Origin of the sequence: Kineococcus xinjiangensis, from assembly GCF_002934625.1 — a bacterium.
Lineage (GTDB): Bacteria > Actinomycetota > Actinomycetes > Actinomycetales > Kineococcaceae > Kineococcus_A > Kineococcus_A xinjiangensis.
In genome coordinates this window covers 114,528-170,911 of the sequence record NZ_PTJD01000005.1, presented here as the reverse complement: position 1 = coordinate 170,911, position 56,384 = coordinate 114,528, and the positions used below count along the sequence as shown (strand labels likewise).

Annotated in this window: 54 protein-coding genes, 1 pseudogene and 1 riboswitch (1 of these 56 only partly in view); of the genes and pseudogenes, 13 read left to right on the top strand and 42 right to left on the bottom strand. The window is 75.6% G+C overall.

All coding sequences use genetic code 11. The features are described from left to right. Positions 1–33: 33 nt before the first annotated feature. On the bottom strand, positions 34–807 hold the full coding sequence (gene hisF / locus CLV92_RS08830) for an imidazole glycerol phosphate synthase subunit HisF (RefSeq protein WP_104432439.1): 774 nt from the start codon (positions 805–807) through the stop codon (positions 34–36). A gap of 105 nt (positions 808–912) precedes the next feature. Between hisF and CLV92_RS08825 the strand changes: the two genes are divergently transcribed. Both CLV92_RS08825 and CLV92_RS08820 read left to right on the top strand, forming a co-directional pair. Further along, the gene (locus CLV92_RS08825) at positions 913–2,181 is read left to right on the top strand and encodes a GNAT family N-acetyltransferase (RefSeq protein ID WP_104432438.1); all 1,269 of its coding nucleotides are present in this window, start codon (positions 913–915) and stop codon (positions 2,179–2,181) included. Then, positions 2,163–2,834 carry a nucleoside/nucleotide kinase family protein gene (locus CLV92_RS08820; RefSeq protein WP_211290987.1) on the top strand — a complete coding sequence of 224 codons (672 nt, stop codon included), beginning with the start codon at positions 2,163–2,165 and terminating at the stop codon, positions 2,832–2,834. Before CLV92_RS08825 ends, CLV92_RS08820 begins: the two co-directional genes overlap by 19 nt. 46 nt (positions 2,835–2,880) lie before the next feature. Here CLV92_RS08820 and CLV92_RS08815 read toward each other — a convergent pair whose 3' ends face one another. The 24 genes and pseudogenes from CLV92_RS08815 to CLV92_RS08700 all read right to left on the bottom strand — a co-directional run bounded on the left by CLV92_RS08815 (position 2,881) and on the right by CLV92_RS08700 (position 27,541). Beyond that, positions 2,881–3,372 (bottom strand): PH domain-containing protein, encoded by a 492-nt coding sequence (locus CLV92_RS08815; RefSeq protein WP_211290986.1) that lies wholly within the window; start codon positions 3,370–3,372, stop codon positions 2,881–2,883. Further along, the gene (gene hisG, locus CLV92_RS08810) at positions 3,360–4,205 is read right to left on the bottom strand and encodes an ATP phosphoribosyltransferase (RefSeq protein ID WP_104432437.1); all 846 of its coding nucleotides are present in this window, start codon (positions 4,203–4,205) and stop codon (positions 3,360–3,362) included. Before hisG ends, CLV92_RS08815 begins: the two co-directional genes overlap by 13 nt. 62 nt (positions 4,206–4,267) lie before the next feature. Then, a complete protein-coding gene (locus tag CLV92_RS08805; protein ID WP_104432436.1) occupies positions 4,268–4,531 on the bottom strand; it encodes a phosphoribosyl-ATP diphosphatase in 264 nt (87 codons plus the stop codon). Positions 4,532–4,634: 103 nt separating this feature from the next. Continuing rightward, a complete protein-coding gene (locus tag CLV92_RS08800) occupies positions 4,635–7,304 on the bottom strand; it encodes a bifunctional FO biosynthesis protein CofGH (RefSeq protein WP_211290985.1) in 2,670 nt (889 codons plus the stop codon). Positions 7,305–7,373: 69 nt separating this feature from the next. Further along, on the bottom strand, positions 7,374–7,859 hold the full coding sequence (gene ribH, locus CLV92_RS08795; RefSeq protein ID WP_104432435.1) for a 6,7-dimethyl-8-ribityllumazine synthase: 486 nt from the start codon (positions 7,857–7,859) through the stop codon (positions 7,374–7,376). 62 nt (positions 7,860–7,921) lie between these two features. Beyond that, positions 7,922–8,566: pseudogene (gene ribB / locus CLV92_RS08790) on the bottom strand (3,4-dihydroxy-2-butanone-4-phosphate synthase); the annotation flags it as partial. Continuing rightward, positions 8,563–9,285 (bottom strand): nicotinamide riboside transporter PnuC, encoded by a 723-nt coding sequence (pnuC, locus tag CLV92_RS08785; RefSeq protein WP_104432433.1) that lies wholly within the window; start codon positions 9,283–9,285, stop codon positions 8,563–8,565. The gene pnuC and the pseudogene ribB, both read right to left, overlap by 4 nt. After that, a complete protein-coding gene (locus CLV92_RS08780) occupies positions 9,282–9,950 on the bottom strand; it encodes a riboflavin synthase (RefSeq protein ID WP_104432432.1) in 669 nt (222 codons plus the stop codon). Before CLV92_RS08780 ends, pnuC begins: the two co-directional genes overlap by 4 nt. Before the next feature lies 1 nt (position 9,951). Beyond that, positions 9,952–11,007 carry a bifunctional diaminohydroxyphosphoribosylaminopyrimidine deaminase/5-amino-6-(5-phosphoribosylamino)uracil reductase RibD gene (gene ribD / locus CLV92_RS08775; RefSeq protein ID WP_104432564.1) on the bottom strand — a complete coding sequence of 352 codons (1,056 nt, stop codon included), beginning with the start codon at positions 11,005–11,007 and terminating at the stop codon, positions 9,952–9,954. Positions 11,008–11,172: 165 nt separating this feature from the next. After that, positions 11,173–11,301: riboswitch (FMN riboswitch) on the bottom strand. A gap of 170 nt (positions 11,302–11,471) precedes the next feature. Further along, the gene (gene rpe, locus CLV92_RS08770) at positions 11,472–12,134 is read right to left on the bottom strand and encodes a ribulose-phosphate 3-epimerase (RefSeq protein ID WP_104432431.1); all 663 of its coding nucleotides are present in this window, start codon (positions 12,132–12,134) and stop codon (positions 11,472–11,474) included. A 91-nt stretch (positions 12,135–12,225) separates the two neighbouring features. Continuing rightward, complete coding sequence (locus CLV92_RS08765; RefSeq protein WP_104432430.1) at positions 12,226–13,869, bottom strand: transcription antitermination factor NusB; 1,644 nt, start codon at positions 13,867–13,869, stop codon at positions 12,226–12,228. Between the two features lie 63 nt (positions 13,870–13,932). Beyond that, positions 13,933–14,865: a methionyl-tRNA formyltransferase gene (gene fmt, locus CLV92_RS08760; RefSeq protein WP_104432429.1), complete on the bottom strand. Its 933-nt coding sequence runs from the start codon at positions 14,863–14,865 to the stop codon at positions 13,933–13,935. 3 nt (positions 14,866–14,868) lie between these two features. Then, positions 14,869–15,414: a peptide deformylase gene (def, locus tag CLV92_RS08755; RefSeq protein WP_104432428.1), complete on the bottom strand. Its 546-nt coding sequence runs from the start codon at positions 15,412–15,414 to the stop codon at positions 14,869–14,871. Between the two features lie 135 nt (positions 15,415–15,549). Next, a complete protein-coding gene (locus CLV92_RS08750) occupies positions 15,550–17,610 on the bottom strand; it encodes a primosomal protein N' (protein WP_104432427.1) in 2,061 nt (686 codons plus the stop codon). 177 nt (positions 17,611–17,787) lie between these two features. Further along, positions 17,788–19,002, bottom strand: a complete 1,215-nt coding sequence (gene metK / locus CLV92_RS08745; RefSeq protein WP_104432426.1) for a methionine adenosyltransferase — start codon at positions 19,000–19,002, stop codon at positions 17,788–17,790. Continuing rightward, on the bottom strand, positions 18,999–20,291 hold the full coding sequence (coaBC, locus tag CLV92_RS08740) for a bifunctional phosphopantothenoylcysteine decarboxylase/phosphopantothenate--cysteine ligase CoaBC (protein ID WP_104432425.1): 1,293 nt from the start codon (positions 20,289–20,291) through the stop codon (positions 18,999–19,001). The genes metK and coaBC overlap by 4 nt, the downstream gene beginning before the upstream one ends. Further along, positions 20,288–20,551 (bottom strand): DNA-directed RNA polymerase subunit omega, encoded by a 264-nt coding sequence (gene rpoZ, locus CLV92_RS08735; RefSeq protein WP_104432424.1) that lies wholly within the window; start codon positions 20,549–20,551, stop codon positions 20,288–20,290. The genes coaBC and rpoZ overlap by 4 nt, the downstream gene beginning before the upstream one ends. Positions 20,552–20,619: 68 nt before the next feature. After that, positions 20,620–21,168 carry a guanylate kinase gene (gene gmk / locus CLV92_RS08730; protein WP_104432423.1) on the bottom strand — a complete coding sequence of 183 codons (549 nt, stop codon included), beginning with the start codon at positions 21,166–21,168 and terminating at the stop codon, positions 20,620–20,622. A gap of 41 nt (positions 21,169–21,209) precedes the next feature. Next, positions 21,210–21,539: an integration host factor, actinobacterial type gene (gene mihF, locus CLV92_RS08725; protein ID WP_104432422.1), complete on the bottom strand. Its 330-nt coding sequence runs from the start codon at positions 21,537–21,539 to the stop codon at positions 21,210–21,212. A 166-nt stretch (positions 21,540–21,705) separates the two neighbouring features. Beyond that, positions 21,706–22,755: an ABC transporter ATP-binding protein gene (locus CLV92_RS08720; RefSeq protein WP_104432421.1), complete on the bottom strand. Its 1,050-nt coding sequence runs from the start codon at positions 22,753–22,755 to the stop codon at positions 21,706–21,708. Beyond that, positions 22,752–23,879: an ABC transporter ATP-binding protein gene (locus tag CLV92_RS08715; RefSeq protein ID WP_104432420.1), complete on the bottom strand. Its 1,128-nt coding sequence runs from the start codon at positions 23,877–23,879 to the stop codon at positions 22,752–22,754. The genes CLV92_RS08720 and CLV92_RS08715 overlap by 4 nt, the downstream gene beginning before the upstream one ends. Next, entirely contained in the window at positions 23,876–24,808 is a 933-nt protein-coding gene (locus CLV92_RS08710; protein ID WP_104432419.1) for an ABC transporter permease, read from the bottom strand. Before CLV92_RS08710 ends, CLV92_RS08715 begins: the two co-directional genes overlap by 4 nt. Then, entirely contained in the window at positions 24,805–25,809 is a 1,005-nt protein-coding gene (locus CLV92_RS08705) for an ABC transporter permease (protein WP_104432418.1), read from the bottom strand. Before CLV92_RS08705 ends, CLV92_RS08710 begins: the two co-directional genes overlap by 4 nt. Before the next feature lie 43 nt (positions 25,810–25,852). Beyond that, entirely contained in the window at positions 25,853–27,541 is a 1,689-nt protein-coding gene (locus CLV92_RS08700; protein ID WP_104432417.1) for an ABC transporter substrate-binding protein, read from the bottom strand. Between the two features lie 359 nt (positions 27,542–27,900). Between CLV92_RS08700 and CLV92_RS08695 the strand changes: the two genes are divergently transcribed. Continuing rightward, positions 27,901–28,917, top strand: coding sequence for a hypothetical protein (locus CLV92_RS08695; RefSeq protein WP_146099466.1), 1,017 nt, complete (start codon positions 27,901–27,903; stop codon positions 28,915–28,917). A gap of 76 nt (positions 28,918–28,993) precedes the next feature. Here the strand turns inward: CLV92_RS08695 and CLV92_RS08690 are convergent, their stop codons facing one another. Beyond that, entirely contained in the window at positions 28,994–30,445 is a 1,452-nt protein-coding gene (locus CLV92_RS08690; RefSeq protein ID WP_211290984.1) for a pectate lyase family protein, read from the bottom strand. Positions 30,446–30,777: 332 nt separating this feature from the next. Between CLV92_RS08690 and CLV92_RS08685 the strand changes: the two genes are divergently transcribed. Next, positions 30,778–31,716, top strand: a complete 939-nt coding sequence (locus CLV92_RS08685) for a hypothetical protein (protein ID WP_104432415.1) — start codon at positions 30,778–30,780, stop codon at positions 31,714–31,716. An 84-nt stretch (positions 31,717–31,800) separates the two neighbouring features. On the opposite strand, the gene pyrF is transcribed toward CLV92_RS08685, so the two are convergent. The 7 genes from pyrF to pyrR are packed head-to-tail and all read right to left on the bottom strand — an operon-like array spanning position 31,801 to position 40,665. Continuing rightward, on the bottom strand, positions 31,801–32,673 hold the full coding sequence (gene pyrF, locus CLV92_RS08680) for an orotidine-5'-phosphate decarboxylase (RefSeq protein ID WP_104432414.1): 873 nt from the start codon (positions 32,671–32,673) through the stop codon (positions 31,801–31,803). Next, complete coding sequence (gene carB / locus CLV92_RS08675; RefSeq protein ID WP_104432413.1) at positions 32,658–35,969, bottom strand: carbamoyl-phosphate synthase large subunit; 3,312 nt, start codon at positions 35,967–35,969, stop codon at positions 32,658–32,660. Before carB ends, pyrF begins: the two co-directional genes overlap by 16 nt. Beyond that, a complete protein-coding gene (gene carA / locus CLV92_RS08670; protein ID WP_104432412.1) occupies positions 35,969–37,216 on the bottom strand; it encodes a glutamine-hydrolyzing carbamoyl-phosphate synthase small subunit in 1,248 nt (415 codons plus the stop codon). Before carA ends, carB begins: the two co-directional genes overlap by 1 nt. Further along, positions 37,213–37,707, bottom strand: coding sequence for a PH-like domain-containing protein (locus CLV92_RS08665; protein WP_211290983.1), 495 nt, complete (start codon positions 37,705–37,707; stop codon positions 37,213–37,215). Before CLV92_RS08665 ends, carA begins: the two co-directional genes overlap by 4 nt. Continuing rightward, complete coding sequence (locus CLV92_RS08660) at positions 37,704–39,056, bottom strand: dihydroorotase (RefSeq protein ID WP_104432411.1); 1,353 nt, start codon at positions 39,054–39,056, stop codon at positions 37,704–37,706. The genes CLV92_RS08665 and CLV92_RS08660 overlap by 4 nt, the downstream gene beginning before the upstream one ends. Further along, entirely contained in the window at positions 39,053–40,060 is a 1,008-nt protein-coding gene (locus tag CLV92_RS08655) for an aspartate carbamoyltransferase catalytic subunit (RefSeq protein WP_104432410.1), read from the bottom strand. The genes CLV92_RS08660 and CLV92_RS08655 overlap by 4 nt, the downstream gene beginning before the upstream one ends. After that, positions 40,057–40,665 carry a bifunctional pyr operon transcriptional regulator/uracil phosphoribosyltransferase PyrR gene (pyrR, locus tag CLV92_RS08650; protein ID WP_104432409.1) on the bottom strand — a complete coding sequence of 203 codons (609 nt, stop codon included), beginning with the start codon at positions 40,663–40,665 and terminating at the stop codon, positions 40,057–40,059. The genes CLV92_RS08655 and pyrR overlap by 4 nt, the downstream gene beginning before the upstream one ends. A 324-nt stretch (positions 40,666–40,989) precedes the next feature. Here pyrR and bldD point away from each other — a divergent pair, with 324 nt between their 5' ends. Continuing rightward, entirely contained in the window at positions 40,990–41,487 is a 498-nt protein-coding gene (gene bldD, locus CLV92_RS08645) for a transcriptional regulator BldD (RefSeq protein WP_104432408.1), read from the top strand. 90 nt (positions 41,488–41,577) lie between these two features. Here bldD and nusB read toward each other — a convergent pair whose 3' ends face one another. Together nusB and efp are read right to left on the bottom strand one after the other, a co-directional pair. After that, the gene (nusB, locus tag CLV92_RS08640; protein WP_104432407.1) at positions 41,578–41,988 is read right to left on the bottom strand and encodes a transcription antitermination factor NusB; all 411 of its coding nucleotides are present in this window, start codon (positions 41,986–41,988) and stop codon (positions 41,578–41,580) included. Positions 41,989–41,993: 5 nt separating this feature from the next. Beyond that, the gene (gene efp, locus CLV92_RS08635) at positions 41,994–42,554 is read right to left on the bottom strand and encodes an elongation factor P (protein ID WP_104432406.1); all 561 of its coding nucleotides are present in this window, start codon (positions 42,552–42,554) and stop codon (positions 41,994–41,996) included. A 270-nt stretch (positions 42,555–42,824) separates the two neighbouring features. Between efp and CLV92_RS08630 the strand changes: the two genes are divergently transcribed. After that, the gene (locus tag CLV92_RS08630; protein ID WP_104432405.1) at positions 42,825–43,349 is read left to right on the top strand and encodes a hypothetical protein; all 525 of its coding nucleotides are present in this window, start codon (positions 42,825–42,827) and stop codon (positions 43,347–43,349) included. 63 nt (positions 43,350–43,412) lie between these two features. Here the strand turns inward: CLV92_RS08630 and aroB are convergent, their stop codons facing one another. The 4 genes from aroB to CLV92_RS08610 all read right to left on the bottom strand — a co-directional run bounded on the left by aroB (position 43,413) and on the right by CLV92_RS08610 (position 47,378). Then, a complete protein-coding gene (gene aroB / locus CLV92_RS08625) occupies positions 43,413–44,531 on the bottom strand; it encodes a 3-dehydroquinate synthase (RefSeq protein ID WP_245886591.1) in 1,119 nt (372 codons plus the stop codon). Positions 44,532–44,541: 10 nt separating this feature from the next. Continuing rightward, the gene (locus CLV92_RS08620; RefSeq protein WP_104432404.1) at positions 44,542–45,732 is read right to left on the bottom strand and encodes a carboxylate-amine ligase; all 1,191 of its coding nucleotides are present in this window, start codon (positions 45,730–45,732) and stop codon (positions 44,542–44,544) included. 65 nt (positions 45,733–45,797) lie between these two features. Continuing rightward, on the bottom strand, positions 45,798–46,298 hold the full coding sequence (locus CLV92_RS08615; RefSeq protein ID WP_211290982.1) for a shikimate kinase: 501 nt from the start codon (positions 46,296–46,298) through the stop codon (positions 45,798–45,800). Between the two features lie 207 nt (positions 46,299–46,505). After that, a complete protein-coding gene (locus CLV92_RS08610; RefSeq protein WP_104432403.1) occupies positions 46,506–47,378 on the bottom strand; it encodes an IclR family transcriptional regulator domain-containing protein in 873 nt (290 codons plus the stop codon). A gap of 62 nt (positions 47,379–47,440) precedes the next feature. Here CLV92_RS08610 and CLV92_RS08605 point away from each other — a divergent pair, with 62 nt between their 5' ends. The 7 genes from CLV92_RS08605 (at position 47,441) to CLV92_RS08575 (ending at position 54,109) form a co-directional block, all read left to right on the top strand. After that, entirely contained in the window at positions 47,441–48,643 is a 1,203-nt protein-coding gene (locus CLV92_RS08605) for a thiolase family protein (protein ID WP_245886587.1), read from the top strand. 161 nt (positions 48,644–48,804) lie between these two features. Further along, positions 48,805–49,533, top strand: a complete 729-nt coding sequence (gene pcaH / locus CLV92_RS08600; protein ID WP_104432558.1) for a protocatechuate 3,4-dioxygenase subunit beta — start codon at positions 48,805–48,807, stop codon at positions 49,531–49,533. Further along, positions 49,530–50,132 (top strand): protocatechuate 3,4-dioxygenase subunit alpha, encoded by a 603-nt coding sequence (pcaG, locus tag CLV92_RS08595; RefSeq protein ID WP_211290981.1) that lies wholly within the window; start codon positions 49,530–49,532, stop codon positions 50,130–50,132. The genes pcaH and pcaG overlap by 4 nt, the downstream gene beginning before the upstream one ends. After that, positions 50,129–51,394, top strand: coding sequence for a lyase family protein (locus CLV92_RS08590; RefSeq protein WP_104432402.1), 1,266 nt, complete (start codon positions 50,129–50,131; stop codon positions 51,392–51,394). The genes pcaG and CLV92_RS08590 overlap by 4 nt, the downstream gene beginning before the upstream one ends. Next, on the top strand, positions 51,391–52,653 hold the full coding sequence (pcaDC, locus tag CLV92_RS08585; protein ID WP_104432401.1) for a bifunctional 3-oxoadipate enol-lactonase/4-carboxymuconolactone decarboxylase PcaDC: 1,263 nt from the start codon (positions 51,391–51,393) through the stop codon (positions 52,651–52,653). Before CLV92_RS08590 ends, pcaDC begins: the two co-directional genes overlap by 4 nt. After that, positions 52,653–53,459, top strand: a complete 807-nt coding sequence (locus tag CLV92_RS08580) for a CoA transferase subunit A (protein ID WP_104432400.1) — start codon at positions 52,653–52,655, stop codon at positions 53,457–53,459. The genes pcaDC and CLV92_RS08580 overlap by 1 nt, the downstream gene beginning before the upstream one ends. Then, positions 53,459–54,109, top strand: coding sequence for a CoA transferase subunit B (locus tag CLV92_RS08575; RefSeq protein WP_104432399.1), 651 nt, complete (start codon positions 53,459–53,461; stop codon positions 54,107–54,109). The genes CLV92_RS08580 and CLV92_RS08575 overlap by 1 nt, the downstream gene beginning before the upstream one ends. 67 nt (positions 54,110–54,176) lie before the next feature. Here CLV92_RS08575 and CLV92_RS08570 read toward each other — a convergent pair whose 3' ends face one another. The 3 genes in view from CLV92_RS08570 to CLV92_RS08560 are tightly spaced (each overlapping or abutting the next) and all read right to left on the bottom strand, a layout consistent with a single transcriptional unit that may run on beyond the window. Continuing rightward, positions 54,177–55,568 (bottom strand): hypothetical protein, encoded by a 1,392-nt coding sequence (locus CLV92_RS08570; RefSeq protein ID WP_104432398.1) that lies wholly within the window; start codon positions 55,566–55,568, stop codon positions 54,177–54,179. Then, positions 55,558–56,115 carry a hypothetical protein gene (locus tag CLV92_RS08565; RefSeq protein ID WP_104432397.1) on the bottom strand — a complete coding sequence of 186 codons (558 nt, stop codon included), beginning with the start codon at positions 56,113–56,115 and terminating at the stop codon, positions 55,558–55,560. Before CLV92_RS08565 ends, CLV92_RS08570 begins: the two co-directional genes overlap by 11 nt. Next, positions 56,112–56,384 carry the final stretch of a hypothetical protein gene (locus CLV92_RS08560; RefSeq protein WP_104432396.1) on the bottom strand. Its footprint extends 675 nt past the window's final position, so 273 of the gene's 948 nt are visible here — the last part of the coding sequence; the start codon falls outside the window, past its right edge; the stop codon is at positions 56,112–56,114. Before CLV92_RS08560 ends, CLV92_RS08565 begins: the two co-directional genes overlap by 4 nt.

Here is a 56,384-nt window from a genome sequence, read left to right as displayed (position 1 = left end):
GCGGCGGCGGGTGGGGGGCGGCGGGGGGCGCCGTCAGCGGACGGGGTGGCCGCCCGCCCGCACGGCGTCCTTCACCTGCCCGATGGTGAGCTCGCGGAAGTGGAAGACGCTCGCGGCGAGCACCGCGTCCGCACCCGCGGCCACGGCCGGCTCGAAGTGCTCCAGCGCACCGGCCCCGCCCGAGGCGATCAGCGGGACGCTGACCACGTTCCGCACCAGGCCGAGCAGCTCCAGGTCGTAGCCGGCCTTGGTGCCGTCGGCGTCCATGGAGTTCAGCAGCACCTCCCCCGCCCCCAGCTCGGCGGCGCGCACCGCCCACTCCACCGCGTCGAGGCCGGTGCCGCGGCGTCCGCCGTGGGTGGTCACCTCGAAGCCGGAGGCCGTGGCCGGTGCCCCGGGCTGGACGCGGCGGGCGTCGACGGACAGCACGAGGACCTGACTGCCGTAGCGGTCGGCGATCTCCGCGATGAGCTCGGGGCGGGCGATGGCCGCGGTGTTGACGCCCACCTTGTCCGCGCCCGCGCGCAGCAGCCGGCCCACGTCGGCCACCGTGCGCACGCCGCCGCCGACGGTGAGCGGGATGAAGACCTGCTCGGCGGTGCGCGAGACGATCTCGTAGGTCGTCTCGCGGGCGTCGGAGGAGGCCGTGACGTCGAGGAAGGTGAGTTCGTCGGCGCCCTCGGCGTCGTAGCGCCGCGCCAGCTCCACGGGATCACCGGCGTCCCGCAACCCGGCGAAGTTGACGCCCTTGACGACGCGCCCCGCGTCGACGTCCAGGCAGGGGATCACACGCACGGCCACGCTCACGACCGCAGCGTAGGGCCCGCGCCGCCGCGACCGGTGCGGGGCCGCCCCGCGGGGTGCCGGCGAACCCCCGGGCGGCGCGTCGGTCGCAGCGGCTAGCGTCGGCGCGTGACCCCTCCCAGCCGCACCGGCAGCCCCGCGATCGAGGTCGTGGACGTCGACGTCGAGGACACCGACGCCCTCACCCGCTGGTCCGAGATGCTGGGCACGGCGTTCATGGAGGACCGGCCGGACCCGACCTCCGTGGCGCACCGCCGGGAGCGGCTGCGCGGGCAGCGGCTGCGCGCCGGCGCGGTGGAGGGGCGGCTGGTCGCCAGCCTGCGCTCCTTCGACACGGAGCTGACGCTGCCGGGCGGCCGCCTCGTGGGCGCCAACGCCGTCTCCTCGGTCGCCGTGCTGCCCACCCACCGCCGCCGCGGCCTGCTCAGCGCCCTGATGCGCACCGACCTGCGTCAGGCCCGCGAGCGCGGCGCCGCCGTGAGCGTCCTCATCGCCAGCGAGGCGCCGATCTACGGCCGCTACGGCTTCGGCGCGGCCACCGAGTGCGCCTCCTGGACCGTGGACGCCGACCGGGCCCGCTTCCGCGGCGACGCCCCCCGCGACGGCGGCGCGCTGGAACTGGTCGACGCGAGGGAGGCGCGCGCGGACCTGGCCGCCGTCCACGACCGCGTCCGGCGCCGCCGCGCCGGGGAGCTGCTCCGCGACGAGCAGTGGTGGAACCACACCACGGGGGTCGTGCCGAACCCGCGCGCCTGGGGGCCGCGCAGCCGCACGGTGCTGCGCCGCGGCCCGGACGGCGTCGCCGACGGGTACTGCACGTACACGCCGGCGGAGTCCTGGCAGGGCCGGGTGTCCAGGAGCACCCTGACGGTGCACGAGCTGTCGGCGACCACGCCGGCGGCCACGAGGGCGCTGTGGGAGTACTGCACCTCCGTCGACTGGGTCCGTTCGGTGCGGGCGGAGGACCGGCCCGTCGACGAGCTGCTGCCGTGGCTGCTGGAGGACCCCCGCGCCGCCCAGCGCAGCGGCCAGGACGACTTCCTGTGGGTGCGCATCCTCGACACCGCGGCCGTGCTGCGGGCGCGCTCCTACCGCGGGGCGGCGCGGCTGGTGCTGCGCGTGCACGACGACGCCGGCCCGGCCGCCGGGACGGTGGCGCTGGAGACAGGCGCGGGCGGCGCCGAGGTCGCACCCACCGACGCGGCACCGGACGTGGAGCTGACGGTGGACGCCCTCGCCGCCCTGCTGCTCGGGGGCACGAGCGCCACCACGCTGGCCCGGGCGGGGCGGCTGCAGGCGCGGGACGAGGCGGTGCTGGCGCGAGCCGCGGACGTCCTCGGCACCGGCGAGGCCCCGTGGTGCGCGACGTCGTTCTGAGGCCGGTGGGGGCGGGCGGGCCCTCGACGCCGGGACCGGGCGCGGAGGGGCTGCCGCGAGCCGGCGCACCGGTCACCGCGGAGGCCCTCGCGGCGCTCGTGGCCGCCCACCCGCCCCGCGCGGGCGGAACCCGGGTCGTGGCCGTCGACGGGCCCTCCGGCTCGGGCAAGACGACTCTCGCCGCCGCCCTCGCACCCCTGCTGGGCGGCGCGCAGGTGGTGCACATGGACGAGCTCTACCCCGGCTGGGACGGCCTGGCCGACGCCGTGCCCCTGCTGCTGGAGTGGGTGCTGCGGCCGCTGGCGCAGCGCCGCCCGGCGGCCTACCGCCGCTACGACTGGGTGGCGGGGCGGCACGCGGAGGAGCACCCGGTGCCCGCCGCCGCGACGCTGCTGCTGGAGGGCGTCGGCTGCGGGGCCCGGGCCTGCGCACCGCACCTGTCGGCGCTGCTGTGGCTGGAGGCGCCCCCGGAGCTGCGCCACGCGCGGGGGATCGCCCGCGACGGGGAGGCCTACGCCCCGCACTGGCACCGGTGGCGGCGCCAGGAGGAGCTCCACTTCGCCGCGGAGGGCACGCGGGGCCGCGCCGACGTGCGGCTGGACACCGGCGGCCCCGGCGGGTCCGCGGACCCGGTCCTGCGGCTGCTGCCGTGACCCCCGACCGGCGCGGGGAAGCAGGGCGGGCTCGGGCGGCGCAGCCTCAGGCGGGGCGGGTGTGCAGCTCGACCAGCGTGGCGAGCCTGCCCGCCTGCTCGTGCGCCCACGCCCCGTCGGCGCGCTGGATCGCCATCACGGCGTGGTTCTCCCCGTCGCTGAGGTCGAGCGTCAGCCAGGGGTTGCCGCCGCCGAAGCGCACCGCCACGATCGTCGCCCACGGCACGCGGGTCGTCAGGAAGACGTTGCGGACCACGAGCGCGTCCGCCGTGGGCACGGCGCGCACCCCGACCAGGCGCAGGACCCCCGCCCCCAGCAGCGCCCCGAAGGCCACGCACAGCAGGGAGTCCAGCACGGTCCAGCCGGGCAGGCCGCTGCCCAGCATGGCGGCGCCCACCACGGCCAGGACGACGAAGATGCCCACCGCCAGCGGCACCCCCACCGCGCGCGCCCTCCGGGGGCGGAACGGTGCGCTCAGCCGCGCGATCGCCTCCTCGCGGGAGAGCCGCCCACCGGTCGGCTCCGTCACAGCCGGCACGCGTGGATGCTGGTGACCAGGATCGCCCGCGCGCCGAGGTCGTAGAGCTCGTCCATCACGCGGTTGGTCGCGTTGGCGCGCACCATGGCCCGCACGGCGACCCAGTCGGGATCGGCCAGCGGGGAGACGGTCGGCGACTCCAGGCCCGGGGTGATCTCGAAGGCCCGCTCGACGAGGCTGCGCGGGCAGTCGTAGTCGACGATGACGTACTGGCGGGCCACCAGGACGCCCTGCAGGCGCCGCACGAGGACCTCGACGGCCGGGGAGGGCTCCGCGCCGGCGCGGCGCACGAGGACGGCCTCCGACGTCATGACCGGCTCCCCGAACACCTCCAGGCCCGCCGCCCGCAGCGTGGTCCCGGTCTCCACCACGTCGGCGATGACGTCGGCGATGCCCAGCGCGATGGCCGTCTCGACCGCGCCGTCCAGGTGGACGATGTCGGCGGAGACGCCGTGCTCGGCCAGGTGCTTGCCCAGCAGGCCGGAGTAGCTGGTGGCGATGCGCCGGCCCTGCAGGTCGCCCACGCCCGTGGCCGTGCCCGGGCGGCCGGCGAAGCGGAAGGTGGAGCGGGCGAAGCCCAGCGGCAGCACCTCCGAGGCGGGGGCGCGCGAGTCCAGCAGCAGGTCGCGGCCGGTGATGCCGACGTCGAGGGTGCCGGAGCCGACGTAGAGAGCGATGTCGCGGGGGCGGAGGAAGACGAACTGCGCGTTGTTCGCGGGGTCGTCGAGGAGGAGCTCCTTCGCCTCGCGGCGCTGGCTGTAGCCCGCCTCGCGGAGCATGGCGCTGGCCGCCTCCGACAGCGAGCCCTTGTTGGGGACGGCGATGCGCAGCACGGGAGCTTCTCCTGTGGTCGGGCGGACGGTCGCGGGGGGGCCGCCGGGCGCGGCCGGGGACGTCACAGGTGGGCGTAGACGTCGTCGAGGGTCAGGCCGCGGGCGATCATGAGGACCTGCAGGTGGTACAGGAGCTGGGAGATCTCCTCCGCGGTGCGCTCCGGCCCCTCGTGCTCGGCGGCCATCCACACCTCGGCCGCCTCCTCGACGACCTTCTTCCCGATGGCGTGCACACCGGCGTCGAGCTGCACGACGGTGCCGGATCCGGCGGGGCGGGTGCGGGCCTTGTCGCTGAGCTCGGCGAACAGGTCGTCGAAGGACTTCACGGGGCGCGAGTCTAGGCGGTCCCGGGGCACGACTCCGGCCGCCGGGGCGCTCGGGACGGCGGGCACCGGCGCGCCGGTGATCCGCCCGGGGCCGAGGTCGGCGTCAGGGGCGCTGCTCGGCGGCTGCGGCGCTCGCGGCCCGCCGCTGGTCCGGCAGCGGCGCCTCCCCGCCCGCCACGTCCGCGCGCCCCACGTCCCCGTACGTCGTCGTGCGCTGCCGCAGCGGGCGGCCGATGCCCGCCGTGATCTCCGCCAGCTCCGCCACCGTCTTCGCCGAGCCGTGCTCCGAGCCGGCCATCCGGCTGATCGTCTCCTCCATCAGCGTCCCGCCGAGGTCGTCGGCGCCGCCGGTGAGCATCGTCCGGGTGCCGTCCACGCCGAGCTTCACCCACGACGTCTGCACGTGGTCGATGCGCCCGTGCAGCAGCAGCCGCGCCACCGCGTGCACCGCCCGGTCGTCGCGCCGCGTCGGCCCCGGCCGCGCCACCCCCGCCAGGTACACGGGCGCGTTGGTGTGCACGAACGGCAGCGGCACGAACTCGGTGAAGCCGCCGGTGCGGTCCTGCACCTGCGCCAGCGTCCGCAGGTGCTGCACCCAGTGGCGGGGGTGGTCGACGTGGCCGTACATCATCGTCGAGCTCGACGGGATGCCCAGGGAGTGCGCCGTCTCCACCACCTCGATCCACGCGGCGGTGGGCAGCTTCCCCTTGGTCAGCACCCAGCGGACGTCGTCGTCGAGGATCTCCGCGGCGGTGCCCGGGATGGACCCGAGGCCGGCCTCCTGCACCTCCACGAGCCAGTCCCGCACGGAGACCCCGGCCTTCGCCGAGGCGGTGGCCACCTCCATCGGGCTGAAGGCGTGCACGTGCATGTCCGGGACGGCGTCCTTCACGGCGCGCACGATCGCGGCGTAGTCACCGGGGCCGAGGTCCGGGGAGATGCCGCCCTGCAGGCACACCTCCGTCGCGCCCAGCGCCCGGGCCTGCACCACCCGGGAGGAGATCTCCGCCAGGGACAGGGTGTAGGCGTCGGCGTCGGTCTTGCGCTGGGCGAAGGCGCAGAAGCGGCAGCCCACGTAGCAGACGTTGGTGAAGTTGATGTTCCGGTTCACGACGTACGTCACCTCGTCGCCGACCACCGCGCGGCGCACGTCGTCGGCGAGCGCGGTGAGCGCCTCCAGGCCCTCCCCCTCGGCCATCATCAGCGCCAGGTACTGCGCGTCGCTGAGGGCGGCGGGGTCCTCGGCGGCGCGGCGCAGGGCGTTGGCGACGTCGGCGTCCAGGCGCTCCGGGGCGCTGGCCGCGGCCGCGCGGGTGCCCGCTGCCCGGTCGGCGCCCACCCGCTCCGCGACGGCGTCCCAGTCGCCGTAGACGTCGTCGAAGTCGCCGCGACGGTCGCCCGTGCGGCCGGTGGTGTCCACCTCGGCGTGCAGGCCGGTGCGCCCCGTCCCGACGCCAGCGGCGGCCAGCCCGCCGCCGTCGCGCTCCTGCCAGGGCAGCCCGACCGCGGCCGCCCCCTCCGCGGCCAGGCCCGTCGCCGGGTCGGCCAGTGCCCCGACGTGGGGGTGCAGGCGCGGGTCGATCCACGGCTCGTCGCGGTGCAGGGACCCCAGCACGAAGCGCGGGTGGGCGGTCAGCCGCTCCGCCAGCCGCAGCCCCGCCTCGCCCGTCCAGCGGGCCAGGTCCTCCAGGTGCGGCCACGGCCGCTCGGGGTTGACGTGGTCCGGGGTGACCGGCGAGACCCCGCCCCAGTCGTCGACGCCCGCGGCGAGGAGGGCGTGCAGCTGCCCGGGCTCGGACAGGTTCGGCGGGGCCTGCAGGCTCACCGACGGGCCCAGCAGCAGCCGCGCCACGGCGATGGTCGCGAGGTACTCCTCGTGGCCGAGGTCACCGCTGCGGCGCATGGCGGTGTCGTCCTTGGCGCGGAAGTTCTGGACGATGACCTCCTGCACGCCCCGGTACTCCCGCGCCACCCGACGGATGGCGAGGAGGGAGTCGACGCGCTCGGCCGGGGTCTCCCCGATGCCGACGAGGATGCCCGTCGTGAACGGCACCCCGACGCGACCGGCGTCCTCCAGCACCCGCAGCCGCACGTCGGGGTCCTTGTCGGGGGAGCCGAAGTGCGGCTGCCCGGGCTCCTCGAACAGCCGCCGCGACGTCGTCTCCAGCATCATCCCCAGCGAGGGCGCGACCGGCTTCAGGCGCTGCAGCTCCGCCCAGCTCATCACCCCCGGGTTCAGGTGCGGCAGCAGGCCCGTCTCCTCCAGCACGCGCACGGACATCGCCCGCACGTAGGAGAGGGTGTCGTCGTAGCCGTGGGCGTCCAGCCACTCCCGCGCGGCCGGCCAGCGCTCCTCCGGGCGGTCGCCGAGGGTGAACAGCGCCTCCTTGCAGCCCTGCGCGGCGCCGGCGCGGGCGATGTCCAGGACCTCGTCGGGGGACAGGAACGGCGCGGGCAGCCGGCCTGGCACCGTCGCGAAGGTGCAGTAGTGGCACCGGTCGCGGCACAGCCGGGTGAGGGGGATGAACACCTTGCGGCTGTAGGTGACGGTGCCGGGCCGGCCGGCGGCCAGCATGGCGGCGTCGCGCACCGCGGTCGTCGCCGCGCACAGCGCCTGCAGGTCGGCGCCGCGGGCGTGCAGGAGGACCTCGGCCTCGCCGGCGTCCAGCGCCTTGCCGTCGCGGGCGCGCGCCAGGGCACGGCGCAGCTGCGAGGCGGTCGGCGGCACGACGACGGGCGGCAGCGGGCGGGCGCCGGGGCTCTGGTGCGTCACCGGCGCGACGCTACTCCGGGCCTCGCCCGCCGCCGCAACGCCACCCGCCGTCGCGCCCGCAGACGGGCGTCAGCTCGTGCGGGGGGCGACCTCGCGCAGCGCCACGGCCGTCTCCAGCGCCGCCAGCACCGCCTCGCGGCCCTTGTCCTCCCGCGAGCCGCGCAGTCCCGCCCGGTGCAGGCCCTGCGACTCGTTCTCCACGGTCAGGACCCCGAACCCCACCGGGACCCCGGTGCTGGTGGCCACCTCGGTCAGGCCCATCGTCGCGGCCTGGCAGATGTAGTCGAAGTGCGGGGTGCCGCCCTTGATGACGACCCCGAGGGCCACGACGGCGTCGTAGTCGCCGGTGCGGGCCAGGCGCGCGGCGGCGACGGACAGCTCGAACGAGCCGGGCACCCGCACCGTCGTGACGTCGGTGACGCCGGAGTCCTGCAGTCCCTGCTGGGCCCCCGCCAGGAGACCCCCCATGATCTCCTCGTGCCAGCGCGCCGCGACCAGCGCCACCTTCAGGCCTGTGCCGTCGACCGCGAGGTCCGGGCTGCCGTCTCCGCTCATCGCGTTCCTCCTCCGTGTGCCGTGGACGCGCCCGCTCCGGTCGCGTCCGTGCTGCCGTGCCCGGCGGCCAGGTAGCCGGCGAGCTCCTCGATCGTGACGAAGGGCAGCGAGAAGCGCCTGCCCAGCTCCAGCAGTTCGGCGCGGCGCGCCATCGAACCGTCGTCGTTGACCACTTCGGCGATCACCGCCACGGGCTGGAGCCCCGCGAGCCTGCAGAGCTCCACGGACGCCTCGGTGTGACCCGGACGCTCCAGCACGCCACCCGGACGGGCGCGCAGCGGGAACACGTGGCCGGGGCGCACGAGGTCACCGGGACGCGCCGCGGGATCGGCGAGCACGGTGAGGGTGCGTGCCCGGTCGGCGGCGGAGATGCCGGTGCCCACGCCGCTCGCGGCGTCGACGCTGACGGTGTAGTCGGTGCGCAGGGAGTCCTCGTTGCAGGCCACCATCGGCGGCAGGTCGAGGGCCGCGGCGCGCTCGAACGGCATGGGCGCGCAGAGCATCCCCGAGGTGTGCCGCACCGTCCAGCCGATCCACTCGGGCGTGGCCAGCTCGGCGGCGAGGACCACGTCGCCCTCGTTCTCCCGGTCGTCGGCGTCGGCGACCAGCACGGGCCGGCCCGCGCGCAGGGCCTCCAGGGCGGCGGCGAGGGCGGCGGGCAGCTCGGCCGGGGTGGTCCCGGCGGCGGTCGTGGGGTCGGCGCTCATCCGAGGGTCTCCATGCTGGGGTCGGTGGCGGCGGGCAGCGCCGAGGTGGGTCGGGGGCTGGTCTGGAGGGCGAGCCGGCGCTGGGTGCGCCACCACACGGCGAAGCCCACGAGGCAGAAGACGCCGTAGAAGCCGTACATGACGGCGGAGGGGTAGAAGCCGCCCTGGAGGAGCAGCGGCACGCCGACGACGTCGACCGCGATCCAGACGAGCCAGAAGTCCACCCAGCCGCGGGCCATCCCGTAGGTGGCCAGCAGCGAGCCGGTGAACGTCCAGGCGTCGGCCCACACCGGCGGCCACGACCCCAGCGCCTCGAAGATCGGCGTGAGGAGGGCCGTGAGCCCGACGGCGACGACGAGGAGGCCGGCGCGCTCGCGCCAGGTCGCCCACCGGGGCACGACCGCTCCGTCCGCGCCGCCGCCGGAGCGGCGGGACTCGCGCCACCGCACCCAGCCGTAGACGGACACGGCGACGAACAGAACCTGCCGCCCGGCCTGCCCGAGCAGCGTGGTGCCCTGCGGGGTGGTGAACACGCCGCCGAGGAAGACCGTGAGCAGCAGCAGGTTGCCGACGATGCCGACCGGCCAGGCCCAGACCCGCCGCCGCATCCCGCCGATCGCCGACGCCAGGCCGAAGCCGTTGCCGACGACCTCGCGCACGGAGATCGCACCGGCGCCGATGGGGACGACGCCCGTCAGCAGCCAGTCGAGGAGGTTCACGGCGTCACCCCGGTGTCCGGCGCGGCGGCGGGACGGGCGGTGAGGCGCTCGACGTACTTGGCGAGGACGTCGACCTCGAGGTTGACGGCGTCACCGACCGCGCGGCGCCCGAGGGTGGTGCCCTCCAGCGTGGCGGGGATCAGCGACACGGTGAACGAGGCGCCCGTGCGCCCCTCCCGCGACTTCCCCGCGTCCCCGGCCGGCGCGTCCTCGACGTCCACGACGGTGAGGGACACCCCGTCGACGGTGATGGAGCCCTTGGGCACGACGTAGCGGGCCAGGCCCGCGTCCAGGCCGATGCGCACGACCTCCCAGCGCTCCCCGGGCACCCGCTGCACGACGGTGCCGGTGCCGTCGACGTGCCCCTGCACGACGTGGCCGCCGAGGCGCCCGCCGACGGCGACGGGCCGCTCCAGGTTGACCGCGCGGCCGGGGGCGACGTCGGCGAGGGCCGTGCGCCGCAGCGTCTCGGCCATCACGTCGACGGTGAAGGAGGCGGGGTCGGGCTGGTCGACGACGGTGAGGCAGACTCCGTCGACGGCGATGGACGCGCCGTGCACGGCGTCGGAGGTCACCACCGGCCCGCGCACGGTGAGGCGCGCGGAGTCCTCCCCGCGCTCGACGGCGAGCACCTCGCCGACCTCCTCGACGATCCCGGTGAACACGTCAGGCCTCCTGCGGGTGGGTGGGACGGGAACTGCTGGACGGAGTGGGGCTCGGCGGGGTGGGGCCGGGCGGGCCCGGTCGGGCGGTGAGGCGGACGTCGTCGCCGACGCGGTCGACGGCGCGCAGGTGCAGGCGGGCGGCGGCGTCGATGGAGCCGATGCCCAGGTCGCCCACGGCGGCGGGGCCCGCGCCCAGCAGCGCCGGGGCGAGGTAGGCGACGACCTCGTCGACCAGCCCCGCCCGCCACAGCGCCGCCGCGAGCGTCGGGCCGCCCTCCACCAGGACCGTGCGCACCTCGCGGTCGTGCAGTTGCGCCAGGGCGGCGGTGAGGTCGTCCGTGCGCAGGTGCAGCAGGGGCGCGGCGCCGTCGTGCAGGGCCGCGGCCGCCGGCAGCTCCCGGCGGCCCACGACGACCCGCAGCGGCTGCCGGGCGGCGGGGCGGCCCTGCGCGTCGCGGACGGTCAGGGCGGGGTCGTCGGTCAGGGCGGTGCCGGTGCCGACGAGGACGGCGTCGTGCTCGCCGCGCAGGCGGTGCACGTCCGTGCGGGCCTGCTCACCGGTGATCCACCGGCTGCTGCCGTCGGCCGCGGCGGAGCGCCCGTCCAGGGTGGCCGCCCACTTCCACGTCACCCACGGGCGCCCGCGCCCCACGGCCGTGGACCAGCGCTCGTTGAGCTCCTCGCCCTCGGCGGCCAGGACGCCCGTCTCGACCTCCACCCCGGCCGAGCGCAGCAGCTGCACACCGCCGGCGGCGGCGGGGTTGGGGTCCAGGGCCGCGACGACGACGCGCCGCACCCCGGCCCCCAGCAGCGCCTGCGCGCACGGGCCGGTGCGGCCGGTGTGGGTGCACGGCTCGAGGGTGGCGACGGCGGTCAGCCCCCGCGGGACGTCCCCGGCGAGGGCGGCCAGGGCGGCTGCCTCGGCGTGCGGGGTGCCCGCGCCCCGGTGGTGCCCCTCGGAGACGGTCCGCCCGCGGTCGTCGAGCAGGACGCAGCCGACGCGCGGGTTGGGGCCGGTGCGGGGGCCGAGCGCGGCCAGGTCGAGGGCGCGGCGCATCGCCGCGGTCTCCGCGCTGCTGGCCACGGGCGTCTCCTCCGGTCGGCACCGCGGCGAGGGTGGCCGGAGGGTCGCTGGAAGGCGGGGGACGCCGCGGGACGCGGGCATCCCCCGACGGACGTCGAGGGACCGCCGGGCGCACGGGAGCGCCGGCGGCCCACGACGCCGCGCGCTGCCTCCCATCCGGACTTTCACCGTCGGTCCCGGAGTTCCACCGGGTCAACCACCCGCATCGCAGGTGGGTCGCGGACTGTCACCGCCGGTTCGGAATTGCACCGACCCCGGAGCACGCTCGTCGTGGTTCTGCTGTGGTCTGACGTGGAACTGCTGGTGGAACTGCTGGTGGAGCGGCCCCAGTCTGCCACGCCGGGAGCCGCAGCCCGGCGGACCGGTACCGACGACGGGCCGGGCGCGGACGGGGGGCGGGTGGAGGCGACGGCAGGACGGCCCCACCCGCGGCGGGGTCAGCCGCAGGCGGCCTGCGCCTTGGCGCGCAGCTCCGCGACGGCGGCGGCCGCGTCCTCCGCGCCGTAGACGGCCGATCCGGCGACGAACACGTCCGCGCCCGCCTCGGCGGCCCGCTCGATGGTGGAGGCGGAGACCCCGCCGTCCACCTGCAGCCACACGTCGAGCCCGGCCCCGGCGATGGCGGCCCGGGCGCGGCGGATCTTGGGCAGGGTGACGTCGAGGAAGGACTGCCCACCGAAGCCGGGCTCCACCGTCATCACCAGCAGCATGTCCAGCTCGGGGAGGAGGTCGACGAACGGCTCCACCGGCGTCGCGGGCTTCAGGGCCATCCCCGCGCGGGCGCCGTGGCGGCGCAGCTCCCGGGCCAGACGCACCGGCGCGGCCGCCGCCTCCGCGTGGAAGGTGACGCCCTGCGCGCCCGCCTCGGCGTAGGCCGGGGCCCAGCGGTCCGGCTGCTCGATCATCAGGTGGCAGTCCAGCGGGACCGGCGAGACCTTCAGCAGGGACTCCACGATCGGAAGGCCCAGCGTCAGGTTCGGCACGAAGTGCCCGTCCATGACGTCGACGTGGGCCCAGTCCGCGTCGGCGATGCGCCCCAGCTCCGCCTCCAGGTTGGCGAAGTCGGCGGAGAGGATGCTCGGATTGATCTGGATGCCCACGGCGCGCACCCTACCGAGCCGGGCGCGCCCCCCGGCACGAGCGACCCGCCACGACCTGCCCGGCACGACCCCGCGAAGGGCCGCGGACGGCTCAGGACGTGCGGCGCAGCAGCTGCACGTGCATCGCGTCGGTGCCGTGCAGGTGCGGCCAGAGCTGCACCGCCGTCCCGGCCGCCGCACCCGGCACCGCGGCACCGGTGACGGCGTGCAGGAGGCCGGCGGTGTCCAGCCGCTCCAGGGCGAGGCCCCGCTTGCCCTGGGCGCGCACGACGTCGTCGACGACGAGACGGGTCTCCGCCAGCACCGGTGAGCACGTCACGTACGCCACCACCCCGCCGGGCCGCACCGCCTGCACCGCCGAGGTGAGCAGCGCCCGCTGGAGGGGGCCGAGGGCGCCGAGGTCGGCGGGCGTGCGCCGCCACCGGGCCTCCGGACGGCGGCGCAGCGCGCCGAGACCGGTGCACGGGGCGTCGACGAGCACCCGGTCGTACGCGCCGGGTTCCTCCGTGCCGACCTCGCGGCCGTCGGCGGTGCGGACCTCGGGCGGGCGCGTGCCGGCCTGCGCGGCGGCCCGGGTGACGGCCTGCAGAGAGGACTCCACGAGGCGGGTGCGGTGCTCGGAGACCTCCACGGCGACGAGGTGGCCGCCGCGCTGGGCGGCGGTGGCGGCCAGCACCGCCGCCTTGCCGCCGGGACCCGCGCACAGGTCCAGCCAGCGCCCGTCGGCGCCCTCGACCGCGGCCGCTGTCAGGAGCAGGGCGGCGAGCTGGCTGCCCTCGTCCTGCACGCGGGCGCGTCCGTCGCGGACGCTCGGCAGGGCGCCGGGGTCGCCGCCGTCCATCACCGCCGCCGTGGGCGACCACCGGCCGGGCCGGGCGCCGGTGGCGACGAGCTCCGCGGCGTCGCAGAGACCGGGCAGGGCGGTCAGCGCCACGGCCGGGGCGGCGTTGTCCGCGGCGAGCAGGTCGGGGAGCTGGGCGGCGTCCTGCCCGTGGGCGCGCAGGGCCTCGCGCAAGGAGCGCACCACCCACTGCGGGTGCGACCAGCGCACGGCCAGGTGGGTGTCCTCGTCCGCGGCGGCGTCGGGCAGGACCTCGGCCAGCCAGCCGTCGAGGTCGCGGGCGGGCAGCTTGCGCAGCACCGCGTTGACGAGGCCGGCCGCGCCGGTGCCGACGGCCACGCGGGTCAGCGCGACGGTGGTGGCGACGGCGGCGTGGTCCGGCACGCGCAGGGCGAGCAACTGGTGGGCGCCGAGGCGCAGCAGGTCCCGCACCGGGGGGTCGAGCTGCTCGATCGGGCGGTCGAGGCAGGCCTGCAGGATCGCGTCGTAGGTGCCGCGCGAGCGCAGGACGCCGTAGGCGAGCTCCGTGGCGAAGGCGGCGTCGCGGCCGTGCAGGCGGCGCTGCCGCAACGTCTTCGGCAGGACGAGGTTGGCGTAGGCGTCCTCGGCGTCGACGGCGCGCAGCACGTCGAAGGCGACCTGGCGGGCGACGTCGACGGTGGTGTAGCGGTCCTGCTGCACGCCGCGGCGCGGCTGCGCGTCCGACTGCCCCTGACGGGGACCCTGGCCGCCGCGCGGCCCCTGCCCGCCGCGGGGACCCTGCCCACCTCGCGGTCCCTGACCGCCTCGCGGTCCCGAACCGCCACGCGGACCCTGACCGCTGCGGGGGCCTCCGGGGCGTCCGGCGCCACCGCCCCCGCCACCGGCGGGACCCTGCCGTCCACCCTCAGCCATCAGAACCCGCTCCGTCCGCCGTGCCCGTCCGTCGTGCCCGTCCGTCCGCCGTGCCGGGACGGCTCACTCCAGCCGCTCCCCCGGCTCGGGGCGGACGCCGCGCGCCCACGCCAGCGCTGGCATCGCCTTCTTGCCCGCGGGCTGCACCTCGCCGAGCTCCACCACGCCGGCCGCGGTGCCGGCCAGGACGCGCTCCCGCTCCACCCGCAGCTCCCCGGGGCCCAGGACGACCCCGTCCTCCGGCGGCAGCGGCCGCACCGGCCCCAGCTTCAGCCGCTGCCCGCGCAGCGTCGACCACGCGCCGGGGGCGGGGGTGCAGCCGCGCACCAGCCGGTCCACCACGGGTGCGGGCGCCGACCAGTCGACGCGCGCGTCGGCGGGCTGCAGCTTCGGGGCCAGGCTCACGCCGTCGTCCGGCTGCGGCACTGCCCGGGCGGTGCCCGCCTCGAGCGCGTCGAGGGTCTCCACCAGCAGCCTCGCCCCGCGCTGCGCGAGCCTGGCGAGCAGGTCCCCGGCGCTGTCGCGCGGCCCGACCGGCTCCTCCAGGCGGCCGAGGACTGGCCCGGTGTCCAGGCCCTCCTCCAGCCGGAACGTGCAGGCCCCCGTGACGGCGTCGCCGGCCATGACGGCGCGCTGCACGGGGGCGGCGCCGCGCCACGCGGGCAGCAGCGAGAAGTGCAGGTTGACCCAGCCGTGCGCCGGAACGTCGAGGGCGGCGCGCGGCACGAGCGCCCCGTAGGCGACGACGGGGCAGCAGTCCGGTGCCAGCTCCGCCAGCCGGGCGAGGAACTCCGGCTCCGAGGGCCGCACCGGCTGCAGCACCTCCAGGCCAGCCTCCCGGGCGCGCGCGGCCACGGGCGCGACCGAGACGCGGCGGCCGCGGCCGGCGGGGGCGTCGGGCCGGGTGACGACGGCGAGGACCTCGTGGGAGGAGGCGAGCAGGGCGTCGAGGGCCGGCAGCGCCACCTCGGGGGTGCCGGCGAACACGATCCGCACGGTCTACAGCGCCTTGCCGAAGGTGGAGTGCGGGCTGACCTTGACCGTGGGGGCGGGCTGCCCCATCCACTCCGCCTCCCGCACGGCCTTCAGCGCGAGCTTGCGCTGGGCCTGGTCGAGGCGGTCGATGAAGAGGATGCCGTCGAGGTGGTCCGTCTCGTGCTGCAGGGCGCGGGCCTTGTACTCGGAGCCGGTGACGGTGATCGGCTCCCCGTGCATGTCGAAGCCCTTGGCGACCACGTGCAGGGCGCGGCGGGTGTCGGCGATGATTCCGGGGAAGGACAGGCACCCCTCGTCGCCGTCCTGGCACTCCGAGGAGAGGTCCAGCTGCGGGTTGACGAGGTGCCCGAGCTCGCCGTCGGCGTAGTAGGTGAACACGCGCAGCGACACCCCGAGCTGCGGGGCGGCCAGGCCGGCTCCGGGGGCGTCCATCATCGTGTCCTCGAGGTCCTTGACGAGGCGGCGCAGCTCCTTGTCGAAGTCGGTGACCTCCGCCGCGCGCTGGCGCAGCACCGGGTCGCCGAACAACCTGATGGGCTGGATCGCCACTGCTCTCCCTGTCGTCGTGCTCGTCGTCGTGCTCGTCGTCGTGCTCGCTGTCGTCCCCGCTGCCGGTCCTCGCAGGCGCCGCCGGTGGGACGACGGGTGACCTGCCGATGGTAGTCGCCGCCGCCGCGGGTGCGGTCAGCCGATGTCGAGGGGGTCGATGCGCGCGCGCACCACCGGCAGCTTGCGGGCGCTGCGGCCGGCGAGCAGGGCCTTGACCTCGGCGGCCAGCGCACCGCCCTCGGCCAGGGGCGCCTCGACCACGGCACGCACCAGCTCCGGCGCGCCCGGCGACCGGCCGGGCACGGGGACCGGCACGGGCCCGAGCACCCGCCAGCCGGGGGGCCTGGGGAGGCCGTCGAGGGCCTCGCGCACGTCGGCGTCCTCCCCGATGAGTCCGGCCAGCCGCGCGGCGGGCGGCAGGCCCAGCTCGCGGCGCTCGGCGAGCTCGCGGGCGGCGTGACCGCCCGGGTCCCAGCGCACCAGCGCCTGCGCGGGGGGCGCCTGCGGGTCCGCCACGAGCGCCACGACGCCACCGGCCCCGGCCGGGCGCACGAGGGCCGCGGCGGCCATCCACCGCCGCAGCGCCTCCTCCCCCGCGCGCAGGTCCGGCCGCTGCAGCAGCGCCCAGCCGTCCAGCAGCAGCGCCCCGGCGTAGCCGCCCTCCGCCACCGGTTCCGCGCCCGGCGTGCACACCACCAGGGCGGGCTGCGGTCCGACCCGCGCGAGCACCTGCGTGCCGCCGGAGGTGCGCACCGGGACACCCGGGAAGGCCCGGCCGAGCTCCTCGGCGGTGCGCCGGGCCCCCGTCACCACCGCCCGCTGGCGCCTGCCCTCGCAGCGGGGGCAGTGCCAGTCCGCCGCCGGCCGCCCGCACCAGCGGCACGCGGCGACCTCACCGGCCTCCGGCAGGCCCAGGGGGCCCGCGCAGGAGCCGCAGCGGGCGGGTGCGCGGCAGGTGTCGCACGCCAGCGACGGCACGTAGCCGGTGCGGGGCACCTGGACGAGCACGGGTCCCTGCGTCAGCGCCGTGCGCACCGCGCGCCAGCCGTCGCTGGGCAGCCGGGCGGCCGCAGCCAGGGGGTCCTGCGCACCCGGGCCGCCGGCACCGGCGATGAGCACCCGCGGCATCCGCTCGCGCACGGCCGCGCGGGTGGCGACGACCTCGCGGGCCCAGCCGGACTCCAGCAGCAGCTGCCCCTCGGCGGTGCGCGACCAGCCGGCAACGAGAGCCGCGGCGCCGTCCTGCTCCGCGCGCAGCGCGGCGACCTCCCGCACGTGGGGGTAGGGGGCGCGCTGCTCCGCGTGCAGGTCGTCGCCGTCGTCCCACACCACCACCAGGCCGAGGTCGGCGACGGGGGCGAGCGCGGCGGCGCGGGTGCCGGCGACCACCCGCGCGCGGCCGGTGAGCGCCCGCACGAAGGCCCGGTAGCGGGCGGCGGGCCCGGCCTCGGCCTCCAGCCGCACGTGCGAGCCGGCGGGCAGCCTGCGGGTCAGCGCCGCGTCGAGGAGGTCGAGGTCGCGGTGGTCGGGCACCACGAGCAGCGCGCCGCGGCCGGAGTCCAGGCAGGCGCGGGCGGCCACGGCGAGGGCGTCGGCCCAGTCGCTGCCGGGGGCGAGGGTGGCGACCGCGCGCGGGGAGCGGCCGGCGCGGACGTGGTCGAGGAAGGCGGCACCCGCCTGGTGGTGGCGCCAGTCGCCGGGGTCGGCGGCGGGCTCGACCGCGGGCTGTGGCGGCTGCGCGGGCGGGGCGGCCAGCACCTCCGCCTCCGCGCCGGCGTGGCGGCCGGGCACCGCCAGGCGCAGCACGTCGCCGAGGGTCCCGGCATAGCGCTCGGCGACGGCGCGGGCCAGGCGCAGCACCTGCGGCGACACGACGGGCAGGCCGGAGACGACCCTGCGCAGGGGGGTGAGGCGGCCGTGGTGCTCGGTGGTGGCGGCACGTTCGAGGACGTAGCCCTCGACGTCGGCGCCGGCGAACCTGACCCGGACGAGGGCGCCGGGCACGGCCTGCTCGGCCATGGCGGCGGGCACGGCGTAGTCGAAGGGCCGGTCGAGGTGGGCGAGGCCGACGTCGACGACGACGCGGGCGACGGGGTCGGTCTCGGCCAGCGCGGCCGGCTTCGCGGCTCCCCGGGCACGCACGCGCGCCGGCCGCGCGGCGGGCGCGGCCGGCTGGGCGGAGTCGAGCTCGGGCATGCCTGCAGTCTCCCAGGCGCCACCGACGCTGCCCTGCCGCTCTCCGGTGCCCGTGGCACCGGGGCGGGCCCCTGCGGGGTGGGCGGGCCCGAGCGGAACGCGGAGAGGGCCCGGCCCGGGTGGGGACGGTGCGTCCACCCCGGACGGGGCCCTCTCCGGCGAGGCCGTCCCGCGGGCTCAGAGGCGGGCGACCTCGCGCAGGGCGTCGACGCGGTCGGTGCGCTCCCAGGTGAAGTCCGGCAGCGAGCGGCCGAAGTGCCCGTAGGCGGAGGTCTGCGCGTAGATCGGGCGCAGCAGGTCCAGGTCGCGCACGATCGCGGCCGGGCGCAGGTCGAACACCTCGCGCACCGCGCGGCCCACCGCGGCCAGCGGGACGACCTCGGTGCCGAAGGTCTCCACGTAGAGGCCGACGGGGTGCGCCTTGCCGATGGCGTAGGCGATCTGCACCTCGCAGCGGCGGGCGAGCCCGGCGGCGACGACGTTCTTGGCGACCCACCGCATCGCGTACGCGGCGGAGCGGTCGACCTTCGAGGGGTCCTTGCCGGAGAAGGCGCCGCCGCCGTGGCGGGCCATCCCCCCGTAGGTGTCCACGATGATCTTGCGGCCGGTCAGGCCGGCGTCGCCCATCGGCCCGCCGATCTCGAAGCGGCCGGTGGGGTTGACCAGCAGCCGGATGTCCGAGGTGTCGATGGCCAGGTCCTCCAGGACCGGCTCGACGACGAGGCGGCGCACGTCCGGGGTGAGGCCGGTGACGAGGTCCACGTTCGGCTCGTGCTGGGTGGAGAGCACCACGGTGTCCAGCCGCACGGGGCGGTCACCGTCGTAGCCGATGGTGACCTGCGTCTTGCCGTCGGGGCGCAGGTAGGGGATCTCACCCTTCTTGCGCGCCTCGGACAGCCGCTGGGAGAGGCGGTGCGCCAGCCAGATCGGCAGCGGCATGAGCTCGGGGGTGTCGTCGCAGGCGTAGCCGAACATCAGGCCCTGGTCGCCGGCACCCTGCATGTCGAGGGGGTCGCTGCCCGCGCCGTCCTGGCGGTTCTCCCACGCCTCGTCGACGCCCTGGGCGATGTCGGGCGACTGCGAGCCGATGGAGACCTCGACCCCGCAGGTGCGCCCGTCGAACCCCTTGGCGGAGGAGTCGTAGCCGATCCCCAGCAGGGTCTGGCGGACGATGGTGGGGATGTCGGCGTACGCCTCGGTGGTGACCTCGCCGGCGACGTGGACGAGACCGGTGGTGACCATCGTCTCCACCGCCACGCGGCTCTTCGGGTCCTGCCGCAGCAGCTCGTCGAGGATCCCGTCGCTGATCTGGTCGCAGATCTTGTCGGGGTGCCCCTCGGTCACCGACTCCGAGGTGAACAGCCGCTCGGAGGTGGGGCTCGTGCTGGTCACTCGGACTCCCGTCGTGGATTCTCGGATCGTTCGTCCCGGCTCGGGCGCGGGGGCGCCACCGCCAGGGCCCGCGCAAGCATAGGGACCAGGCTGTCGAGGATGATCTCGGCCACGACGTCCTTGCTCGTCTCGGCCACGCCGCGCTCGCTGCCGTCGGCCCCGAGGACGACCACGGAGTTGGTCTCGGTGCCGAATCCGCGGGTCTCCCCCACCTCGTTGACGACGAGGAGGTCGCAGCCCTTGCGGGCCAGCTTGCGGCGGCCGTGCTCCAGGACGCCGCCGCTGTCGTCACCCGTCTCCGCGGCGAATCCGACGAGCACCGGCAGGGCGCCGGCGCGCTCGCGCACCAGGCCCGCGAGGACGTCGGGGTTGCGCTGCAGCTCGACCACGGGCGCGTCGTCGGAGTCGTCCGACTTCTTGATCTTGTGGGTGCTGCGGGAGCGGGGGGCGAAGTCGGCGACGGCTGCGGCCATCACCACGGCGTCGGCCCCGGCGGCGGCGGCCACGACGGCGTCGCGCAGCTGCGCGGCCGTGCCGACCCGGACGACCTCGGCCACGGGCGGCAGGGGCACGTCGACCGATGCCGCGACGAGGGTGACGTGCGCGCCGCGGGCGGCGGCCGCGGCGGCCAGCGCCGCACCCTGCCGGCCGGAGGAGCGGTTGCCGAGGTAGCGCACCGGGTCCAGCGGCTCGCGGGTGCCGCCGGCGCTGACGACGACGCGGCGCCCCTCGAGGTCGCGCGGGCGGGGGCCGGCACCGAGGACGCGGCGGCAGGCGGCGGCGAGGTCGGCGGGCTCGGGCAGGCGCCCGGGGCCGGAGTCGGCCCCGGTGAGGCGGCCGGAGGCCGGGTCGAGCACGACGACGCCGCGGGCGCGCAGGGTGGCGACGTTGGCCTGCGTCGCGGGGTGCTGCCACATCTCCGTGTGCATCGCCGGCGCCAGCAGGACCGGGCAGGTCGCGGTGAGGAGGACGTTGGTCAGCAGGTCGTCGGCCAGGCCGTGGGCGGCGCGGGCCAGCAGGTCCGCCGTGGCGGGGGCGACGACGACGAGGTCGGCCTCCCGCCCGATCCGGACGTGCGGGACCTCGTCGGCGCCGGCCCACACGTCCGTCTGGACGGGGTGGCCGGAGAGGGCCTCCCAGGTGGGCCGGCCGACGAAGCGCTCCGCGGCGGCGGTGGGCACGACGCGGACGTCGTGCCCGGACTCCGCCAGCTCGCGCAGCAGCAGGACGGCCTTGTAGGCCGCGATGCCGCCCGCGACGCCGAGGACGACGCGCGGGCGGGTGCTCACTGCTCCATGGGCTCCGCGGTCAGCAGGCCCTCGTTGATCTCGCGCAGGGCCACCGACAGCGGCTTCTCCTGCACGTGGGTCTCCACGAGCGGGCCGACGTACTCCAGCAGGCCCTCGCCGAGCTGGGAGTAGTACGCGTTCACCTGGCGGGCGCGCTTGGCCGCGTAGATGACGAGGGCGTACTTGGAGTCGGCCTTCTCGAGCAGCTCGTCGATGGGCGGGTTGGTGATGCCCTCGGGCGAGGCGACGGTTCCGGCCACGGGTGGGACTCCTCAAGTCGGGTGGTTGTGCCTGCCGGTCGCGGGAACCGGTCAGGCGGGGCGACCGCTCAGGAACTGCGGACGGGCAGACCCATCCATGATACGAGTTCGTCCGTCGCGCGTCGGACGTCGTCGTTGACGATCGTCACGTCGAACTCCGGTTCGGCGGCCAGCTCCTCGCGGGCGGTGGCCAGGCGGCGCTCGCGCTCGGCCTCGTCCTCCGTGCCGCGCCCGACGAGGCGGCGCACCAGCTCGTCCCAGCTGGGGGGCGCCAGGAAGACGAAGCCCGCCTCGGGCATCTTGGCGCGCACCTGCCGCGCACCGGCGAGGTCGATCTCCAGCAGCGCGGGGCGGCCGCTGCGGAGGACCTCCACCGCCGCGGCGCGCGGGGTGCCGTAGCGGTGCCGGCCGTGGACCTGCGCCCACTCCAGCAGCTCGTCCTGCTCGACCATGCGGTCGAAGGTCGCCTCGTCGACGAAGTGGTAGTGCACGCCGTCGACCTCGCCGGGGCGGCGGGAGCGGGTGGTCACCGAGACGGAGATCCAGATCTCGGGGTAGCGCATCCGCAGGTCGGCGGAGACGGTGCCCTTGCCCACTGCGGTGGGCCCGGCGAGCACCGTGAGCCGGTGCTGCGGGCCGGCGGGGGTGGTGCCGGTGCTCAGGACGCCCCTCCGTCGGTGCCGAAGCGCTGCACGAGGGCGGCGATCTGGTGGGCGCCGAGGCCGCGCACGCGGCGGGACTCGGAGATGCCGATCTCGGCCATGATCTGGCGCGCGCGGACCTTGCCGACGTTCGGGAGGGACTCCAGCAGCGCGGAGACCTTCATCTTGCCGACGACGTCGTCCTGCTGCCCCTGGCGGATGACCTCGTCGAGGGAGCCGTCGGAGTTCTTCAGGCGGTTCTTCACCTGCGCCCGCTCACGGCGCGCGGCGGCCGCCTTCTCCAGGGCGGCGGCGCGCTGTTCGGCGGTCAGCGGCGGGAGAGCCACAGGTCACCTCGGATCCTTCTCGGCAGCCGCCCACGGGGCACTGCGGTGGACGGTTGTCGGGTGGCTGGACGGCCATCGGGTCCGCCGCAACCTAGCGAGTCGCCGCGCGGGGCAGCAACGCAGGGTCCCGGCGTGTCCGGGCGGGTGCGCCCGGGATCGCCGCAGGTCAGGCGACGGCGCTCGCCGCGGGGCGCAGCGTGCCGGCCTCGATCTCCTCGGCGTAGTGGCAGGCCACCCGGTGCCCGCCGGTCAGCTCCCGCAGCGGCGGGGGCTCGTCGGCGCAGCGGGTCGGCTGTCGCCAGGGGCAGCGGGTCTGGAACCGGCAGCCGGGAGGCGGCGCGGCGGGGCTGGGCAGGTCGCCCTGCAGGAGGATCCGCTCCCGCCGCTCCTCCACCTCGGGGTCGGGCACGGGCGCGGCGGAGAGCAGCGCGCGCGTGTAGGGGTGCAGGGGCCGGGCGTAGAGCTCCTCGGTGGCCGCCTCCTCCACGAGGCCGCCCAGGTACATCACGCCCACCGTGCGGCTCATGTGGCGCACGACGGCGAGGTCGTGCGCGATGACCAGGTAGGTCAGGCCCAGCTCGGCCTGCAGCTCCTCCAGCAGCGTGATGACCTGCGCCTGCACGGAGACGTCGAGGGCGGAGACGGGCTCGTCGGCGATGATCAGGGAGGGCCCGAGGACGAGCGCACGGGCGATGCCGATGCGCTGGCGCTGGCCGCCGGAGAACTCGTGGGGGTACTTCGCGGCGGCGGCGGCGGGCAGGCCGACGCGCTCCAGCAGCTCGGTGACGCGCTTGCGCCACGCGGTGGGCCCACCGGGCATGCCGTGGACCTTCTGGGGCTCCACGAGGGCCGCCTCGACGCTCTGGCGGGGGTCGAGGCTGGCGAGGGGGTCCTGGAAGACCATCTGCATGGAGACGCGGGCCCGGCGCAGCTCGGCGGGGCTCAGCGCGAGGACGTCGGTCCCCGCGACGGTGACGCTGCCGGCGGTGGGCTCGGTCAGGCGCAGCACCGCCCGCCCGAAGGTGGACTTGCCGCAGCCGGACTCCCCCACCAGGCCGTAGGTGCTGGCCCTGGGCACGTCGAGGTCGACGCCGTCGACGGCCTTGACGTGGCCGACGGTGCGCTGCAGCAGGGCGCCTCGGCGGATGGGGTAGTGCACCTTGAGGCCGCGCACGCGCAGCAGCGGCTCGGCGTCGTCGGACGGGGCGGCGTTCACGGGCGCACCTCCGCCCCGTCCGGGCGGGCGACCGCGTGCGCGCCGGCGGGTTGCGCGCCGGCCGGTCCGGGGGCGTCGTCGAGGCCGGCGGGGTGCACGCAGCGGGCCCGGTGGGGCGGCGTCGAGGCGGCGTCGGCCCCGGCGCGCGGTTCCAGGTCGATGCCCGCGGTGCGGCAGGCGTCGTCGCCGCGGTGGCAGCGCGGCAGGAACGCGCAGCCGTCGGCCCAGGGCAGCATGTCGCGCACGGAGCCGGGGATCGGCGTCAGGGGCACCTTGCCGTTGGCGTCGGTGCGCGGCACGGAGCCCAGCAGGCCCTGGGTGTAGCGGTGGCGCGGCGCGGCGAAGAGGTCGCGGCGGTTGGCGGACTCCACCACCCGGCCCGCGTAGAGGACGTCGACGCGGTCGCAGAGACCGGCCACGACCCCGAGGTCGTGGGTGATGAGGACCATGGCGGTGCCGGACTCCCTCACGAGCTGCTGGAGCAGGTCGAGGACCTGCGCCTGGATGGTGACGTCGAGGGCGGTGGTGGGCTCGTCGGCGATGAGCAGGCGGGGCCGGCAGGCGAGCGCGATGGCGATGAGCGCGCGCTGGCGCATGCCGCCGGAGAGCTGGTGCGGGTACTCCCCCAGCCGGCGCGCGGGGTCGGGGATGCCGACGCCGCGCAGCAGGTCCGCGGCGCGTTCCCTGGCCTCGCGCCGGCCCATGCCCTCGTGGCGGCGCAGGACCTCCGTCACCTGGGTGCCGAGGGTGAGGACCGGGTTGAGGGAGGTCATCGGGTCCTGGAAGACCATGCCGAGCTCGCGTCCGCGCAGGTCGCGCAGCTGCTGCTGCGGCAGCGTGAGCAGGTCGCGGCCGGCGAAGCGGACCTCGCCGGAGACGCGGGAGCTGCGCCGGGGCAGCAGGCCCATGACGGCGAGGGAGGTGACGGACTTGCCGCAGCCGGACTCGCCGACGAGGCCGAGGATCTCCCCCGCGCCGACGTCGAAGGAGACCCCGTCGACGGCGGTGACGGGGGCGGCGCCCCGGCGGACGAACTGCACCCGCAGGTCGCGCACGGACAGCAGCGACTCCCCCGGCGGCACCGGCAGCGCCCCGGCGCGGCGGGCGTCGGCGGCGGCGCTCATCGGCGGGCCCGCGGGTCGAGCGCCTGGCGCAGGGACTCCCCGAGCAGGGTGAAGCCGAGCGCGGTGACCGCGATGCAGACCCCCGGCCACAGCGCCAGCTGCGGGTCGTTCTGCAGCCGTTCCTGCGCCTTGACGAGCATGCGTCCCCATTCCGCGACGGCCGGGTCGGGGTCTCCCAACCCCAGGAAGGACAGGGCGGCGACCTCGATGACGGCCGTCGCGAGGACGAGCGTCGCCTGCACGAGGAGCGGGCCCAGGGAGTTCGGCAGCATGTGGCTGACGACGATGCGGCGCTCGCGCAGCCCCAGGGAGCGCAGCGCGAGGACGTAGTCCTGCCCGCGCTGGGAGAGCAGGGAGGCGCGCAGCAGCCGCGCGAAGATCGGCACCTGCGCGACGGCGATGGCCACCATGACCGAGGTGGAGCTGCGCCCGACCATGGCCGCGACGCTGACGGCCAGCAGCAGCGCCGGCACGGACAGCATGATGTCGACGACCCGCATGACGGCGGTGTCCACCCACCCGCCGATGCCGCCGGAGAGCACGCCGAGCACGGTGCCTGCGAGGAGGCCGAGCAGCGTGGAGACGACCCCGATCACCAGGGACTGCCGCGCGCCGTAGACGAGCTGCGTGAACAGGTCGGAGCCGAAGGAGTCCAGGCCGAGAAGGTGCTCCTCGGACGGGCCGGGCACGTCGGAGGGGGTGATCTGCCGGATCCACTGGGACCCGGCCGGCTCGTAGGGCGCGATGAGCGGCGCGGCGACGGCGACGACGACGAAGGCGGTGACGATGGCCGCCCCCACCCAGGCGGCCGGGTCGCGGCGCAGCCGGTCCCAGGAGGCGCGGGCGCGGCCGGTGCCGGAGACGCGCCCCGGTGGCTGCTCCTGCCCCGGCTCGGCGGTCGCGGCGGTGACGGTGGTCGCAGCGGTCACGAGACACGCACCCGGGGGTCGAGGAGCCCGTAGCTGATGTCCACGAGCAGGTTGACGACGGCGTAGATCACGGCGATGGCGAGGATGAAGCCCTGCAGGACCGGGTAGTCGAGCTGGTTGACGGCCTGGAACAGGTACTCGCCGATGCCGTTGAAGGCGAAGACCGTCTCGGTGAGGACGGCGCCCGCGAGCAGCGCGCCGGCCTGCAGGCCGAGCGTGGTGGAGACCGGCAGCATCGCGTTGCGCAGGACGTGGCGGCGGCTGACGGTGCCCCGCAGCAGGCCCTTGGCCTCCGCGGTGCGCACGTGGTCCTCGTTGAGGACGTCGAGCACGGAGGCGCGGGTGATGCGCACGACGATCGCCAGCGGGATCGCGCCGAGGGCCATCGCGGGCAGCACGAGGTGCAGCACGGCGTCCCAGGCGGCGTCCCACTCCCGGGTCATGAGCCCGTCGAGGACGTAGAGGTTGGTGATGTGCGTGGCGTCGATGCGCGGGTTCTGCCGTCCCGTGGTGGGCAGCCAGCCCAGCTCCAGGGCGAAGAGCCACTTGAGCAGGAAGGCCAGGAAGAACACCGGGACGACGACGCCGAGGAGGGAGCCGCCGACCGCGAGGTGGTCGAGCCAGCTGCCGTTGCGGCGCGCGGCGAAGTACCCCAGCGGGATGCCGAGGCAGATCGCGACGAGCAGGGCGGCCAGCGCCAGCTCCACGGTGGCGGGGAAGCGCTCGAGGAAGGTGCTCAGCACGGGCTGCCCGGTGCGGGTGGAGTTGCCGAAGTTCCCCGTGGCCATCCGGCCCAGGTAGGTGAAGTACTGCTGCCAGAGCGGCTGGTCGAAGCCGTAGAGGCGGTTGACGGCGGCGATGCCGGCGGGGGTGGCGCGCTCCCCGAGCATGGCCCGGGCGGGGTCCCCGGGGAGCGCGCGCAGCCAGGCGAAGAGGAGGACGCTGAGTCCGAGGAGCACGGGCACGAGCAGCCCGAGGCGCCGCAGGACGAGGCTCAGCACGGTGCGGTCCCCTCCACCCGGCCCCCGCCGGCACGCCGCGGCATCAGCCCTCGTCCTCGACGGTGACCGAGTTCCAGACCTCGTCCTGGACGGGGCTCGGCTGGTAGCCCTTGACGCCCTCGGCGAAGGCGAGCGAGGGCACCGGGCTGGCCAGCGGCACGCCCGGGAGCATCGTCATGATCTGCTTGTTGATGCTCTCGTAGGCCGGGACCTGCTCGTCGACGGTGGGCAGGCCGCGGGCGTCCTCCAGCGCCTCGAAGAGGGCGGGGTCGTTGAACCCCCACTCGTTGGACGGCTTGCCGAAGAAGACCCCGACGAAGTTGTCCGGGTCGTTGTAGTCACCCGTCCACCCGAGCAGGTGCAGGCCGTGGTCCGCGGTGCCCTGGATGCGGTCGAGGTAGTCCGGCGACCACTTCAGGCCCTCGGGCTTGACGGTGATGCCGACCTCGGAGAGCTGCGCGCTGATGTTCTTGAAGGTGTCCTCGGGGCTGGGCATGTACGGCCGCGAGACGCCCGTGGGGTACTGGAAGGGGATCTCCAGCGTCGGGAAGCCGGCCTCCGCGAGCAGCGCCTTGGCCTTCTCGGGGTCGTACTCGTACGTCGGGACGTCCTCGGCGTAGCCTGTCACCGTGTCGGGCATGAACTGCGTCGCGGGCTCGGTGCCCTCGGGCAGGGTGCCGGAGACCAGGGCCTCCTTGTCGATGGCGTGCGCGATGGCCTGCCGGACGCGGGGGTCCTGCAACGCCGGGTGCGCCTGGTTCATGCCCAGGTAGAGGATGTTGAACGGCTTGCGCTGCTCGATCTGGAAGCCCTCGGACTCCAGCCCGGCCACGTCGGCGGGGGCGACGAGGTCGTAGCCGTCGATCTCGCCGTTCTGCAGCGCCTGGCGGCGGGCGGTCCCGTCGGAGATGGTCTTGACGATGACCTTGTCCAGCTTGGCCTTGTCGCCCCAGTACTCCTCGTAGGGCTCGAGGGTGACCTGCTGGCCGCGCTCCCAGGAGCCGAACTTGAAGGGGCCGGTGCCGGTGGGGTGCGCGCTGGCGTACTCGGAGAAGCGGGGGTCGTCGGCGGTGCCGCCGATGTCGTCGCCCTTGTACTTCTCGATGGCGGTGGGGCTCTGCATGGAGAACGCCGGCAGCGACATCGCGGCGACGAAGCCGGCGAAGGGCCGGTTGAGGTTGATCGTGACGGTGTCCTCGTCCTCGGGCTCGCAGCTCTTGTAGAGCGGCTCGCCGAGGCCCTCGCCCTCGTTCTGCTCGAAGCCGCGGAAGAGGGAGCGGTAGTAGTAGGAGAGGTTCTCCGACTGGGCCAGACCCGTGCGGTTGTACCAGCGCTCGAAGTTGGCGCAGACGGCGTCGGCGTTGAAGTCGGTGCCGTCGTGGAACGTGACGCCGTCCTCGAGCTCGAACGTGTAGCTCAGCCCGTCCTCGGAGGACTCCCAGGACTTGGCGAGGAGCGGGGCGGGCTCGGCCGTGCCGGGCTTGGTGCCGACGAGGCCCTCGAACATCTGCCGCGCGACGCGGAAGGTCTCGCCGTCGCTGGCGAAGGAGGGGTCGAGGGTCGCCGGGTCGGAGGAGGCGGCGAAGACGAACGTGCCGCCGGTGTCGCCGCCGGTGCCCTCCGCGGAGTCGTTCTCCTCGCGCTGGCTCTCGGCGCAGCCGGCGGTCAGGGCCAGCGCGGCGACGGCGACGCCGGTGACGAGTTTGCGCAGGGGCAGGTCTGACCAGGACATGGCAACCTCGTTGTCGATCGGGGAGGTCACGCGAATGGCGCAACCGACCGGACGATAAGCGCCGGAGGGCACTTCCTGGCCGGGGATCCTACGGCGTTACCCATGTTTGACGAAGTTGTTCCTGAACCGCAACGCGGCGTGTCGCGCCCGGAGGGGCCCGCCGGCCGGTGTCCGCGCGGCTGCGCGCCCCGCCGTGGCGACCGCGGCTGCCGGGTCCGCGGGCGCTCGGCCACTATCCTCGCCGCGCCGGGCGAGGCCGGGCAGGGGGAGTCGGCGGACCGGCGACGGTCCGGCGCGTCGGCATGCCCCGGCCCGCCGCGCCCCGCGCGATCCCCGTCCTCGCTCGAAAGGCTCCCGCCGTGGTGCACGCACCCCTCGGCCACCCGCTCCCCGCCCCGCCGGCCGCCCCCGCCGGGCCGCGCGACCGGCTCGGCCTGACCGGGTTCGTCCTCGGCGCCGCCGCCCTGGGCCTCGCCCTCGGCGCGGCGCTGCTCGTGGCCGCGCTCGGCGCGGAGGGCGCCGTGGCCGCGGTCGGGCTCGCCGCGTTCGGCCTGGCCGGCCTCGTCGCCCTCGCGGGTGCGGTCCTCGCCTGCTGCGCCGTCCCGCGGCTGCGCCGGCGCGAGGCCACCAACGGCGCCCTGACGTACACCGGTCTCGCCCTGTCCGGCGTGGCCCTGCTGGTCTCGATGTTCGGCACCGCCGCCACCGCGGCCACCTGGGCCTGGAGGGCCTCGGACGCGGCGCAGGCCGGACCGGCCGTGCCGGCGCCCGTCGAGGAGCCCGCGGCGGATCCCTCGCAGTCCCCCGCGCCGCAGGAGTCCGAGCCCGCGGAGCCGGCGCCGCCGGCGGCCGAGGCCCCCGCGCCCGCGGCCCCCGCACCGGCGCCCGCCGGTGGCGAGCCGACGCCGCCCGGAGCGGTCCTGCCCGTCGGTGGCACCGCGACGATCGACTACGCCCCGCTGCAGGACAAGCCGGCGGGCCGGATCCACCTGCGGCTGGACTCCATCGACACCGGCACGCCGGAGGACTTGGCGTCCTTCGACCTCGGGGACCGCGCGCTCGGCCTCGTTCCGCAGTACGTGCGCTTCACGGTGACCGGGGGCCCGGGCGCCTCCAACCTCGAGTTCAGCAGCCTGATCGGCAAGCTGTCCGGAACGCTGCCCGACGGCAGCGAGGCGGCCGAGCTGACCGTCTACGGGAAGTTCGACCTGTGCGAGCAGCAGTTCTTCCCGCAGGGCTTCACCGAGGGGTCGACCTTCCAGACCTGCCTGGTCATGATGGCCAACCCCGCCGCGCCGGTGTCCGGGGCGATGTTCGAGAACTACGACAGCCCCTACGACCGCTACGACGGGCAGCCCGTCCACTGGCGCAAGTAGGGCACCGCCGGGGCGCGTCGCGCCCGGCCGTCGGATCCGGGCACCGGCCCCTCGCAGGGCCGGTGCCCGGTCCGTCTCAGAGGCTGATGCGGCCGGCGCCGGCGCCGGCGGTCACCAGGGACTTCACGTCGTTCACGGGGTCGAGGACGTAGGTGTAGGGCAGGGCGGGCACGGTCCCGGCGCTCTGCGGGGCGCCCGACCTGGTGAAGAGGTTGCCGCGCTGGACGAGCGCCCCGGGGGCGCTGTCGGCGTAGCCGACCAGCGTCGGCTCGGACACGTCCTCGAAGTGGTTGCCCTCGACGAGGACGGCGGCGTCCATGGTGGAGGCCACGCCGTACTCGTTGCCGGCGTAGTAGTTGTTGTACACGTGGACGCCCTGCGCGAAGCGCACCCGCGGGTGGCGGGTCCGGGAGCCGTCGAACCAGTTGTGGTGGTAGGTCACGCGCAGGTGGCCGGCGTCCTGACTGCGGTTGCTGTCGGAGTGCCCGAGCAGCATGGACTTGCCGTGGGCGCTCACGCGGTTCCAGGAGACGGTGACGAAGTCGGCGCCGCGCTTGACGTCGACGGCCCCGTCGTAGCCGTTGCGGAAGCTGTTGTGGTCGATCCACACGTTCGTCGCGCCGGACTCCACGTTGACGGCGTCGTCGCTCCAGTCCCGGAACGACAGGTTGCGGACGATGACGTTGCGGTCCCCGCTGATGGTGAGGCCGCAGCCGGCGATGGTCGCGCCGGGCTCGCCGAGGACGGTCTTGTTCGAGCGCACGCGCAGCATGCCGGAGCAGGTGATGGTGCCGGACACCCGCACGACGGCGGGCGTGCTGGAGCCGAGCGCGGCACTCAGGGCCGACGCGCTGGTGACCCTCGTCGGGGTCGCAGCGCCACCTCCGGTGGTCCCGCCGTTCTGACCGGCCCAGCCCGCGGGCCCGGAGGGCTGGGCGGGCGGGGTGGTGGTGCTGCCGAGGCGCACCAGGGCGAAGCGCTGGTTGGTGCCGTCGAGGTCGCGGTACTGCGCGAGGGCGGCGCCGTCGGCGGTCGAGCGCTCCCAGACGTCCACGACCTTGCCGGAGTGGCGGTTCACGAGGCGCACGGAGCCGTCGGCGGAGTCGACGAGGCGGAAGTGCTGTCGCGTGGAGGTGCTCGCGGTGCGCTGCACCAGCTGCGCGCCGTCGAGGGCGTTGGGGACCTCCAGCACCTTGCCGGAGTGCCTGGCGCGGATGGCGTAGTAGCCGTTGCCGACGGGGACGAAGCGCCACTGCTGGTGCGCGCCGTCGTTGCGGCTCCACTGGACGACGGGTGCCCCGTCGGCGGTGGAGGCGCCCCGGACGTCGGCGACCTTGCCGGAGTGGCGGGCCTGGAGCACGTACCAGGCGTCGGTGTCGACGGTCGCGGCGTGCGCGCGCTGGGCGGGCACCGCGAGGAGGGCGGCGACCAGGGCGAGGACGGCGAGACCCGTGGAGAGCAGGGTGCGCGTCGCAGCGGGGAGCGCGACGGTCGTGCGGGACGTGCCGGCTGACGTCGTCGGGAGCACAGCGGTTCCGTTCGGTCGGGAGTGTGGCGGGGACGCTCCCCGCCCGGCCGCAGCCGGGTCGGCGGGAGCGGCGAAACCCTAGCGCCGCCGCGGACGGGGCCCGGCCACCCGAGCGCGGCGGTCCCCGGCGACTGTGCGCCCCGGGAGCCGTCAGCCGTCCGGCGCAGGCGCCGGTCACGCGCTGCGGCGTCGGGGTGGTCCGGCTGCTCCGGCCGGGCGACGCGCCCCGCCCCGAACGGCGGTGCGCGTCAGGCGGTCGCCACCCTGGAGGAGTGCACCGCGGCCGCCGCGCCCGGCGGTGCGCTCCCCCGCCGTCACCCGAAGGGTTCCCCGTGGTCTACGCACCTCCCGCACCGCCGTCCGCGCCCCTGGCGACGCCGCGCAACGGCCTGGGCCTGGCCGGCTTCGTCCTCGGCGTCACCGGGGTCGTCGTCAGCCTCGGCGTCGTCACCTTCGCCGTCTCCGCCCCCCTCGGACTCGCGGGGCTCGTCGTCGGCTGCTGCGCCCTGCCCCGGCTGCGCCGCGGGGAGGCCACGAACGGGACGCTCACCCGCGTCGGCATCGGCCTGTCCGCCCTCGCGCTCGTCCTCTCGCTGATCGGCGGCCTCGCCTCGGCCGCCGTGGTGGCGTGGTACCAGGAGACGAGGACCGGGACGGCTCCCCCGGCGCCCGCTCCCCCGGCGTCCGCTCCCGCCGGGACGCCCGGCGCCACCGCCGCGGCCCCCGCGCCCTCCCCGAGCACCCCCGCCGCGACGGCGCCGGCTCCCTCCGAGGCCGCGCCGGCAGCCGACGGCGGCACGACCGCCGCCGGCGCCGTCCTCGGCTTCGGCGAGACCGCCACCGTGGACTTCTCCAGCACCGACGAACCCGGCGGCCGCGTGCAGGTCCGCCTGGACGCCGTCGACACGGGCAACCCGCAGGACCTGGAGTCCCTCGGGCTCGGCGACCGCGCCGCCGGCATGGTCCCGCACTACCTGCGCTTCACCGTGACCGGCGTGGCGAACTCGCAGAACCTGGAGTTCTCCGACCTCAACCACAACCTCGGTGGTCTCCTGCCCGACGGCTCGGAGGCGGCGAAGGTCCACCTGCTGGGCGACTTCGCTCCGTGCAACGGGGAGTCGTTCCCGTCCGGGTTCGCCGACGGGGCGTCGTTCCAGACGTGCGTCGTCTACCTCGCCTCCCCCACCGCGCCCGTCACCGGTGCGAGCTACGAGGACTCCGGAACCCCCTACGACCTGTTCGACGGGGCACCGATCCGCTGGCAGCGCTGAGCGCCCACCGGCGCGCGGAAGGGGCCCACCACGTCCGTGGTGGGCCCCTTCCGCGTCCTGCCCTTGCGCGTCCTGCGCCGCGGGTCAGCTCCCCAGCGCCGCCCTGCACTGCGCCGCGGTGCGCTCCGCGGCCTCCCGCAGGGCCACCACGTCCGGCCCGGCGCGCAGCACGTCCCGGCTGCTGGCCGCCAGCACCGCCGGCAGGGCGTCGCCGAAGACGTCGCGCAGGTCCCCCGCGGTGGCGCCCTGGGCGCCCACGCCCGGCGCGAGCAGCGGGCCGTTGACGGCCGCGAGGTCGATGCCCGCCTCCCGGGCCGCGGTGCCCGTGGTGGCGCCGACGACCAGGCCGACGTCGCCGAGCGGAGTCGCCCCGGCGTTCTCCGCCGCGGCCGCCTCGGCCACCGCCCTGGCGACGCTGCGCCCGTCGCCGCCGGTGGCGTGCTGCACCTGCGCGCCCTCCGGGTTCGAGGTCAGCGCCAGCACGAACACCCCGCGCCCGGTGGCGGCGGCGGTGTCCAGCACCGGCCGCAGCGAGCCGAAGCCGAGGTACGGCGAGACCGTCACCGCGTCCCCGGCCAGCGGGGAGTCCCCGCAGAAGGCGTCGGCGTAGGCCTGCATGGTGGAGCCGATGTCACCGCGCTTGGCGTCGACGATCGTGAGCGTCCCCGCCGCCCGGGCCTCGGCGATGACGGTCTCCAGCACCGCCACGCCGCGGGAGCCGTGGCGCTCGAAGAAGGCGGCCTGCGGCTTCAGCGCGGCCACCCGCCCGGCCAGCGCCTCGACCACCGTGCGGGAGAAGCGCTCCAGCCCGGCGACGTCGTCGTCCAGCCCCCACGCGGCCAGCAGGCTCGCGTGCGGGTCGATGCCCACGCACACCGGCCCGTGCAGGGCCACGGCCTCCGCCAGGCGGGCGCCGAAGCGCCCGCCCGGACCAGGAGGGGTCACCGGCCCTCCCATGCCGCGTTCAGGGCCGCCGCGTGCGCCTGCAGGGGCGCCACGGACACGCCGCGGCCGTCGCGCTCGGCCTCGAGCGCCGCCTCGATGGACTGCACCGCGGCGGCGAGCTGCTGCACGGTCGTGACGATCGGCTTGCCGACGGCGGTGCCGGCGGCGCGGATCTCGTAGCCGTCGGCGCGGGCCTGGTTGCCGGACGGGGTGTTGACCACGAAGTCGACCTCCCCGGCGAGGATCTGCCCGACGATCGTCAGCTCCCCCGCGGCGCCGGCGCCGGCGGAGTGCTTCCGTGCGACGGTGCTCGCGATGCCGTTGCGGCGCAGGGTGTCCGCGGTGCCCTCGGTGGCGAGGATGCGGAACCCGAGGTCGGCCAGGCGCTTCACCGGCAGCACCATCGCCCGCTTGTCGCGGTCGGCGACGGAGATGAACGCGGTGCCCTTGGTGGGCAGGCCCCCGTAGGCGGCGGTCTGGGACTTGCCGAACGCCGTGGGGAAGTCGACGTCGATGCCCATGACCTCACCGGTGGAGCGCATCTCCGGGCCCAGCAGGCTGTCGACGACCTGCCCGGCGGCGGTGCGGAAGCGGGCGAAGGGCAGCACGGCCTCCTTCACCGACGTGGGCACCGACGGGGGCAGCGCCCCGCCGTCCCCGGCGCCCGGCAGCAGCCCCTCCGCGCGCAGCTCGGCGATCGTGGCGCCGGCCATGACGCGCGCGGCGGCCTTGGCCAGCGGGACGCCGGTGGCCTTGGAGACGAACGGCACGGTCCGGCTGGCGCGCGGGTTGGCCTCCAGCACGTAGAGGACGTCGGCGGCGAGGGCGAACTGCACGTTGAGCAGCCCCCGCACCCCGACACCGCGGGCGATGGCCTCGGTGCTGGCGCGGACCCGCTCGATCTCGCTGCGGCCCAGCGTCGCGGGCGGCAGGACGCACGCGGAGTCGCCGGAGTGGATGCCGGCCTCCTCGATGTGCTCCATGATCCCGCCGAGGTACATGTCCTTGCCGTCGAAGAGCGCGTCGACGTCGATCTCGATGGCGTCGTCGAGGAAGCGGTCGACGAGGACGGGGCGGTCGGCGGAGACCTCGGTGGCGGTGGCCATGTACTCCTGCAGCGCGAGCTCGTCGTAGACGATCTGCATGCCGCGCCCGCCGAGGACGTAGGAGGGCCGCACCAGGACCGGGTAGCCGATGTCGGCGGCGATGGCCTTGGCCTCCGGGAAGGACACGGCGGTGCCGTGCTTGGGGGCGCGCAGCCCCGCCTCGGCGAGGACGCGGCCGAAGGAGCCGCGGTCCTCCGCGAGGTGGATGGCGTCCGGGGAGGTGCCGATGATCGGCACGCCCGCCGCCTCCAGGCGCGCGGCCAGGCCCAGCGGGGTCTGCCCGCCGAGCTGGACGATGACGCCGTGCACGGGGCCGCAGCGCTGCTCGGCGTGGACCACCTCGAGGACGTCCTCGCACGTCAGCGGCTCGAAGTAGAGCCGGTCGGAGGTGTCGTAGTCCGTCGAGACCGTCTCGGGGTTGCAGTTGACCATGACGGTCTCGAAGCCCGCCTCGCGCAGCGCGAAGGAGGCGTGGACGCAGGAGTAGTCGAACTCCACGCCCTGCCCGATCCGGTTGGGGCCGGAGCCGAGGATGACGACCGCCGGCTTGGTGCGCGGGACGGTCTCGTCCTCCTCGTCGTAGCTGGAGTAGTGGTACGGGGTGCGGGCGGCGAACTCCGCGGCGCAGGTGTCGACGGTCTTGTACACGGGGCGGACACCGAGGGCGTGGCGCACCCCCCGCACGACGTCCTCCGGCATGTCGCGGATCTCGCCGATCTGCACGTCGGAGAACCCGTGGCGCTTGGCGCGGCGCAGCAGGGCCGGGGTGAGGTCGCCGGCCTCGCGAAGCTCGGTGGCGATCTCGTGCAGCAGGAAGAGCTGGTCCAGGAACCACGGGTCGATCTTCGTGGACTCGAAGAGCTGCTCCGGGGTCCCACCGGCGCGGATGGCCTGCATGACCAGCTGCAGCCGGGTGTCGGTGGGGCGGCGCACGACCTCCAGCAGCTCCTCCAGGTCGCCGGGGTCCCCGACCCAGGTGAAGGAGGAGCCCTTGCGCTCGACGCTGCGCAGCGCCTTCTGCAGGGCCTCGGTGAAGTTGCGGCCCATGGCCATCGCCTCACCGACGCTCTTCATGGTGGTGGTGAGCGTCGGGTCGGCGGCGGGGAACTTCTCGAACGCGAACCGCGGCACCTTGACCACGACGTAGTCGAGGGTCGGCTCGAAGCTGGCCGGGGTGACCTGGGTGATGTCGTTGGGGATCTCGTCGAGGGTGTAGCCCACCGCCAGCTTGGCGGCGATCTTGGCGATGGGGAACCCGGTCGCCTTCGACGCCAGCGCGGAGGAGCGGGAGACGCGCGGGTTCATCTCGATGACGATGATCCGCCCGTCCTCGGGGTTCACCGCGAACTGGATGTTGCAGCCGCCGGTGTCGACGCCGACCTCGCGGATGACGGCGATGCCGATGTCGCGCATCCGCTGGTACTCGCGGTCGGTGAGCGTCATCGCCGGGGCCACGGTGATGGAGTCGCCGGTGTGCACGCCCATCGGGTCGAAGTTCTCGATGGAGCAGACGACCACGACGTTGTCGGCGCGGTCGCGCATCAGCTCCAGCTCGTACTCCTTCCACCCGAGGATGGACTCCTCCAGCAGCACCTCGGTGGTGGGGCTGTGGTGCAGGCCCTGCCCGGCGATGCGGCGCAGGTCCTCCTCGTCGTAGGCGAAGCCGGAGCCGAGGCCGCCCATGGTGAAGCTGGGGCGCACGACGACCGGGTAGCCGAGGTCCTCGGCGCCGGCCAGGACCTCCTCCATGGTGTGGCAGAGGTGGCTGCGGGCGCTCTCGGCCCCGCAGCGCTCCACGACGCCCTTGAAGAGCTCGCGGTTCTCCCCCAGCTGGATGGCGGCGACGTCGGCGCCGATGAGCTCCACGCCGTACTTGGCGAGGACGCCGGACTCGTGCAGGGAGATGGCGGCGTTCAGCGCCGTCTGCCCGCCGAGGGTGGCCAGGACGGCGTCGGGGCGCTCCTTGGCGATGATCGCCTCGACGAACTGGGGGGTGATGGGCTCGACGTAGGTGGCGTCGGCCATCTCCGGGTCCGTCATGATCGTCGCCGGGTTGGAGTTGACGAGGATGACGCGCAGGCCCTCGGCCTTCAGGACCCGGCACGCCTGGGTCCCGGAGTAGTCGAACTCCGCGGCCTGGCCGATGACGATCGGGCCGGAGCCGATGACGAGGACGGAGGAGATGTCGGTGCGGCGAGGCATCAGGCGCCCTTCGGGGTCTGGGGAGTCGCGGAGGCTGCGCCCGTGCCGGCGCCGGAACCGGCGCCGGGGGCGTTGCCGGCGCCCGTGGCACCGGTGGTGACGGCGGTGTCCTTCGTCGTCATCAGGTCGACGAACCTGTCGAAGAGGTAGCCGGCGTCGTGCGGGCCGGCGGCGGCCTCGGGGTGGTACTGCACGGAGAACGCAGGCACGTCGAGGCAGCGCAGGCCCTCCACGACGTCGTCGTTGAGGCCGACGTGGCTGACCTCCGCGCGCCCGAACGGGGTGTCGCTGGGGCGGTCGACCGGCGCGTCGACGGCGAAGCCGTGGTTGTGCGCGGTGACCTCCACCTTGCGGGTGGCGAGGTCCATCACCGGCTGGTTGATGCCGCGGTGGCCGTACTTCAGCTTGTAGGTGCCGAAGCCGAGCGCGCGGCCGAGGAGCTGGTTGCCGTAGCAGATGCCGAAGAAGGGGATCCGCCGCTCCAGCACCCCCTGCAGGACCTCGATCTCGTGGGTGGCGGCGGAGGGGTCGCCGGGGCCGTTGGAGAAGAACACCCCGTCGGGGGCGGAGCCGCCCTCGCCGGCGGTGAGGACGTCCTCCAGGGAGGCCGAGGCGGGCAGCACCCTCACCTCGATGCCGCGCTCGGCCATCCGCTGCGGGGTCATCGCCTTGATGCCCAGGTCGACGGCCGCGACGGTGAAGCGGCGCTCGCCGATGGCGGGCACGACGTAGGCCTCGGTGGTGGTGACCTCGCCCGCGAGGTCGGCGCCCGTCATCGGCGGGGCGGTGCGGACCCGCTCCAGCAGCTCCGCGGCCGGGCGCTGCGCGGCCTCGCCGGAGAAGACCCCGACGCGCATGGCGCCGCGCTCGCGCAGGTGCCGGGTCAGGGCCCGGGTGTCGACGCCGGAGATGCCGACGACGCCCTGCGCGGTGAGCTCGTCGCCGAGGGTGCGCTGCGAGCGCCAGTTCGACGGGATCCGCGCGGGGTCGCGCACGACGTAGCCGGCGACCCAGATGCGGCGGGACTCCAGGTCCTCGTCGTTGACGCCGGTGTTGCCCACGTGGGGGGCCGTCATGACGACGACCTGCCGGTGGTAGCTGGGGTCGGTGAGCGTCTCCTGGTAGCCGGTCATGCCGGTGGAGAAGACCGCCTCACCGACCGTCTCCCCGAGCGCGCCGTAGGCGTCGCCGGTGAAGGTGCGCCCGTCCTCGAGTACGAGGACGGCTGCCTGGCTGTGGGTGGTCATCGCTGCTGCCCTTCCGCGAGGATCTGCTGCACCTGCTGCACCAGTCGGTTCCCCTCTTCCGCTCGTCTCGGGCGGATACCGGTGTCGACGACCCGGTCCCCCAGCTTCCAGCGCAGGACGACGAGGCCGTCGCGTCCCACGAACTTGCCGACCATCCCCGGTCCGCGCCCGACCCCGACGAGGTCGGCGCGGGGGATGGCGAAGGAGCGCGCGCCCGCCCGGAAGAGGGCCACGCCCTGCGGGCCCACCTCCACGTGCACGGCGCTGCGGGTGCCCAGGCCGTGCACCGCGATGCGCTCCAGTGCGTTGTCCGCGTCCACGGTGGAGACGTAGACGCCCTCCACCGCAGCGGATCCCGGTTCCTTCGCGCCCAGCCGGGCGGGTGCGGCGATGTCGGCCTGCCGGTTCAGGCGCGCGCGCCAGCCGGCGAACATCTGCCGCCACAGGACCAGCAGGACGAGGAACAGGACCGCCAGCGCGATCCACTTCACCGTGCGGTCCCCGCGGGCTCGACGAGGGCGCCGTCGCGGACGGTGGCGCGCCCGCGCAGGAACGTCGCCACGACCGCGCCGGGCAGTTCCCGGCCGCGGAAGGGGCTGTTGCGCCCGGCGGTCGCCATCGCCGCGGGGTCCACCGTCCAGCGCGCCGCCGGGTCGAGGAGGACGAGGTTGGCGGGCTCGCCGGCGGCCAGGGGGCGGCCCTGGGCCTCCAGGCGGCCGATGCGCGCGGGGGCGGTGGACATCCGCTGCGCCACGCCCGCCCAGTCCAGCAGCCCCGTCTCGACCATGGTGTGCTGCACCACGGACAGGGCGGTCTCCAGGCCGGTCATGCCCATGGCCGCGGCGGCCCACTCGCAGTCCTTGTCCTCCGCGGGGTGGGGGGCGTGGTCGGTGGCGACGACGTCGATCGTGCCGTCGGCCAGGCCCTCGCGCAGCGCCTCCACGTCCGCCTGCGTGCGCAGCGGCGGGTTCACCTTGAACACGGGGTCGTAGTCGCGGACCAGCTCGTCGGTGAGGAGCAGGTGGTGCGGGGTGACCTCGGCGGTGACGGGGAAGCCGCGCTCCTTGGCCCAGCGGATGATCTCCACCGAGCCCTTCGTGGAGACGTGGCAGACGTGCAGGCGGGAGCCGACGTGGGAGGCCAGCAGCACGTCGCGGGCGATGATCGCCTCCTCCGCGACGCTGGGCCAGCCGCGCAGGCCGAGCAGGGCGGAGACCTCGCCCTCGTTCATCTGCGCGTCCTCCGTCAGCCGCGGCTCCTGCGCGTGCTGGGCGATGACGCCGTCGAAGGCGCGCACGTACTCCAGGGCGCGGCGCATGAGGACGGCGTCCCAGACGCACTTGCCGTCGTCGGAGAACACCCGCACGCGGGCGGCGGAGTCGGCCATCGCGCCGAGCTCGGCGAGCTGCTGACCGGCCAGGCCGACGGTGACGGCACCGACGGGGTGGACGTCCACCCAGCCCGCCTCCTCCCCGAGGCGGCGCACCTGCTCCACAACGCCGGCGGTGTCGGCGACGGGGTCGGTGTTGGCCATGGCGTGCACGGCGGTGAAGCCGCCGCGGGCGGCTGCGCGGGTGCCGGACTCCACGGTCTCGGCGTCCTCGCGGCCGGGTTCGCGCAGGTGGGTGTGCAGGTCGACCAGGCCGGGCAGGGCGACCAGCCCGGTGGCGTCGACGACCTCGGCGCCGCGGGCGGCGGGCGCGCCGGACAGGTCCGGGCCGACGTCCGCGATGCGGCCGCCGCTGAGCAGCAGGTCGGCCGCCTCGCCGCCGAGGATGCGGGCGCCGCGCACCAGCACGGCGGGTCCGGTGCCGCCGGGGGCGGGGGTGGTGGTGCTCATGCTCGTCCTCCGAGGTCGCCGGCCAGCAGCAGGTACAGCACCGCCATCCGCACGGCGACGCCGTTGCCGACCTGCTCGACGATCGTCGAGCGGGGGCTGTCGGCGGCGTCTGCGGAGATCTCCAGGCCGCGGTTCATCGGGCCGGGGTGCATGACGATCGTGTGCTCCGGCAGCAGCCGGAGGCGGGCGGCGCTGAGGCCGTAGCGGCGGCTGTACTCCCGCGCGGAGGGGAAGAACCCGCCGCCGGCGGTGCTCATGCGCTCCCGCTGCACGCGCAGCATCATCACGGCGTCCGGCGCGCCGTCGCGCAGCGCGCCGTCGAGGTCGTGGGAGACCTCGCACGGCCAACCGCCGATGCCCACGGGCAGCAGCGTCGGCGGCGCGACGAGGGTGACGTGCGCGCCGAGGGTGTGCAGGAGCAGCACGTTGGAGCGCGCGACGCGCGAGTGCAGGACATCGCCGACGATGGTGACGCGCAGGCCGTCGAGGTCGCGGCCGGTGGCGCTGCCGGGGCCGGCAGCCGTCCCGGAGCCGGTCGGGGCGCCGTCCGCGCGCAGGTGGCGGCGGATGGTGAAGGCGTCCAGCAGCGCCTGCGTGGGGTGCTCGTGGGTGCCGTCGCCGGCGTTGACGACGCTGCCGCGGGTCCAGCCGGCGCGGGCGAGGCGGTGCGGGGCGCCGGAGGCGGGGTGCCGGATGACGACCGCGTCGGCGCCCATGGCCTGCAGGGTCAGCGCGGTGTCCTTCAGGCTCTCGCCCTTGGAGACGCTGGACCCCTTGGCGGAGAAGTTGATGACGTCGGCGGACAGGCGCTTGGCGGCCGCCTCGAACGACGTGCGCGTGCGGGTGGAGTCCTCGAAGAACAGGTTCACCACGGTCCTGCCGCGCAGGGTGGGGAGCTTCTTGATCTCCCGGCGCTGGGTGGCGGCCATCTCCTCGGCCACGTCGAGGACGTGCACGGCGGCGGCGTGGTCGAGGTCGGCCGCGGAGAGCAGGTGCCGGCTCATGCCGCACCCCCGGTGGCCGGGGAGGACAGCAGGACGGCGTCGCGCCCGTCGGTCTCGGCGAGCAGCACGCTGACCCGCTCCGCGGAGGAGGTGGGCAGGTTCTTGCCGACGTGGTCGGCGCGGATCGGCAGCTCGCGGTGGCCGCGGTCGACGAGGACGGCCAGGCGCACGGCGCGGGGGCGGCCGAGGTCGCTGACGGCGTCGAGGGCGGCGCGGATGGTGCGCCCGGAGTACAGCACGTCGTCGACCAGGACGACGATCCTGTCGTCGAGGCCGCCCGGGGGCAGCTCGGTCGGCAGGAGCGTGCGGGTGGGGTGGCGGCGCAGGTCGTCGCGGTACATCGTCACGTCGAGGGAGCCGGTGGGGACCTCGGCACCGTCGGCGTCGGCGATGCGGCGGGCCAGGCGCTGGGCCAGCGGCACGCCGCGGGTCGGGATGCCCAGCAGGATGAGGTCGTGCGGGCCCTTGTTGGCCTCGAGCAGCTCGTGCGCGATGCGCGTCAGCGCGCGGTGGATGTCACCGGACTCGAGCAGGACCCGGGCGCCCGGCAGGGCGGTGGTCCCGCTGTCGGGAGCCCCCGGGGCCCCCTGGGCAGCAGACGTCACGTCCGCGACCTCCTTCTCCGCCTCACGGGACGGTTCCTTAAAGGACGTCGTTCAGCGACGAGGCTACACGCCGGTGGGGCGCCCGGCGGCCGCACCGGCGGCCGGGGCCCGGCAGGGGGGCTCCGGGCGGCGCCGCGGGGGCCTCGCGCGGCTGCGCCGCGTGCCCGACGTCACCCGCGCGCCGCGCCGCGAACATCGTTGTGAGGTCAACCGCTCACTCTCCGCAGCGATCTTGGGGCCGAGAGGGTGGTCACTACGGCTGAAGGGTGGTGAATCGGCAGGTCAGCTTGACTACGCACGTCACGCTCCGTGAGCATTCTCGGCATGGCATCGGACTACTCCCGCGCACTCGGATCGCGCCTTCGCGCCATCCGCACCCAACAGGGGCTGTCCCTGCACGGCGTCGAAGAGAAGTCTGAGGGCCGGTGGAAGGCAGTCGTCGTCGGCTCGTACGAGCGCGGTGACCGTGCAGTCACCGTCCAGCGGCTCGCCGAGCTCGCAGACTTCTACGGGGTTCCGGTCTCCGCACTGCTCCCCGAGGGCGCCCCGCAGGGCACCGCAGAACCCCCGCCCCGTCTCGTCCTGGACCTCGAGCGCCTCCAGGAGGTGCCGGCCGAGAAGGCCGGGCCGCTGGCGCGCTACGCCCAGACGATCCAGTCCCAGCGCGGCGACTACAACGGCCGGGTGCTCAGCATCCGCGCCGACGACCTGCGCACGCTGGCCGTCATCTACGACGTGCCGCCGACCGCGCTGTGCGACGAGTTCATCGCCTGGGGCGTGCTGAACGCCGACGCCCGGCGCGCCGTGGAGTCCCACGCCTGAGCCCGTCCCGGAGACGACGGAGGCCCGGTCCCCCGAGTGGGGGGACCGGGCCTCCGTCGTCTCCGGGAGCCGCCGCGCGGCGGCTCCCGGTCAGGCGCCGATGGTCGGCTTCAGCTCCGCCAGCCGCGCCAGCAGGCCGTTGACGAAACCCGGGGAGGCATCGGTGGACAGCTCGCGGACGAGCCCGACGGCCTCGCTGATGGCCACCCCGTCGGGCACGTCGGGGTTGTACAGCACCTCCCACGTGCCCAGGCGCAGCACGTTGCGGTCCACGGCCGGCATCCGCTCCAGCGTCCAGCCCTGCGCGTAGGTGGCGAGGAGCTCGTCGATGCGGGCCCGCTCGGCCTCCACCCCCTCGACGAGGACGCCCGTGTACTCGTTGAAGGGCTGCTCCGCGCGCGCGGCGCGCTCAGCCAGGACGGTGCGGGCCGGGACCTGCCGCTGCTCGGCCTCGAAGAGCACGTCGAGGGCCCTGCGGCGGGCCTTGGTGCGGGCGGACACCCGGTTCAGCTCACGCGGCCGAGGTAGTCCCCGGAGCGGGTGTCGACCTTGACCTTGGTGCCCTGCTCGAGGAACAGCGGGACCTGGATCTCGTAGCCGGTCTCGACCGTCGCGGGCTTGGTGCCGCCGGTGGAGCGGTCACCCTGCAGGCCGGGCTCGGTGTACGTGATCTCCAGGACGACGGACGTCGGCAGCTCCACGTACAGCGGCGTGCCCTCGTGGGTGGCGACGATGACCTGCTGGCTCTCCAGCATGAAGTTCGCGGCGTCGCCCACCGTGGCGGCGGGCACCGTGATCTGGTCGTAGGTGTCGCTGTCCATGAAGACGAAGTCGTCGCCGTCCTTGTACAGGTACTGCATGTCGCGCTTGTCGACGGTGGCGGTGTCGACCTTCACCCCGGCGTTGAAGGTGCGGTCGACGACCTTGCCGGAGAGCACGTTCTTCAGCTTGGTGCGGACGAAGGCACCGCCCTTGCCGGGCTTGACGTGCTGGAACTCCACGACGGACCAGAGCTGTCCGTCCAGGTTGAGCACGATGCCGTTCTTCAGGTCGTTGGTCGAAGCCACGTCGTCTCTCAGTCCGTCTTCTCGGGTGCTGCTCGGGCGGTCGTGCCGGGGTCTCAGGCGCCCGGCACACGGCAGGGCGCCACCGATCCTACCCGCCGGGGCGCGGTGGCCCCCGGCGGCGGCGCGACGAACCGCCGACGCTCACGCAGCGCCCCCTCACGGGTCCCTGCTCGGCCGGACGGACGACAGCGGGGAGCCGGAAGGGTGGCGCCCGCTCACGGTCGCGCAGGGGCGGGTCGATGCGCTGGGGGTGAGCACAGGAGGTCACCAGTGAACCCCTCTCCCTTCCAGAGCGCCTTCGGCGCGCCCGGTCAGCCGGGGACGGCGCCCTACGGCGCTCCCGGCCCCGCCCCGGTCGCCGGCCCGGCCCGCACGGCGGTGCCCGGCGCGACCGTCCTCGCCGGGCCGGTGGGGTCACCGCGCGGACGCGGCGGACTGCCCCGCTGGGCGCTGGTGACGATCATCGTGGCGGCGGTGCTGCCGGTCCTGCTGGTCGTGGCGGCCATCGTCGCCGCCGTCGCCATCCCGGTGTTCCTCAACGAGCGCCACAAGGCCGTCGACCAGGCGCTGGCGACGGACCTGCGCACCGTGGCGCAGGCCGAGGCGGCGTTCTTCGCGGCCAACGGCACCTACACCGCCGACCCCGCCCAGCTCGCCGTCGCGGAGCCCGTCAGTGAGATGGCGATCCTGCGCGCCGACGGCGCCGGCTTCTGCCTGGTCGCCCGCGACGCCGGGTCGAAGCGGGTGCTCTACCTGGACCAGACGGGCACCGTCGGCCAGGAGCCCTGCGCCTGAGCGCGGTCACCGGGCCCGCGCAGCGACAGCCGCGCGGGGCCGGTGCCGGTCAGCCGCTGACCCTCAGGCGCTGATCTCGGCGTACGCGGCCTGCAGCAGCGCCGGGTCGGGGCCCTCCAGGCGGGTCGGCCGGCCGACGGCGTCGAGGACGACGAAGCGCAGCAGGTCGCCGCGGGTCTTCTTGTCCCGCTGCATGGCCGCCAGCAGCTGCGGCCAGCGGTCCCCGCGGTAGGTCAGCGGCAGCCCGAGGGAGCCGAGCACGCGGCGGTGGCGGTCCACGGCCTCCTCGCTGAGGCGGCCGGCCAGCCGGGCCAGCTCCGCGACGAACACCATGCCGACGCTGATGGCGGCGCCGTGACGCCACTCGAAGCGCTCGACGAGCTCGACGGCGTGGCCGAGGGTGTGCCCGTAGTTGAGGATCTCCCGCAGCCCGGCCTCGCGCAGGTCCTCCCCCACGACGTCGGCCTTGACCTGCACGGCCCGCTCCACGAGCTCGCGCAGCACCGGCGACGCCGGGTCCAGGGCCGCCTCGACGTCGGCCTCGACGAGTTCGAGGATGCGCTCGTCGGCGATGAAGCCGCACTTGACGACCTCGGCCATGCCCGCCCGCAGGTCGTGGGGGTGGAGCGTGTCCAGCGCGGCCAGGTCGCAGAGCACCCCGGCGGGCGGGTGGAAGGCCCCCACGAGGTTCTTGCCCTCGGTGGTGTTGATGCCCGTCTTGCCGCCGACGGCCGCGTCGACCATCGCCAGCAGCGTGGTGGGCACGTGCACCACCTTCACCCCGCGCAGCCAGGTGGCGGCGACGAAGCCCGCGACGTCGGTGACGGTGCCGCCGCCGACGGCCACGACGGCGTCGCTGCGGGTGAAGTCGGACTGCCCGAGGATCGTCCAGCAGAAGGCGGCGACCTCGACGCGCTTGGCCTCCTCGCCGTCGGGCAGCTCCGCCAGCAGGGCCGTGTAACCGCGCTCCGCGAGGTCGTCGCGGATCGCCTCCCCGGTGGCGCGCAGCGCGCGCGGGTGCACGACGAGGACCTTGCGCACGCCCTCGCCGAGGAGGCGGGGCAGCTCCCCGAGGAGGTTGCGCCCGATGAGCACGTCGTAGGGGCGGTCCCCGCGCACGGGAATGGTGGTGGGGGTTCCCGCTGCGGCGTCGGGGCCGGTGCTGCTCGGCGGTGTCGTCACGGCGAGGAGCCTACGACGCGCCGAGGAGCCCCCCGCTGGCCGCCAGCGACTCCGCGGCGAGCATCCGCGCCACCTCCTGCGGGTCACCGGTGCGGTGCAGCACCTCCCGCTGCCGCGCCGCGGAGGTGCCGCGGGCGAGCACCCGCGCCGCGAGGTCGCGGACCTCCCGGTCCTCGCCGTGCTGCTCGAGGTCGTCGCGCAGCTCGCCCAGCAGGCGCTGCACGGCGACGGCGGCGGGGACGAGGTCCTGGCGGAGGGGGTCGAAGAGCTGCTCGGACACTCCGTGGCGGGAGGCGCGCCAGCGCGCCGCGCGCAGCAGCTCGGGGCGGACCGCGGGCACGGGGTCACCGGCCCGGGCGCGGGCGGCGAGGACCCGCGTCAGGGACCGGACCAGCGCCGCGTGCAGGACGGCGTCGTCGAGGCTCGTGCAGACGTCGCCGATGCGGTACTCCAGCGTCGGGTAGCGCTGCGAGGGGCGCACGTCCCAGTACAGGTGGGAGGCGTCGTCGATGATCCCGGCGACGGTGAGGCCGTCGACGACCTCGCGGTAGGTGGCGGCGTCGCCGAGGGGCTCGGGCGAGCCGGCGATCGCCCAGCGGGAGAACCACTGGGTGCGGTAGCTGTCGTAGCCGGTGTCCACGCCCTCGTGGAACGGCGAGCTGCCGGTGAGGGCGAGGACGACGGGCAGGTACGGACGCACCCGGTCCATGACGGCGACGGCGGTGTCCACGTCCGGCACGCCGACGTGGACGTGGCAGCCGCAGATGACCTGCTGCAGCGCCAGGACCCCCCAGCGCTCCAGCAGGTGCAGGTAGCGGGGGCGGGAGGTGAGGCGCTGCTCCTCCCAGGAGGCGGAGGGGTGCGTCGAGGCGGCCAGCACCGTGGCGCCGGCGCGCGCGGCGGCCCGGGCTGCGGCGGCCCGGGCGCGGGCGAGCTCGCGGCGCAGCTCCTCCAGCGTGGAGCAGACGGGGGTGGCGATCTCGAGCTGCGTGGTGGCGATCTCGGCGTCCACGCCCTCGAGGTCGCCGTGCACGGCGTCGGCGTTGAGCCGGGCGTCGTCGAGGAGCGCGAAGGTCTCCGCGTCCACGACGTGGTACTCCTCCTCGACGCCGAGGGAGGCGCCGACGGCAGCGGGGGCGCTCGGGGCCTGCGCGGGGGCGGCGGGGCGGACGCGGGGGGACGGTGCGGTGCGAGGGGGCACCCGGGACTCCTGGGCGGTGGGTGTCGCGCCGGGGCGCGGGGGCCGGTCCCGGCCCCCGCCGGGAGTTACCCCGCGGCCGTCGCTCCCAAGCGCCGGGCGAGGACCTCGTCGGCGACCTCCTCGGGGCTGCGCCCGTCGACGTCGACGGTGAGGGAGGCGACCGACTCGTAGACGGCGGCGCGTCCGGCGTGCAGCTCGCGCAGGCCGGGGCGGTGCAGCAGCGGGCGCAGGGGGTCGCCGCCGATGCGCCGCAGGACCTCCTCGAACCCGACGCGGAGGTGGACGACGGTGTGGGCGGCGAGGACCTCGCGGGTGGCGGGGCGTCCGCAGGCTCCCCCGCCGAGGGCGACGACGGCCTCGGGGCCGGCCAGGACGTCGGCGACGGCGCGCTGCTCGAGGTCGCGGAAGGCCTCCTCGCCCTCGGTGGCGAAGACGTCGCCGACGGGGCGGCCGGCCCGCTGCTCGCAGACGGCGTCGGTGTCGGTGAAGGGCAGCTGCAGCCGCTCGGCGAGGAGCTGCCCGACGGTGGTCTTGCCCGCGCCCATGAAGCCGACGAGCACGATCACGTGGGCTCCCCTCCGCGTTCCTGCCGGGAACCTCCGGCTGCTCGACCCGCGTCGCGGCGCGGTCGTGCGCCGTGCGGGGGACCCGACCCTAGCGGCCGGGTCGGCTCGGTTGACCGCCTGCGCGCACCGACCTACAGTCGATCCGTACAGCGAACATGCGTTCGCCTAGCGAACGGAGATGCGGTGCGGCGGTCCTCCCGGCGGTCCCTAGGGGAACTCCACGCGTGCCGCGTCCGGGCGGACGAGGGCCAGCTCCCGGCCCACCTCCGCGCAGGCGCGCAGCAGCTCCGGCAGGTGCCGCTCGCGCACGGAGTCCCCCGTGGTCCCCGCCACCTGCGTGGAGACGTTCAGCGCGGCCACCGTCTCCCCCCGCGTGTTGCGCACCGGAGCGGCCACCGAGCGCAGACCGGGCTCCAGCTCCCCCTCGACCAGCGCCCAGCCCTGCCCGCGCACCTCCTCCAGGTGCCGCTCCAGCTCGGCGGGGTCCACGACGGTGCGCGGGGTGAACGCGACGAGCGGCGTCTCCTCCAGGTAGCGCCGCAGCTCGGCCGGCGGGAGCCCCGCGAGCAGCACCCGGCCCATGGAGGTCGCGTGCGCCGGGAAGCGGGTGCCCAGGGTGATGCCCACCGTCATGATCCGCCGGGTGGGGACCCGCGCCACATAGACGATGTCGCCTCGGTCCAGGACCGAGGCGGAACTCGACTCCCCCAGCGCGCGGGACAGCCTCTCCAGGTGCGGCTGCGCGACCTCCGGCAGGCCCAGGCCGGAGAGGAAGCTGTGGCCCAGTTCCAGGACCAGCGGCGTGAGGGCGAACGTGCGGCCGTTGCCGCGGACGTAGCCCAGGTGCTCCAGCGTCAGCAGCAGCCGCCGCGCGCTCGCCCGGGACACCTCCGCACGGCGGGCGACGTCGCTCAGCGACAACTCCTGGCGGTCCTGGCCGAAAGCGCGGATGACCGCCAGCCCGCGCGCCAGGGACTGCACGAACCGCTCGCTGGTGACCGCCTCCGCCTCGTCGCCGACGGGGCGGGAAACCCCCGTCCCCGCGTCAGCGGGCACGAGGTCGTCGCCAGGGCTCTGCATCCGGCAATCATGGCAGCGGGGAGCGCAGGACCCGCGGCAGCACCGACGACGGGAGGGGCGCCATGCCCACGGGGACGACGATGAAGGGCGCGGGCGTGTACGTCCTGGACTCCGCGCGCACCCCCTTCGGCAGGTACGGCGGGGCCCTGGCCGGCGTGCGGCCCGACGACCTCGCCGCCCACGTGCTGCGTGTCCTGCTGCAGCGCAACGCGGATCTGGATCCCGCGAGCGTCGACGAGGTCGTGCTCGGCAACGCCAACGGCGCCGGCGAGGAGAACCGCAACGTCGCCCGGATGGCGGCACTGCTGGCCGGGATGCCCACCTCCGTGCCGGGCGTGACGGTCAACCGACTCTGCGGTTCCAGCATGGAGGCGGCGATCCAGGGCTACCGGCAGATCGCCCTCGGCGAGGCCGGGGTCGTGCTCGCCGGCGGGGTGGAGTCCATGACCCGCTCGCCGTGGGTGCTGCCGAAGGCGGCCCGGCCGTTCCCCACGGGCGACGCCGAACTCGTCTCCACGACCCTCGGCTGGCGCCTGGTGAACCCCGCGATGCCGCAGGAGTGGACGATCTCGCTGGGTGCGAGCGCCGAGCACCTGGCCGACCTCCACGGCATCTCCCGGGAGGAGCAGGACGAATTCGCCGTCCGCAGCCACCGCCTCGCCGCGGCCGCGTGGGACGGCGGCGTGCACGCCGAGGACGTGGTGCCCGTCCCGGGGACGGACCTCGTGCGCGACGAGGCGGTGCGCCCGGGCACGACGGTGGAGACCTTGGCGGGGCTGAAGCCGGCGTTCCGCGCCGGTGGGACCGTCACGGCGGGGAACTCCTCCCCGCTGACCGACGGCGCCAGTGCGGTGCTGCTCGCCGGTGAGGAGGCCACCGCCCGCCTCGGGGTGGAACCCCTGGCGCGCCTGGTGGCCTCGGCGTCCTCCGCCTGCGACCCGCAGGTCTTCGGCACCGCCCCGGTGGAGGCCGCGAACCGGGCGCTGACGAGGGCCGGCATCGGCTGGGACGACCTCGCGCTCGTCGACCTCAACGAGGCGTTCGCCGCGCAGAGCCTGGCGTGCCTGCGCGGCTGGCCGGACCTGGACCCGGAGAAGCTGAACCGCTGCGGCGGGGCGATCGCCCTGGGGCACCCGCTGGGGGCCTCCGGAACGCGCCTCATCGGAACCCTGGCGCGGCAGTTGCGCGCCCGCGGCGGCGGCTGGGGTCTGGCCACCCTCTGCATCGGCGTCGGGCAGGGCCTCGCGGTCGTCCTGCACGCCTGAGCGCACTCCCCCACACTTCCCCCCTGACCCTCGACGGAGAGGAGGACGCCGTGAGCTCCACCCCCAGCACGGCGCAGAGTTCACCCCAGGGTCCCCCCACGGGTTCCCCGCGGGGCCCGGTTCCCGGACCCCAGCGGCGCGACGGCGGCGCGGGTCCCCGGCTGCTGGTGCTGCGCCGCTACGAGGACGTCCCCGCGGGCGCGCACCCGCCGCACGACTTCCCGGACTACCGCAGCACCGTCCTGCGCCACCCGCTGCGGGCGCCGTTCGACCTGCCGCAGCGGCTCACGGAGGTCACCGGACCGGTGCTCGACGACCGCCGCCCCGCCGTCCACGACGACGACCTCACCCGCCAGCACGAGGGCGAACCCATCGGCCAGCGCATCGTCGTGCACGGGCGCGTCCTCGACTCCGACGGGCGCGCCGTCCCCGACGCGCTGGTGGAGGTCTGGCAGGCCAACGCCGGCGGTCGCTACCGCCACGACCTGGACCGCTGGCCCAGTCCGGTGGACCCGAACTTCTCCGGGGTGGGGCGCACCACCACCGACGGCGAGGGCCGCTACCGGTTCACCACGATCATGCCGGGCGCCTACCCGTGGCGGAACCACCCCAACGCCTGGCGGCCGGCGCACATCCACTTCTCCCTCTTCGGCCGGGCGTTCACGCAGCGCCTGGTGACGCAGATGTACTTCCCCGACGACTCCCTCTTCGCCCAGGACCCGATGATCCGCTCCATCCCGGATCCGAAGGGCGTGCAGCGACTGGTGAGCCGCTTCGACTGGAACGCCACGGAACCGGACTGGGCCCTGGGCTACGAGTGGGACATCGTGCTGCGCGGCGACGCCGCCACCCCGTTCGAGGACCCCGACCACGAGGAGGACCACGCGTGAGCACCACGGTGGCCCGCGGCGGCGACGGGCCGGACGCGGCGAAGCTGGCCCTCACCCCCTCGCAGACCGTCGGTCCCTACCTGGCGATCGGGCTCACCTGGGCGGACGGGCCGGAGATCGCCACCGCCGGCCTGCCCGGCGCGTTCCTGCTGCGCGGAACCCTGCGCGACGGCGCCGGGGATCCCGTGCCGGACGGGATGCTGGAGATCTGGCAGGCCGATCCGGACGGCCGCTTCGACCACCCCGACGACCCCCGCGGTGCGGTGGTGGTGCCCGGGTTCCGCGGGTACGGCCGCTGCCTCACCGACACCGAGGGCCGGTTCTGGTTCCGCACGGTGAAGCCCGGCCAGGTGCCCGACGGCGACGGCGGCGCGCAGGCTCCGCACCTGGACGTCACCGTGATGGCGCGCGGACTGCTGGACCGGCTCGTCACGCGGATCTACTTCGCCGACGAGGAGCCCGCCAACGCCGAGGACCCGGTGCTGCGCAGCCTGCCGGAGGAGGTGAGGGGAACGCTGCTGGCCCGCCCCGCCGAGGGCGGCTACGTCTTCGACGTGGTCCTGCAGGGCGAGGGTGAGACGGCGTTCTTCCGCCTGTGACGAGCGGGCCGGCCTCCCTCTTCGACGCGCAGTTCGGTGCCGGCGAGGTGGCGGGGCTGGTGGACGCGGGGACCTGGTTCGCGACGCTGGTGGAGGTGGAGGCCGAACTCGTCCTCGCCGCCGCCGACGCCGGGGCGGTGCCCGCCGCGGAGGCGGCCGCGGTGGCTGCGACGCTGCGCTCGGCCCTGGCCGGCGGGAGGGTTTCCCCCGCGGACGTGGTGGCGGCCTCAGCGCTCAGCGGCAACCCCGTCGTGCCGCTGGTGCCCGCGCTGCGCGCGCTGGTGCCGCAGGAGCAGCGGCGCTGGGTGCACCTGGGGGCGACGAGCCAGGACGTGCTGGACACCGCCATGGTGCTGGTGGCCCGGCGCGCGGTGGCAGCGCTGACCGGCGACCTCGACGCCGCCGTCGGCACCTGCCTGGCGCTGGCGGGCGAGCACGCGGGCACTCCCCTGCTGGGCCGGACGCTGCTGCAGGCGGCACTGCCGACGACGTTCGGGCTCAAGGCCGCCACGTGGGCGAGCGCCCTCGACGGCGCCTGCGCGCGGCTCGGCGTCGTGGTCGCCGCCCTGCCGGTGCAGTACGCCGGTCCGGTCGGCACCCTCTCCGGCACCCCGGAGCGGGGGCAGGCGATCCGCTCCGCGCTGGCGCGGCGCCTCCGGCTGGCCGACGCCCCCGGCCCGTGGCACACGGTGCGGCTGCCGGTGGCGGACCTCGCCGGGGCGCTGTGCACGGCGGCCGGGGCGGTGGCCACCGTCGCGGTGGACGTGCTGCTGCTGGCGCAGACGGAGGTCGGGGAGGTCCGGGAGGGTGCCGCCGGGCGGGGCGGGTCCTCGTCCATGCCGCACAAGGCCAACCCGGTCGCCGCGGTCACCGCCCGGGCCTGCGCCCGGCGTGCGCCCGGCCTGGGGGCGACGCTGTTCGCGGCGATGGAGCAGGAGCACGAGCGCGCGGCCGGCGCCTGGCACGCGGAGTGGGAGGCCCTCTCCGACCTGCTGCGGGTGACCGGCTCCGCGGCGCACTGGATCCGCGACTGCCTCGCCTCCCTGGAGGTGGACGCCGCGGCGATGCGACGCACCCTCGACGCGCAGCCCGTGGAGCTGCGGCGGGGCTGGGAACGTGATGGAGGCAACGTGGACACCGCAGCCGCGGCCTTGCAGGCTGGGCGCATGGTCGACGAGGTGGTCGCCCGCCGCTCCGGCGTGCTGCCCGGTGGGATGCCGCGGGGCGGTACCCGGCGTGCCGACGCGGGTGGCGGGGCGTGAGCGCGCCGGCGCCGGGGCTGCTGCACCACCAGCTCGACGAGCCGCTGCCAGCCACGGCCGGCACCCCCACCCTGCTGCTGCTGGGTTCGCTCGGCTCACCGCTGCAGGTGTGGGCACCGCAGGTGGCGGTGCTGGCCCGGCGCTTCCGGGTGCTGCGTCTGGACCTGCCCGGTCACGGCTCCTCCCCCGCACCGGAGGGCCCCTACGCCCTCGACGACCTCGTCGACGCGGTCGTGGCCACCCTGGACGCCCTGGACGCCCCGCCCGTGCACGTCGCGGGGGTCTCGCTCGGCGGGATGGTGGCGATGCGGCTGGCGGCCCGGGAGCCGCGGCGGGTGCGCAGCCTCGTGCTGTTCTGCACCTCCGCGCGCCTCGGACCGGCGCAGGCCTGGCGGGAGCGGGCGCAGCTCGTGCGGGAGTCGGGCACCGCGGCGGTCGCCGAGACCGTCGTGGGCCGCTGGCTCACCCCCGCCTTCGCCCGCCGCCACCCCGACCTGGTGGCGTCGCTGCGGGCGATGGTGGAGGGCACCGACGACACCGGCTACGCGGGCTGCTGCGAGGCGGTGGCGGCGATGGACCTGACGGGCGACCTGCCCCGCATCGACGTGCCGGTGCTCGCCGTGGCCGGGGCGGACGACCCGGCCACGCCGCCGGAGCACCTGCGGGCCATCGCCGACGCGGTGCCCTCGGCGCGCCTGGAGGTCGTCGCCGACGCCGCCCACGTCCTCCCCCTGGAGCACCCGGAGACCGCGACGCAGCTCATCACCGGCCACGTCCTCGCGGTCGAGGGCGGCTCCCCGCGGGGGCTGCCCCGCACGGACGCGGAGCGGCACGCGGCGGGCATGCGGACCCGGCGGGAGGTCCTCGGCGACGCCCACGTCGACGCGGCGGTGGCCGGGACGACGGCCTTCACGGCGGGGTTCCAGGACTTCATCACCCGCTACGCCTGGGGCGATCTGTGGCAGCGGCCCGGCCTGGACCGCCGCTCCCGCAGCATGGTGACCCTCGCCGTGCTCACCACCCTCGGGCAGGAGCACGAACTCGGCATGCACGTGCGCGCCGCCCTGCGCAACGGCCTGACGGCCGCGGAGATCGGCGAGGTGCTGCAGCACTGCGCCGTCTACGCCGGCGTCCCGGCCGCCAACCGAGCGTTCGCCCTCGCCCAGCAGATCCTGGACGGGGAACCCTCCCGCGGCACCGCACCCGGCGCCGCGGGACCACCCGGCGCCGGTGGCGCCGAGACAGAGGAGGAGCGGTGATGGACAAGGTCGTGCCGTCCGCGGCGGAGGCGGTGGCGGACATCCCGTCCGGCGCGAGCCTCGCGGTCGGCGGATTCGGGTTGTCGGGCATCCCCTGGGTGCTCATCGAGGCGCTGCTGGAGCAGGGCGCCGACGACCTGACCGTCGTCTCCAACAACTGCGGCACCGACGGGCACGGGCTCGGGCTGCTGCTGGACGCCCAGCGCATCGTCCGCGTCGTGGCCTCCTACGTGGGCGAGAACAAGGAGTTCGCCCGCCAGTACCTCTCCGGGGAGCTGCACGTCGAGCTCACCCCGCAGGGCACCCTTGCGGAGAAGCTGCGAGCGGGCGGCGCCGGCATCGGCGCGTTCTTCACCCCCTCCGGGGTGGGCACCCAGGTCGCCGAGGGCGGCCTGCCGTGGCGGTACCACACCGACGGCACCGTGCGCACCGCCTCCCCCGCCAAGGAGGTCCGCACCATCGGCGGCAAGGAGATGGTGCTGGAGGAGTCCATCACCACCGACTTCGCCCTGGTGCGCGCCGCGGTCGCCGACCGGCACGGCAACGCCGTGTTCCACGCCTCCGCCCGCAACTTCAACCCGCCGGCCGCCACCGCCGGGCGCATCACCATCCTCGAGGCCGAGCGCCTCGTGGAGCCGGGCGAACTGGACCCGGACGCCGTGCACCTGCCCGGCGTGTACGTGCAGCGCGTCGTCGCCCTCACCCCCGAGCAGGTGGCGCACAAGGACATCGAGAAGCGCACCGTGCGCGAGCGCCCCGGGGACGGCAGCGCGGGTGCCGGAGCCGGTTCGGAGGGGAGCGCCTGATGGGCTGGAGCCGGGAGCAGATCGCCGCGCGCGCCGCGCAGGAGATCCACGACGGGCAGTACGTGAACCTCGGCATCGGCCTGCCCACCCTCATCCCCAACTACATCCCCGACGGGCGCTCGGTCGTCCTGCACGCGGAGAACGGCATCCTGGGCGTCGGGCCGTACCCCTACGAGGACCAGGTCGACCCGGACCTCATCAACGCCGGCAAGGAGACCGTCACCGTCCTGCCGGGCGCGGCGTTCTTCGACTCCGCCACGAGCTTCGGGATGATCCGCGGCGGCCACATCGACGTGGCGGTCCTGGGCGCGATGCAGGTCTCGGCGAACGGCGACCTCGCGAACTGGATGGTGCCGGGGTCGATGGTGAAGGGCATGGGCGGGGCGATGGACCTCGTCCACGGCGCCCGCCGCGTCATCGTCATCATGGAGCACACCACCCGCACCGGGGAGGCGAAGCTGCTGCCCGAGTGCACCCTGCCCCTGACCGGCAAGGGCGTCGTGTCGCGGGTCATCACGAACCTGGCCGTCCTCGACGTGCAGGACGGCGCGTTCCGCCTCGTGGAGCTCGCCGACGGGGTGACCTACGAGGAGGTCGTGGCGGCGACGGGCGCGCCCGTGGAGGACGCGCGGTCGGTGCCGGCGTCCTGACGCCACGGGCCGGCCCGCACCGTGAGGTGCGGGCCGGCCTTTTCCGCGACCACGGCCGCGGCGGGGGTCAGTTCCCCGTGAGCACGACCTCGGCGGTGAGGCGGGGACGGGCGGAGACGAACGGCGAGGCGTGCGGCTCGTAGTCGATCCTGCTGCCCTGCACGAGGTTGGTGCCGCCACAGCGGTTCTGCGCCACGGCGTAGCCGTTGCTGATCCCGTCGGAGGAGCTCGTGCGCATCGAGATGCTCTCTTGCGCGGCCACGGCACCGTCGGCGGCCTGGGACTGGGCCTCCATGGCCACGTCCCGGCCCGACACGAGGGTGAGGCCCGGCAGGAACGCCTCGACGGTGGCCTGCTTCAGGGTGATGTCACCGTCGTCGGCCCGCGGGCAGGAGCCGAGGTTGTCGCTGGACTCCGTGATGACGGTCTGCCGCGCGGTGCCTCCCCCGCCGCCGTACTGGATCTCGGCGGAGGCGCGGTAGACGTAGAACACCCCCTGGACCCCCACGGGCGGCGCGGTCTGCGACCAGGTCTTCGTGGCCGCGCTGTAGGCCCAGTTCCCCGGGGTCGGCGTGACGACGGGGCTGCCGGGGGCGCAGGGTGCGGCGCCCGGGAGGGGGCGGTGGGCCCTGCCGTCGGGGCAGAGGTCGTACCAGTTCGCGACGTTCGCCATGGCGTAGGTCGTGTGCAGGAGCCGCGGGTCGATCACGGGGATCGGCATCTCGCCCTGCCCGCTGACTCCGCCGGGCAGTTGCGCCGCGCCGACCGCGGTGACGCGGCCGTCGATGCCGCGAGCGGTGCTCATGGCCCGTCCGGACTGGTTGCCGTTGGTGTGCACCCCCGCACGCTGGGCCCCGCTGGCGTCGTGGGTGTTGAAGCTGCCCAGGACGTCGAGGTCGGTGCCGGTGAGCAAGGCGGCCTCCACCTGGAAGACCGGCAGCGCGTACTCGGCCATGACCAGGGTGCCGGACTCGGGACTGCCGTCCGGGGCCCAGCCCAGCGAGTAGACGGCGCGGCTGTTGGTGGTGCGCACCACCCGGTAGCTGCCGGTGGGGGTGACGTAGGTCTGCGACGGCGGCTGCGCCAGCAGGACCGCGCGGGCCCAGTCGTACTGCGCCTGCGGGTCCGTCCAGCCGGTCTGCTCGGTGAAGCCGGCGGCGACGATCGCCGCGGTGGGCACCGTGCTCGCCGGCGTCGCCGCGGACGAGCCGACGGAGATCTGGGCGGCGACGGCCTGCACGCCGGCGCGGGCCGCCCGGTCCCCGGCGTCCCCGGCGAGGTGGCGCCTGGCCTCGGTGAGGTCCTGGACCGCCACGACGAAGAACACGGGCAGCAGCATCGCCAGGACGCCGAGGATGCCGAGAGTCGCGAGGAGGGCGTAGCCGTCCTCGCCGGCGGGGGCACTGCGCTGCTGCGGGTCCGTCGAGCCGTCGGGAGCGGCGGGGGTGTCAGTGCTCATGGGCGTTCTCCAGGGCGACGGACCAGGTCCGGGGGGCGGGGTCGTCGGTGCCGTGGGCGAGGGCGACCCCCACCTCACGGATCTTCTGGCTGGAGGGCGTGCGGTCGAAGGTGAACGTGACGCTCGCCCGCTCCCGCGAGAGGCCCAGGCAGTGCGCGGCGGCGGAGCCCGCCGTGCGGCACAGGCGCCCCTGGGCGTCGACGTTCCAGGTGATGAGCTCGCCGGGCTGGCGCATGTAGTCGGCGTTGTCGTCGAGCCACAGGGTGACGGCCGTGGCGGTCGTGACGGTGGCGGGGACGCCGACCACCGCGCGGGCGTCCTCCAGGTCGGCGCCGAGCCGCTCGGTGCCGACCATCCCGGCGTCGAACTGAGCGCTGCTGGCGATGATGCCGTCGCCGGCGCGCATCGTGGAGAAGAGGGCCGTGAACGCCATCCCGGCCATCAGCACGCCGATGAGCGCGGCGACCTGCACCTCGACGAGGGTGATCCCCCGGTCGTCGGGGCGTCGCAGCGCGGCGAGCGCGGCAGGGGCGGGGTTGCGGTTCACGGGACGGTCACCTCCACAGCGGCCTCGCGGGTGGCGGTGGGGTCGACGGTCGACGTGGTCGTCGCGGTGATCGTGTAGGTGCCGGGCCCCGGCAGTGGGACGGTCAGGACCGCCTGCAGGCGCTGGCCGCTCTCCAGTGAGCCGCTCGCTCCCCTGCCGGTCGCACGGGAATCCGTGAGGCTGCGCTCTCCGACGAGGTCGCCGTTGGCGTCGGTGTGCCACTGCGTCACGACGGGGACGGTGGTGGTGCCGCGTCGCACGGTGGCGTT

Excerpts from the sequence above, each read along its gene's own strand:
- CLV92_RS08610 (WP_104432403.1), bottom strand. The coding sequence starts at position 47,378 with ATGCAGAGCCCTGGCGACGACCTCGTGCCCGCTGACGCGGGGACGGGG.
- CLV92_RS08605 (WP_245886587.1), top strand. The coding sequence starts at position 47,441 with ATGCCCACGGGGACGACGATGAAGGGCGCGGGCGTGTACGTCCTGGAC.
- CLV92_RS08750 (WP_104432427.1), bottom strand. The coding sequence starts at position 17,610 with ATGCCCGAGCTCGACTCCGCCCAGCCGGCCGCGCCCGCCGCGCGGCCG.
- CLV92_RS08700 (WP_104432417.1), bottom strand. The coding sequence starts at position 27,541 with ATGTCCTGGTCAGACCTGCCCCTGCGCAAACTCGTCACCGGCGTCGCC.
- carB (WP_104432413.1), bottom strand. The coding sequence starts at position 35,969 with ATGCCTCGCCGCACCGACATCTCCTCCGTCCTCGTCATCGGCTCCGGC.
- bldD (WP_104432408.1), top strand. The coding sequence starts at position 40,990 with ATGGCATCGGACTACTCCCGCGCACTCGGATCGCGCCTTCGCGCCATC.
- CLV92_RS08580 (WP_104432400.1), top strand. The coding sequence starts at position 52,653 with ATGGACAAGGTCGTGCCGTCCGCGGCGGAGGCGGTGGCGGACATCCCG.
- carA (WP_104432412.1), bottom strand. The coding sequence starts at position 37,216 with ATGACCACCCACAGCCAGGCAGCCGTCCTCGTACTCGAGGACGGGCGC.
- ribD (WP_104432564.1), bottom strand. The coding sequence starts at position 11,007 with ATGCGCCGCGCCCTCGACCTGGCCGCGCTCGGCCCCCGCACCGGCCCC.
- CLV92_RS08575 (WP_104432399.1), top strand. The coding sequence starts at position 53,459 with ATGGGCTGGAGCCGGGAGCAGATCGCCGCGCGCGCCGCGCAGGAGATC.
- CLV92_RS08715 (WP_104432420.1), bottom strand. The coding sequence starts at position 23,879 with ATGAGCGCCGCCGCCGACGCCCGCCGCGCCGGGGCGCTGCCGGTGCCG.
- ribH (WP_104432435.1), bottom strand. The coding sequence starts at position 7,859 with ATGAGCGGAGACGGCAGCCCGGACCTCGCGGTCGACGGCACAGGCCTG.
- pyrF (WP_104432414.1), bottom strand. The coding sequence starts at position 32,673 with ATGGGAGGGCCGGTGACCCCTCCTGGTCCGGGCGGGCGCTTCGGCGCC.
- CLV92_RS08765 (WP_104432430.1), bottom strand. The coding sequence starts at position 13,869 with ATGGCTGAGGGTGGACGGCAGGGTCCCGCCGGTGGCGGGGGCGGTGGC.
- CLV92_RS08660 (WP_104432411.1), bottom strand. The coding sequence starts at position 39,056 with ATGAGCACCACCACCCCCGCCCCCGGCGGCACCGGACCCGCCGTGCTG.
- CLV92_RS08570 (WP_104432398.1), bottom strand. The coding sequence starts at position 55,568 with ATGAGCACTGACACCCCCGCCGCTCCCGACGGCTCGACGGACCCGCAG.
- CLV92_RS08655 (WP_104432410.1), bottom strand. The coding sequence starts at position 40,060 with ATGAGCCGGCACCTGCTCTCCGCGGCCGACCTCGACCACGCCGCCGCC.